This window comes from Actinomyces gaoshouyii (genome assembly GCF_002076915.1).
In the GTDB taxonomy this organism is placed as follows: domain Bacteria; phylum Actinomycetota; class Actinomycetes; order Actinomycetales; family Actinomycetaceae; genus Actinomyces; species Actinomyces gaoshouyii.
Window position 1 is genome coordinate 1,322,100 of the sequence record NZ_CP020468.1, and the last position, 57,489, is coordinate 1,379,588.

General features: G+C 70.6%; 48 protein-coding genes and 1 pseudogene (2 of these 49 running past the window's edge). 18 read left to right on the plus strand and 31 right to left on the minus strand.

Annotation, left to right across the window (positions count from 1 at the left end; translation table 11 throughout):
- Positions 1-43 carry the 3' end of an MFS transporter gene (locus B6G06_RS05400; protein ID WP_080462775.1) on the plus strand. The gene continues 1,352 nt to the left of window position 1, outside the view, so the window shows 43 of its 1,395 coding nt (coding positions 1,353-1,395); the start codon falls outside the window, past its left edge; its stop codon occupies positions 41-43.
- 71 nt (positions 44-114) lie between these two features.
- Here the strand turns inward: B6G06_RS05400 and B6G06_RS05405 are convergent, their stop codons facing one another.
- Both B6G06_RS05405 and hemH read right to left on the minus strand, forming a co-directional pair.
- Positions 115-1,518 (minus strand): sodium:proton antiporter, encoded by a 1,404-nt coding sequence (locus B6G06_RS05405; protein WP_081171357.1) that lies wholly within the window; start codon positions 1,516-1,518, stop codon positions 115-117.
- A gap of 66 nt (positions 1,519-1,584) precedes the next feature.
- A complete protein-coding gene (gene hemH, locus B6G06_RS05410; RefSeq protein ID WP_081171359.1) occupies positions 1,585-2,649 on the minus strand; it encodes a ferrochelatase in 1,065 nt (354 codons plus the stop codon).
- Positions 2,650-2,742: 93 nt separating this feature from the next.
- Here hemH and B6G06_RS10510 point away from each other — a divergent pair.
- Positions 2,743-2,937, plus strand: a pseudogene (locus tag B6G06_RS10510) (leucine zipper domain-containing protein); the annotation flags it as partial.
- A gap of 111 nt (positions 2,938-3,048) precedes the next feature.
- Here B6G06_RS10510 and hemW read toward each other — a convergent pair.
- From hemW to lepA, 5 genes are all read right to left on the minus strand, one after another.
- Positions 3,049-4,365, minus strand: a complete 1,317-nt coding sequence (hemW, locus tag B6G06_RS05420; RefSeq protein WP_205635443.1) for a radical SAM family heme chaperone HemW — start codon at positions 4,363-4,365, stop codon at positions 3,049-3,051.
- Entirely contained in the window at positions 4,362-5,699 is a 1,338-nt protein-coding gene (locus B6G06_RS05425) for an MFS transporter (protein ID WP_081171363.1), read from the minus strand. The genes hemW and B6G06_RS05425 overlap by 4 nt, the downstream gene beginning before the upstream one ends.
- Before the next feature lie 7 nt (positions 5,700-5,706).
- Positions 5,707-6,663: a tRNA (guanosine(46)-N7)-methyltransferase TrmB gene (gene trmB, locus B6G06_RS05430; protein WP_080462781.1), complete on the minus strand. Its 957-nt coding sequence runs from the start codon at positions 6,661-6,663 to the stop codon at positions 5,707-5,709.
- Between the two features lie 12 nt (positions 6,664-6,675).
- Positions 6,676-7,554 (minus strand): MOSC domain-containing protein, encoded by an 879-nt coding sequence (locus tag B6G06_RS05435; protein ID WP_081171365.1) that lies wholly within the window; start codon positions 7,552-7,554, stop codon positions 6,676-6,678.
- 63 nt (positions 7,555-7,617) lie between these two features.
- Entirely contained in the window at positions 7,618-9,498 is a 1,881-nt protein-coding gene (lepA, locus tag B6G06_RS05440) for a translation elongation factor 4 (protein WP_081171367.1), read from the minus strand.
- A gap of 309 nt (positions 9,499-9,807) precedes the next feature.
- On the opposite strand from lepA, the gene B6G06_RS05445 reads away from it, so the two are divergent.
- The 11 genes from B6G06_RS05445 to B6G06_RS05495 all read left to right on the plus strand — a co-directional run bounded on the left by B6G06_RS05445 (position 9,808) and on the right by B6G06_RS05495 (position 23,336).
- Positions 9,808-10,281, plus strand: coding sequence for a DedA family protein (locus B6G06_RS05445; RefSeq protein ID WP_080462814.1), 474 nt, complete (start codon positions 9,808-9,810; stop codon positions 10,279-10,281).
- Between the two features lie 323 nt (positions 10,282-10,604).
- Positions 10,605-11,969, plus strand: coding sequence for a tryptophan synthase subunit beta (trpB, locus tag B6G06_RS05450; RefSeq protein ID WP_420807184.1), 1,365 nt, complete (start codon positions 10,605-10,607; stop codon positions 11,967-11,969).
- Between the two features lie 30 nt (positions 11,970-11,999).
- Positions 12,000-13,706 carry an anthranilate synthase component 1 gene (locus B6G06_RS05455; RefSeq protein WP_081171369.1) on the plus strand — a complete coding sequence of 569 codons (1,707 nt, stop codon included), beginning with the start codon at positions 12,000-12,002 and terminating at the stop codon, positions 13,704-13,706.
- A complete protein-coding gene (locus tag B6G06_RS05460) occupies positions 13,707-14,348 on the plus strand; it encodes an anthranilate synthase component II (RefSeq protein ID WP_081171371.1) in 642 nt (213 codons plus the stop codon).
- Positions 14,345-15,499, plus strand: a complete 1,155-nt coding sequence (gene trpD, locus B6G06_RS05465; protein WP_081171373.1) for an anthranilate phosphoribosyltransferase — start codon at positions 14,345-14,347, stop codon at positions 15,497-15,499. The genes B6G06_RS05460 and trpD overlap by 4 nt, the downstream gene beginning before the upstream one ends.
- Positions 15,496-17,835: a tryptophan synthase subunit beta gene (gene trpB, locus B6G06_RS05470; RefSeq protein WP_081171375.1), complete on the plus strand. Its 2,340-nt coding sequence runs from the start codon at positions 15,496-15,498 to the stop codon at positions 17,833-17,835. The genes trpD and trpB (B6G06_RS05470) overlap by 4 nt, the downstream gene beginning before the upstream one ends.
- Positions 17,835-18,689 (plus strand): tryptophan synthase subunit alpha, encoded by an 855-nt coding sequence (trpA, locus tag B6G06_RS05475; RefSeq protein ID WP_081171377.1) that lies wholly within the window; start codon positions 17,835-17,837, stop codon positions 18,687-18,689. The genes trpB (B6G06_RS05470) and trpA overlap by 1 nt, the downstream gene beginning before the upstream one ends.
- 164 nt (positions 18,690-18,853) lie before the next feature.
- Entirely contained in the window at positions 18,854-20,398 is a 1,545-nt protein-coding gene (locus tag B6G06_RS05480) for a hypothetical protein (RefSeq protein ID WP_081171379.1), read from the plus strand.
- Positions 20,399-20,479: 81 nt separating this feature from the next.
- Complete coding sequence (locus B6G06_RS05485) at positions 20,480-21,112, plus strand: type II toxin-antitoxin system PemK/MazF family toxin (protein WP_080462791.1); 633 nt, start codon at positions 20,480-20,482, stop codon at positions 21,110-21,112.
- A gap of 235 nt (positions 21,113-21,347) precedes the next feature.
- The gene (gene rpsT / locus B6G06_RS05490; protein WP_017178374.1) at positions 21,348-21,608 is read left to right on the plus strand and encodes a 30S ribosomal protein S20; all 261 of its coding nucleotides are present in this window, start codon (positions 21,348-21,350) and stop codon (positions 21,606-21,608) included.
- A gap of 240 nt (positions 21,609-21,848) precedes the next feature.
- Positions 21,849-23,336: a DUF1846 domain-containing protein gene (locus B6G06_RS05495; protein ID WP_080462815.1), complete on the plus strand. Its 1,488-nt coding sequence runs from the start codon at positions 21,849-21,851 to the stop codon at positions 23,334-23,336.
- 16 nt (positions 23,337-23,352) lie between these two features.
- Here the strand turns inward: B6G06_RS05495 and holA are convergent, their stop codons facing one another.
- A complete protein-coding gene (gene holA / locus B6G06_RS05500; protein WP_080462792.1) occupies positions 23,353-24,384 on the minus strand; it encodes a DNA polymerase III subunit delta in 1,032 nt (343 codons plus the stop codon).
- A gap of 287 nt (positions 24,385-24,671) precedes the next feature.
- On the opposite strand from holA, the gene B6G06_RS10060 reads away from it, so the two are divergent.
- Both B6G06_RS10060 and B6G06_RS10635 read left to right on the plus strand, forming a co-directional pair.
- On the plus strand, positions 24,672-25,433 hold the full coding sequence (locus B6G06_RS10060; protein ID WP_125898893.1) for a DUF6318 family protein: 762 nt from the start codon (positions 24,672-24,674) through the stop codon (positions 25,431-25,433).
- Entirely contained in the window at positions 25,430-26,269 is an 840-nt protein-coding gene (locus tag B6G06_RS10635; protein WP_164505188.1) for a zinc transporter, read from the plus strand. The genes B6G06_RS10060 and B6G06_RS10635 overlap by 4 nt, the downstream gene beginning before the upstream one ends.
- 82 nt (positions 26,270-26,351) lie before the next feature.
- Here the strand turns inward: B6G06_RS10635 and priA are convergent, their stop codons facing one another.
- The 7 genes from priA to B6G06_RS05545 all read right to left on the minus strand — a co-directional run bounded on the left by priA (position 26,352) and on the right by B6G06_RS05545 (position 33,578).
- Positions 26,352-27,083, minus strand: coding sequence for a bifunctional 1-(5-phosphoribosyl)-5-((5-phosphoribosylamino)methylideneamino)imidazole-4-carboxamide isomerase/phosphoribosylanthranilate isomerase PriA (priA, locus tag B6G06_RS05515; RefSeq protein ID WP_080463041.1), 732 nt, complete (start codon positions 27,081-27,083; stop codon positions 26,352-26,354).
- Between the two features lie 105 nt (positions 27,084-27,188).
- Entirely contained in the window at positions 27,189-27,827 is a 639-nt protein-coding gene (gene hisH, locus B6G06_RS05520; RefSeq protein WP_081171383.1) for an imidazole glycerol phosphate synthase subunit HisH, read from the minus strand.
- 119 nt (positions 27,828-27,946) lie between these two features.
- A complete protein-coding gene (locus B6G06_RS05525; RefSeq protein WP_080463039.1) occupies positions 27,947-28,672 on the minus strand; it encodes a hypothetical protein in 726 nt (241 codons plus the stop codon).
- Positions 28,672-29,298 (minus strand): imidazoleglycerol-phosphate dehydratase HisB, encoded by a 627-nt coding sequence (gene hisB, locus B6G06_RS05530; RefSeq protein WP_080463038.1) that lies wholly within the window; start codon positions 29,296-29,298, stop codon positions 28,672-28,674. Before hisB ends, B6G06_RS05525 begins: the two co-directional genes overlap by 1 nt.
- Complete coding sequence (locus B6G06_RS05535; RefSeq protein ID WP_420807185.1) at positions 29,295-30,452, minus strand: histidinol-phosphate transaminase; 1,158 nt, start codon at positions 30,450-30,452, stop codon at positions 29,295-29,297. Before B6G06_RS05535 ends, hisB begins: the two co-directional genes overlap by 4 nt.
- An 11-nt stretch (positions 30,453-30,463) precedes the next feature.
- Positions 30,464-32,365 (minus strand): cation:proton antiporter, encoded by a 1,902-nt coding sequence (locus tag B6G06_RS05540; protein ID WP_081171385.1) that lies wholly within the window; start codon positions 32,363-32,365, stop codon positions 30,464-30,466.
- A gap of 25 nt (positions 32,366-32,390) precedes the next feature.
- Positions 32,391-33,578, minus strand: a complete 1,188-nt coding sequence (locus B6G06_RS05545) for a cobalamin-independent methionine synthase II family protein (RefSeq protein WP_080463035.1) — start codon at positions 33,576-33,578, stop codon at positions 32,391-32,393.
- A gap of 422 nt (positions 33,579-34,000) precedes the next feature.
- On the opposite strand from B6G06_RS05545, the gene B6G06_RS05550 reads away from it, so the two are divergent.
- Positions 34,001-36,316: a DEAD/DEAH box helicase gene (locus B6G06_RS05550; RefSeq protein WP_081172223.1), complete on the plus strand. Its 2,316-nt coding sequence runs from the start codon at positions 34,001-34,003 to the stop codon at positions 36,314-36,316.
- A 47-nt stretch (positions 36,317-36,363) separates the two neighbouring features.
- Here the strand turns inward: B6G06_RS05550 and B6G06_RS05555 are convergent, their stop codons facing one another.
- From B6G06_RS05555 to hisD, 7 genes are all read right to left on the minus strand, one after another.
- Positions 36,364-37,836 (minus strand): Tat pathway signal sequence, encoded by a 1,473-nt coding sequence (locus B6G06_RS05555; RefSeq protein ID WP_125898894.1) that lies wholly within the window; start codon positions 37,834-37,836, stop codon positions 36,364-36,366.
- A gap of 161 nt (positions 37,837-37,997) precedes the next feature.
- Positions 37,998-39,926 (minus strand): DUF2334 domain-containing protein, encoded by a 1,929-nt coding sequence (locus tag B6G06_RS05560; RefSeq protein WP_081171387.1) that lies wholly within the window; start codon positions 39,924-39,926, stop codon positions 37,998-38,000.
- 42 nt (positions 39,927-39,968) lie between these two features.
- Positions 39,969-41,171, minus strand: coding sequence for a non-hydrolyzing UDP-N-acetylglucosamine 2-epimerase (gene wecB / locus B6G06_RS05565; protein ID WP_080463033.1), 1,203 nt, complete (start codon positions 41,169-41,171; stop codon positions 39,969-39,971).
- Between the two features lie 21 nt (positions 41,172-41,192).
- Complete coding sequence (locus B6G06_RS05570) at positions 41,193-41,969, minus strand: hypothetical protein (RefSeq protein ID WP_081171389.1); 777 nt, start codon at positions 41,967-41,969, stop codon at positions 41,193-41,195.
- The gene (locus B6G06_RS05575) at positions 41,966-43,495 is read right to left on the minus strand and encodes a glycosyltransferase family 2 protein (RefSeq protein WP_081171391.1); all 1,530 of its coding nucleotides are present in this window, start codon (positions 43,493-43,495) and stop codon (positions 41,966-41,968) included. Before B6G06_RS05575 ends, B6G06_RS05570 begins: the two co-directional genes overlap by 4 nt.
- Positions 43,492-43,662, minus strand: a complete 171-nt coding sequence (locus B6G06_RS10235; protein ID WP_164505201.1) for a hypothetical protein — start codon at positions 43,660-43,662, stop codon at positions 43,492-43,494. The genes B6G06_RS05575 and B6G06_RS10235 overlap by 4 nt, the downstream gene beginning before the upstream one ends.
- Positions 43,663-44,143: 481 nt before the next feature.
- On the minus strand, positions 44,144-45,493 hold the full coding sequence (gene hisD / locus B6G06_RS05585; RefSeq protein WP_080463030.1) for a histidinol dehydrogenase: 1,350 nt from the start codon (positions 45,491-45,493) through the stop codon (positions 44,144-44,146).
- 180 nt (positions 45,494-45,673) lie between these two features.
- On the opposite strand from hisD, the gene B6G06_RS05590 reads away from it, so the two are divergent.
- Complete coding sequence (locus B6G06_RS05590) at positions 45,674-46,612, plus strand: hypothetical protein (protein WP_125898895.1); 939 nt, start codon at positions 45,674-45,676, stop codon at positions 46,610-46,612.
- Here B6G06_RS05590 and B6G06_RS05595 read toward each other — a convergent pair.
- Both B6G06_RS05595 and B6G06_RS05600 read right to left on the minus strand, forming a co-directional pair.
- Positions 46,495-47,028 carry a hypothetical protein gene (locus B6G06_RS05595; RefSeq protein WP_420807186.1) on the minus strand — a complete coding sequence of 178 codons (534 nt, stop codon included), beginning with the start codon at positions 47,026-47,028 and terminating at the stop codon, positions 46,495-46,497. The two genes, B6G06_RS05590 and B6G06_RS05595, sit on opposite strands and share 118 nt — an antisense overlap.
- A complete protein-coding gene (locus B6G06_RS05600) occupies positions 47,025-49,367 on the minus strand; it encodes a right-handed parallel beta-helix repeat-containing protein (RefSeq protein WP_081171395.1) in 2,343 nt (780 codons plus the stop codon). The genes B6G06_RS05595 and B6G06_RS05600 overlap by 4 nt, the downstream gene beginning before the upstream one ends.
- Positions 49,368-49,605: 238 nt before the next feature.
- Between B6G06_RS05600 and B6G06_RS05605 the strand changes: the two genes are divergently transcribed.
- A complete protein-coding gene (locus B6G06_RS05605; protein ID WP_080463027.1) occupies positions 49,606-49,845 on the plus strand; it encodes an RNA-binding S4 domain-containing protein in 240 nt (79 codons plus the stop codon).
- 169 nt (positions 49,846-50,014) lie between these two features.
- On the opposite strand, the gene dnaE is transcribed toward B6G06_RS05605, so the two are convergent.
- From dnaE to B6G06_RS05640, 7 genes are all read right to left on the minus strand, one after another.
- Positions 50,015-53,614, minus strand: coding sequence for a DNA polymerase III subunit alpha (gene dnaE / locus B6G06_RS05610; RefSeq protein ID WP_081171397.1), 3,600 nt, complete (start codon positions 53,612-53,614; stop codon positions 50,015-50,017).
- Between the two features lie 212 nt (positions 53,615-53,826).
- Entirely contained in the window at positions 53,827-54,417 is a 591-nt protein-coding gene (locus tag B6G06_RS05615; RefSeq protein ID WP_081171399.1) for a GNAT family N-acetyltransferase, read from the minus strand.
- Complete coding sequence (locus B6G06_RS05620) at positions 54,414-55,334, minus strand: RluA family pseudouridine synthase (RefSeq protein WP_080463024.1); 921 nt, start codon at positions 55,332-55,334, stop codon at positions 54,414-54,416. The genes B6G06_RS05615 and B6G06_RS05620 overlap by 4 nt, the downstream gene beginning before the upstream one ends.
- Positions 55,331-56,143, minus strand: a complete 813-nt coding sequence (lspA, locus tag B6G06_RS05625; protein WP_420807187.1) for a signal peptidase II — start codon at positions 56,141-56,143, stop codon at positions 55,331-55,333. The genes B6G06_RS05620 and lspA overlap by 4 nt, the downstream gene beginning before the upstream one ends.
- A gap of 113 nt (positions 56,144-56,256) precedes the next feature.
- The gene (locus B6G06_RS05630) at positions 56,257-56,895 is read right to left on the minus strand and encodes a DivIVA domain-containing protein (RefSeq protein ID WP_081171401.1); all 639 of its coding nucleotides are present in this window, start codon (positions 56,893-56,895) and stop codon (positions 56,257-56,259) included.
- A 199-nt stretch (positions 56,896-57,094) separates the two neighbouring features.
- Positions 57,095-57,400, minus strand: a complete 306-nt coding sequence (locus B6G06_RS05635) for a YggT family protein (RefSeq protein WP_081171403.1) — start codon at positions 57,398-57,400, stop codon at positions 57,095-57,097.
- A 9-nt stretch (positions 57,401-57,409) separates the two neighbouring features.
- Positions 57,410-57,489 carry the final stretch of a cell division protein SepF gene (locus B6G06_RS05640; RefSeq protein WP_080463021.1) on the minus strand. 373 nt of this gene lie beyond the right edge of the window, so the window shows 80 of its 453 coding nt (coding positions 374-453); its start codon lies beyond the right edge, outside the window; it ends in the stop codon at positions 57,410-57,412.

The following is a 57,489-nucleotide window of genomic DNA, read 5'->3' on the forward strand; positions in this document are numbered from 1 at the left end:
CCGCCTCCTGCGGGAGGGCTCCGCGCACGTGAGCGAGGGCTGAGGAGAGCGAGGAGGCGCGGCGGCCAGCCCATCGAGGGCCGGTGGCCGCGCCTCCTCCCGCTCGCCTCCCTCTCAGGCGTCCTGGATGGCCAGGCGGCGGCCTCGCCGGATGAGGACGGCATCCCAGGCGAGCAGGGCCGCCGTGAGCAGGCCGCCCAGGAGCTTGGCCCACAGGGACTGGGCGATGAAGAGCATGACCATGGCGGCCAGGATCGGGACGAGTCGGGTGGCGGTCTGCACGACGTAGCCGCCGAAGGAGGGCATGGCGACGCCGTCGGCCTCGGCCACGGACTTGACCATGAGATTCGGGCCGTTGCCGATGTAGGTGATGGCGCCGCAGAACACAGAGCCGAGTGCGATGGGCACGAGGTAGCGCTCGGGAGCGCCCGCGACGAGCACTTCGCCCGGGGATTCCACGACCGAGACGACCTCGAAGAAGGTGACGTAGGTGGGGGCGTTGTCGAGCACGGAGGACAGGCCTCCTGTGAAGATGAAGAAGGCGATCTCGTTCATCGGCAGGCTCGGGGCGATCTCGTCCAAGTACTCCAGGGCCGGGATCATGGTCAGGAAGATACCGACGAACAGGGCGGCGACCTCCGCGATGGGCCCCCAGGTGAACTGGTTGTCCTCGTAGCGCACGCGCTTGTCCCCCAGGAAGTAGGAGGCGGCCGCGGCGCCGATCATGATGGCCTCGCGGATCGGCAGCCAGTCGCTGAGGGTCGCGTGGCCCGCCTCGATGGCGTGGACGTCGATGGAGGGGGCGAGTGCGACGGCGGCGATGATGACGGCGAACCAGATGAAGTTCACAGTGCCGCGCAGCCCCAGGGGCTCGAGCTCGGCCTTGTCGCGCGCGATGTTGGCGCTGGGCTCCTGGGAGTGGAAATAGGTGTCCAGGGCGAAGTAGGACACCAGCAGCATCCCGTTGACGAACAGCCACTCGGGCAGGAGGTGGAAGGTCCATGTGAAGGGGACGCCGCGCAGGAAGCCGAGGAAGAGCGGCGGATCACCCAGGGGTGTGAGCAGGCCGCCGCAATTGGCGACGATGAAGATCGTGTACAGAACGGTGTGGACGCGGTAGCGCCGCTCCCGGTTGGTGGCCAGCAGGGGGCGGATGAGCAGCATGGCGGCACCGGTGGTGCCCACGAAGGAGGCCAGGACACCGCCAATGGCCAGGAAGGTCGTGTTATTGCGGGGCGTGGCCTCGATATCGCCCTTGAGGTAGATGCCGCCGGCGACGACGAAGAGCGAGAGCAGCAGGGCGATGAACTGCCCGTACTCGACGACGGCGGCGAAGACCCGCTGCCAGCCCAGGGCGTGCCACATCCAGGCGGCCACCGGCAGGCCGAGGGCCGAGGCCAGGATGAGCTGGTTGCGGTTCTTCTCCCACCAGTGCGCGGTGGCGGGAATGAGGGGAAGGGTGGCGATGCTCACGAGCATCGCCACGAACGGAAGGGTGGACCACCAGGGCAGGTGCACAAGGTCTCCTCTGATTCTCGGTTTGTCCGCCACCCACCATAGCCGACAGCGCGAAACCGCCCCGTTTCAATCCACCCATCCGGACAGCGCGCTGCGGGCCTGCTCGGCCAGCGCGGCCACGCAGCCGGGCGCGTCATTGCCCCAGGGGATGTAGTGGAAGTCCCCTCCCCCGGCGGCGGTGAAGGCCTGCCTGTTGAGCTGGTCGATCTCCTCCAGGGTCTCCAGGCAGTCGGCCATGAAGCCGGGGCAGATGACGTCGAGGCGCGGGCAGCCGGCCGCACCCAGCCCAGCAACGGTGTCGATGGTGGCCGGCCCAATCCACTTCGCAGGCCCGAACACGGACTGGAAGGTGGTGCGGATGAGGCCCTCGGGGGCGGCAAGCCGCGCGGTGAGGAGGTCGGCGGTGCGCTCGCACTCGGAGCGATAGGGGTCCCCGGCGTCGTGCATGGCCCGGGGGATGGAGTGGAAGGACAGCAGGAGGCGCCCGCCGGCGGCGGGGTCGGGGCGGCCGTAGTGCTCCCAGTGGCCCTCGATGGCGGTTGCCAGGGCCTCGATGTAGGCAGGGGCATCGGGGAAGGAGCGGATGGTGCGCAGCTCGGGCTGATCGCGGCCGGCGAGGATGAAACGGGCCGCCTCGTCGATGACGGTGCCCTGACTGGAGGCGGAGTACTGGGGGTAGGCGGGCAGGACGGCGATGCGGCGGCAGCCCGCCTCCATGAGCTCGCCCATGACGCGCCTGAGGGCCGGCTTTCCGTAGCGCATGGCGATGCGGACCTGGACGGCGTCGCCGAGGGCACTCGCGAGGAGCTCGCCCTGCCGCTCGGTGTGGTGCATGAGGGGAGAGCCGGAGTGGCTGGTCTCGTGGCCGACGCGCCAGATGGTGGCGTACTTGCGGGCTGAGCGCGCTGGTCGGATGGTGAGGACGACGCTCTCGAGGATGGGGCGCCACAGGGCGGGATGGGTCTCGATGACGCGCCTGTCGGTGAGGAACTCGCGCAGGAAAGGGCGCACGTGCTTGGCAGTGGGCGCCTCGGGCGTACCGAGGTTGGCCAGAATGAGCGCTGGACGGGAATCAGGGCCAGGATGTGCGGGGGTCACGGGGTCCTCGACGGCGTGGGCGGGTGGCTTCATGACGACGCGACTCGATTCGTCACCTCCGCGAGATTACCCGATCCCGGCCGGGCTAAGTTGCACTTCCCTGGCGTCCGATCCGAGGAGGCCTTCATGACTGACGCTAACGCACCTTTGACGCCTGAGGGGCGTCGTCGTCTGGCCCGTGTGGTGATGGAGGAGGGCTGGTCGATGCGTCGGGCGGCTGAGCGCTTCCAGGTATCACCGGCCACGTCCAGCCGGTGGGTGGGGCGCTGCCGGGCCTGCCGGGCGATGGACAACCGCTCCTGCCGTCGCCACCGCACTCCCATCAGCCGCGCCCACAACCTCACAGGGAACTACACCTAACCGGCACGGGTGCCGGCACGCGAAATGGCGAGGTTCGAGGTTCGCTTTCCGCGCGCGCCGCCGGAGCAGGCCTCAGGCGGTCAGGGCACGGGTGACGGTGTCGGCCATGAGGCGGCCGCGCAGAGTGAGGATGGCGCGCCCGCGCAGGGCGGCCGCGCCATCGAGCAGGCCATCGGCGACGAGTCGGCCCACCACGGGCACGAGCCTCCTCGGCGCGCGCCCGGCGCCGGAGCCCGGCTCATCGCCGCCCACCTCACCCGGCTCCCCCAGTTGCGCCAGTGCGATGCCCTCGCGCAGGCGGATGCCCAGCATGACCCGCTCCAGGAGCCGGGAGTCGGCGTCGATCACCTCGTGCCCGGCCACCGGGAGCCTTCCGCTGAGCGCCTGCGCCGCCCAGACCAGGGGGTGCTTGGCGTTCCACAGGCGCACGTCGCCCAGGTGGCTGTGCGCCCCGGGGCCGGCGCCCCACCAGTCCCAGTCCTGCCAGTAGGCGCGGTTGTGCCGGCACTCGTGGCCGGGCAGCGCCCAGTTGGAGATCTCGTACCACTCGTAGCCGGCGCTCGCCAGGAGGCGGTCGGCCAGCTCGTACTTGGCGGCCTCATCGTCGTCGCTGGGCATGGGCAGCTCGCCGCGCCGCACCTGGGCCCACATGCGCGTGCCCTCCTCGATGACGAGGCCGTAGGCGCTCAGGTGATCCGGGCCGATCTCCACAGCGGCCTCGAGGGAGCGCTCCCAGTCCTCCAGGGACTCCCCCGGCGCGCCGTAGATGAGGTCGAGGCTCGTGCCCAGTCCCGCTCGCCGCGCCCAATCGACCACCAGTGGCACGCGGGACGGCTCGTGCGTGCGGTCCAGGGCCCTCAGCACATGGGGCACCGCCGACTGCATCCCGAAGGACACCCGGGTGAAGCCGGCCTCCGCCAGCGCTGCCAGACCCGCCTCGTCCACGGAGTCCGGGTTCGCCTCGGTGGTCACCTCGGCGCCCTCATCCAGCCCGAAGGCCTCCCTCACGAGTCCGATCATCGCGGCCAGGTCCGAGGGCGGGAGCATTGTCGGGGTGCCGCCGCCCACGAAGACCGTGGCGGCCCGGCGCGCGGGAAGGCCCGCGTCATCCATCGCGGCGCGGGCGGTGCGCAGTTCGGCGGCCAGAGTGCTCACGTAGTCGACCGCGGAGGCGCCCTGCCCCATGTGGAGGTTCGTGTAGGTGTTGAAGTCGCAGTAGCCGCAGCGCACCCGGCAGTAGGGCACGTGCAGGTAGACGGAGAACGGACGCGCAGCTCCATCGGCGCGCCCGGGCCCCGCTGCCCCGCACCGGGCTCCCGGCGCCGGCGCGGCCGCCTCGGGTGGCAGGCCATCGACAAGGGGCGCCCCCACGGGCTGGGCCGGGCTCACGCCTCCGCCTCCCCCATGAGGCCGGCGGGGCCAGTGGCCCGGAAGGCGTCGCCCGCGGGCCATCGGGCCGCGATCTGCCCGCAGACCGTCATGAGCACGAGCGCCGCCACCACGACGGCGAACGGCGCCGCCCAGCCCCCGGTCGCCTCGCGCATCCAGCCCAGGACGATCGGTCCCACCGCGGCGGCGCAGTACCCTACCGTCTGGATCAGCGCGGTGGTGCGCCGGTTGTCATCCAATGATTCAGCGCGCTGGATGACCAGGGAGAACAGGGCGGCGAAGAACGCGCCCTGCGCGATCCCGGACAAGAGGCACGGCACCAGCCAGGCGGTCGGCGCCACGATCATCGCCACCGGTAGCGCCAGCCAGCAGGCGCTCAGCACTCCCAGCATGCGCGCGCCGGACCAGCCCAGGGCCTCGAGCATGAGGGGCACGAGCATCGGGCCCACGATCCCCGTCATCGCGAACACCGAGGAGGCCAGGCCCGCGGCGGACTCGCTCATCCCGGCGGTCTGCGCGAGCGCCGTCGGCAGCCAGCCGGAGATCGCGTAGAAGGCGAGGACGTGCCCGGTGAAGGCCAGCGCCATCACCCAGGCCAGCGGACGGCGCCACACGGGCCCGCCCGTCGGCGTCCGCCCCGTGGCGCCGATCGCCCCACGATCGCCCCCGGCATCCTCGTGGCCCCCGCCGATCAGGGAGCGCTCCCCCACCCAGGCGCTCATGCCCGAGCGGCGCCGCAGGCTCTCACGCGGCGCAGTCGAGCCCGGCGGGTAGACCCACCACCAGGCAGCCGCTGCCAAGGCCACGGGGATCACGGTCCACGCCAGGGCCGAGCCGCGCCAGCCGACCGCTGCGGCGAGGGGGACGGCCAGTGCCGTCGCGGCCATGACAAGGACATTGCAGGTGGCCGAGTACAGGCCGGTCATGAGGGAGGCCCGGTGCCAGAAGTCCCGGCCGATGACCATCGGCGCCACGAGGTTGCCGATCGTCAGCCCCGCGCCGATGAGCACGGTCCCCGCGAAGGCCGCCGCCGCGCCCCCGGCGGAGCGGAGCACGGCCCCGACGACCACCGCGCCCATCATCACCAGGCCCGAGGCATTGACCCCCATCCGCCTCACCGCGATGGAGGCCGCCGGGGTGAGCAGGCCGAAGCAGAGCACCGGCACGCTGGTGAGCGCCCCGCGCACCGCCCCTGACAGGCCCAGATCATCGCCCAGGCGCGGCAGGAGCGGCGGGATGACGCCCACCGGCACCCGCACGACAGCGCAGAGCCCCAGGAAGCCGAGCGCGATGATGGCGAGCCACGCCCGCCTGGGCAGTCGGATCCCGCTCATCGGGCCGTCAATCCGTCAGCCCCTCGGGCGCGAAGAGCCCGGGGGCGCCGTTGTCCAGGCGCTCCAGCGCGGTGGGGCGGGCGGCCGGGATCCACTGCTCCTCTGTGCGAACCGCCGTCAGGTCGCGGATCGTGCGCCCCTCGTCGATGCCGCGCTGCTCGAAGCGGGTCATGGCGCGCCCGGCGAAGCGCTCCGACCATCCACCGCGCGCACCCGATGGAGAGCCGGGGTCCACTCCGTTGCCCGCGTCCCCGGCGACGGCGCTCCCAGCGCCCAGGTCGGGGCGCGCACCGGCGTCGTCGTAGCGGAAGTAGGGGCCGGTCGAATCGGCCTCGATGCCCTCGGGAAGGGCGGAGGCGCCCTCCAGGACGTCGCGCATCTGCCAGGCGTAGTCCGCCCAATCCGTGGCCAGGCGCCACACGCCGCCGGGGCGCAGCACCCGGGCCACGGAATCCGCGAAGGCGGCGTTCACCAGACGGCGCTTGCGGTGCCGGGCCTTGCGCCACGGATCGGGGAAGAACACCCACACCTCGCTCGCGCAGCCCACGGGCAGGGCGGTGGCCAGCAGCTCGGCGCCGTCGGCGGGCACGACGCGCGCATTGCGCAGGCCCTGGCGGTGGATCGAGGCGACGAGCCGGGCGATCGCTGTCTCCCATACCTCGACGGCCAGGTGGTCGACGCCCGGATGGGCGGCGGCGTGGGCCAGGACGGCCTCCCCCGAGCCCGAGCCGATCTCGACGACGAGGGGGCGGCCCCAGCCCTGGTGGCCGAACAGCGCCTCGGGATCGAGGCGGAAGCCGGGGGCGACGGTGCGCACGGCGTCGCGCCGGGGCACGTCCACCACGTAGCGGGGGGCGAGAGCGGCCAGGGCCTCGGCCTGCGCCTCGCTCAGGCGCCCGCCGGCGCGGGAGTAGGAGCGCACTCGCGAGTGGATCGCGTGGGAGCGCGGTGGGTGCTGCTGCATCGGTCCGTCCCCTCAGCCGACCTGTTCATTAGCGGCGGCAACCACGTACTTGCGCGTGAAATCGGCCAGGCGGAGGTTGCCGAAGGCCTCGGAAGCGAGCATCGCCCGGGCATCGCGCGGGTCGTGGTGGGCGAACCAGCGGTGGCAGGTGACGCGGTGCCCGGGGGTGGACACCACCCGGACCTCGTCGCCGGCGGACACGCTCCCGTCGCGCAGCACGGAGAGGTAGACGCCCACGCGGGCTCGCTCGGAGAAGACCTCCGCCCAGTCGCCACGGCCCATGCCGCGGGCGAAGGTGGAGCAGGGGTTGCGCACGCCGGTGACCGTGACGAGGATGCCGCGCCGCGGACTGTCCTCACCAGGCTCGCCGGGCGGGATGGGCCCCTCGGCCTCGCCGATGGACCGCTCGCTCCCCCTCCCCTGAGCGGAGCCCGGACCGATGGACAGGATCGCACCGATCTCGACGTCGTCGATACCGCCGATGGCGCCCGGCTCGATGAGCATGTTCTCGCCCATGTTCCCGGCGGCCAGGCCGTGCTCGGGGCCGAGCACCCCGGCCCAGTGGCGGGCCTCGGCGGCATCCATGACGTAGAGGGCCTTGTCGAGGCCGCCGTGATGCTCGCGATCCGCCTGCTGGTCCCCCAACAGGCCCAGGGCATTGACCGCCACGGGGCCGTCGACGGGGGCCTTGTGGATCGCGGAGACGCCGGGGGCGCCGCAGTCGGGGCGCAGGCGCGCCACGACGCACACGGCGCCGACGGCGCCCACGAGGTCTCCGTCGACGAAGGGCGAGGGCTCGTCGCGGTGGCGCCCATCGGTGCCCGCGTGCGGCTCGCCCAGCACCCGGGCGAGCCCGCGGGTGAGAACCAGATCAGCGCCGTCGTCCCTCATGACATCCTCCTGCTCCCCGCGGCCCGGCGAATCGGAGCGCCGAGCCGCTGTCCGCGATTCTTCCTACTTGCCGTCCTTGCCGGTGGGGTTGTCCGCGCCGAGCGCCGCGATGAAGGCCTCTTGCGGGACATCGACGCTTCCGATCGCCTTCATCCGCTTCTTGCCCTCCTTCTGCTTCTCCAGCAGTTTGCGCTTGCGGGAGATATCTCCCCCGTAGCACTTGGCGAGCATGTCCTTGCGCAGGGCGCGGATGGTCTCACGGGCGATGATCCGCGAGCCGATGGCCGCCTGCACGGGCACCTCGAACTGCTGGCGCGGGATGAGCTCCTTGAGGCGCTTGGTGAGTTTGAGGCCGTAGGAGTAGGCGGCGTCCTTGTGGACGATGGCGCTGAAGGCGTCCACCTTCTCCCCGTTGAGCAGGATGTCCACCTTGACCAGGTCCGCGGACTGCTCGCCGTCCATCTCATAGTCGAGGGAGGCGTAGCCGCGGGTGCGGGACTTCAGGGCGTCGAAGAAGTCGAAGACGATCTCCGCCAGGGGCAGCACGTAGTGCATCTCCACGCGGGTCTCGGAGAGATAGTCCATGCCCTGCATGGTGCCGCGCCGCGACTGGCACAGCTCCATGACGGTGCCCACGAACTCACTGGGGGTCAGAATGGTCGCGCGGACCACGGGCTCCTGGACGTCGAGGATCTTGCCCTCGGGGTACTCCGAGGGGTTGGTGACGGTGTGGACGGCGCGGTCCTCGGTGGTGACCCGGTAGACCACGGAGGGGGCGGTGGAGATGATGTCGAGGTTGAACTCGCGCTCGAGGCGCTCCCGAATGATCTCCAGGTGCAGCAGGCCGAGGTAGCCGCAGCGGAAGCCGAAGCCGAGGGCCACGGAGGTCTCGGGCTCATAGGTGAGGGCGGCGTCGTTGAGCTTGAGCTTGTCCAGGGCGTCGCGCAGGACGGGGAAGTCCGAGCCGTCCACGGGGAAGAGGCCGGAGAACACCATGGGCTTGGGCTCCTGGTATCCGGCCAGCGGCTCGGCGGCCGGCGCGGCGGCGGAGGTGACGGTGTCGCCGACCTTGGACTGGCGCACGTCCTTGACCCCGGTGATGAGGTAGCCGACCTCCCCGGCGCCCAGGCCCCCCGTGGGGCTGGGCTCGGGGCTGATGACGCCGATCTCGAGCAGGTCGTGGACAGCGGTGGTGGAGAGCATCTCGATGCGCTCGCGGGGCTTGAGGGCGCCGTCGACGACGCGCACGTAGGTGACGACGCCGCGGTAGGTGTCGTACACGGAGTCGAAGATCATGGCGCGCGTGGGTCCGGCGGGGTCGCCCACCGGCGCGGGGACGGCCTCGACGATGCGGTCGAGCAGTTCGGGCACGCCGGCACCGGTCTTGCCGGAGACCTTCAGGATGTCTGCGGGCTCGCAGCCGATGAGCGCGGCGATCTCGTCGGCGTGGCGCTCGGGCTCGGCGGCGGGCAGGTCGATCTTGTTGAGCACCGGGATGATCGCAAGATCGCCCTCGATGGCCATGTAGAGATTGGCGAGGGTCTGGGCCTGGATGCCCTGGGCGGCGTCGACGAGCAGGACGGCCCCCTCGCAGGCCGCCAGGGAGCGGTTGACCTCGTAGGAGAAGTCGACGTGCCCGGGGGTGTCGATCATGTTGAGGGCGTAGGGGCGGATGGCGCCGTCGGGGCCGGGCGCGCCCCAGGGCATGCGCACGGCCTGGGATTTGATGGTGATGCCGCGCTCGCGCTCGATGTCCATGCGGTCGAGGTACTGGGCGCGCATGTCGCGGGGGGCGACGACGCCGGTGGCCTGAAGCATGCGGTCGGCCAGGGTGGACTTGCCGTGGTCGATATGGGCGATGATGGAGAAGTTCCTGATCAGCGCGGGATCGGTCGCGGCCGGGGTGACGGCGGCGGCCTGCTCGGGCGTGAGGATCGGTGACACGGATACCTTCCGGACGGGCGCGGCGGGGCGCGCGGAACATACTGGGATCAGTCTCCCACGCCGTCGCCCGGGGCTGCGCGACCGCAGCCGGATGCGGGCCCGTGGCCTCAGAGATGATCGGCTGAAATGGCGAGGTTCGAGGATCGCTCGGCCGAACCGAGGTGGTTGGCCGATCAATGACCGCGTGATCCTGCGGATCTGGCCCCTGCTGGCTGGACGCGTGGGAGAAGCAATCCTCAAACCTCGCCATTCCCGTCGGCTGCGGATGGCGCTTCGCGCCTCAGGTGAGGCTCGACTAAGGTGCATGGCGTGATCGAGCGGATCCACGAGCTCCCCTTCGCCTGGGTGCTCTTCTTCTTCTGGTGCGGCGCCATGGCGCGCTCGAACGCCATGTACTGGACGGGGCGGTGCCTGGGCGCGGGGGCCTCGCGGAGCCGCTGGGCCCGGATCCTGCGAACCCCGGCGTACGCGAACGCCCAGGAGTGGGCAGCGCGCTGGGGCATCTGGGCAGTCCCCCTCTCCTTCCTCACGATCGGCGCGCAGTCACTCGTTCAGGTCTCGGCCGGGGTCGCGCGCGTGCCCGTGCCGCGCTACCTGCTGGCCACGGCGATCGGCGCACTTCTGTGGGCCGGGATCTACACGACCATCGGCATCGCGGTGCTGGCCGGATGGATGGCCAGCCCCGCGGGACGCTTGATGACGATCGTGGCGCTGGCGGCCGTGGCCGCCGCCCTCCTGCTGCGCAGGAGGGCGGCGGGGAGGAGGGCCCCCGCACCGCAATGAGCCGGGGCCCACGGCTCAGGGAGGGCGGCGGCCCCGGCGCGTCGGGGGCGCCGAGGGTAACTCGACGCCTGCACCCGGCCGCCCCTCGCTCCATCCCATGATATGAGCGCCGCCACATCGGATTTGCCGCCCGCTTCCCGGCTCCCCTAGCCTTCCTCCCATGACGACGACGCGCACCCGCTGCTGGTGGTGGCTCCCCTGAGGGCGAGCCACTGACACGTCGTACCCGACGCCCCGCTCGCCACGAAGGCGGGCGCGAGAGCGCAAGGAGTCCCCGGGCCCGCCTTGAGAGCATGACCACCCCTCCAAGGAAAGAGCCCCGCATGAGCACCGCGAACGCCGCCCAGTCGGCTCCTACTGCCCACGACGCCGAGTCCCTTCCCGGCGCCGCCCCCACCGCCGGCCGCGTCCCGACCGGCCCGCTCGGCCCCGACGCCCCGGGATACACGGCCCCGGCCCCCGGCACGGACATCCCCCGCCGCACGCTGCTGCCGGCCTTCTTCGGGCGCTTCGGCGGCCAGGAGGTCCCCGATTTCCTCCTACCCGCGCTCGATGAGCTCGAGGCCGCCTATACCGAGGCCGTCGACGACCCGGACTTCCTGGCCGCGCTCGAGGACCTGCGCGAGGGATACCTCGGCCGCCCCACGCCCCTGTACGAGTGCCGTGGCCTCTCGCGCCCCGACACCCGCATCATCCTCAAGCGCGAGGACCTCGTCCACGGCGGCGCCCACAAGGGCAACAACGCTCTCGGGCAGGCCCTCCTGGCCAAGCGCATGGGCAAGACCCGCCTCATCGCGGAGACCGGCGCGGGCCAGCACGGCACCGCCACCGCGATGGTCGCCGCCCTGCTGGGCCTGGAGTGCACGATCTACATGGGCGCCCACGATGTCGAGCGCCAGCGCCCCAATGTGGAGCGCATGGAGCTCATGGGCGCCAGGGTCGTCCCCGTGACCACCGGCTCGCAGGGCCTCAAGGACGCCGTCGACACCGCCCTGACGCAGTGGTGCGAGCGCCTGGAGTCCACCGCCTACATCCTGGGCTCGGCCACCGGTCCCCATCCCTTCCCCACGATCGTCCACTACTTCCAGTCGGTGATCTCCATCGAGTCCCGCGCCCAGATGCTCGCCCGCTACGGACGCCTGCCGGACGCCGTCATCGCCTGCGTGGGCGGGGGATCCAACGCCATCGGCGCCTTCAGCGAGTACCTGGACGACGACGTCGAGCTCATCGGCGTCGAGCCCGCGGGCAGGGGCCTGAGCACCGGCCTCCATGGCGCCCCCATCTGCGCCGGCCGCACCGGCGTGCTCCACGGCACGCGTTCCTACGTCATGCTCGACGACGACGGCGCCGTCCTGCCCTCCCACTCCATCTCCGCCGGCCTCGACTACCCCTCCGTGGGCCCCGAGCACGCGCACCTGGCCGACACCGGTCGCGCCAGGTACGTCGGCATCACCGACGACGACGCCCTGGCCGCCTTCCGGGAGCTCTCCCGCCGAGGGGATCATCCCCGCCATGGAGTCCTCCCACGCCCTCGCCGAGGCGCTGCGGATCGCCCGCGAGCGCGAGGTGGGCGGACAGACCGAGGATATGCTGCTCCTGGTCAACCTGTCCGGGCGCGGGGACAAGGACATGCACGAGGTCCGCGAGCACCTGTCCTGACCCGCCCTGGAGATGAGCGGAGACGATGAGGAGCGATCAGACGCGATGAGGAGCGCAGCATGACCATCACAGGAACTGCGGGATCGGCGGAGCCCGCGGATCCCATCCGGCCCGCTGAGCCCACTGTGCTGACCCGCAGGGTCCGCTACCCCCACGACTCCGGGGCGCTCGTGAGGCGCCTGGCGGAGGCCGGCGCGATCGCCACCACCGCAGACGCCGCGGGCAGTGCCCGCAGGCCGGTGGATGTTGTCCTGCTGGAGAGCGCGGATATCACCACGGGCTCCTCGCGCACGACGGTCCTCATGCTCGAGGCGAGCGCACGACTGACCTGTGAGGGGAACCAGGTGGTCATCGAGGCCCTGGACCGGGCCCGGCCCGACGGAGAGGCCGCCGTGGCGCGCATGCGCGCATCCCTGGCGGATCGCGTCGTCGAGGAGGCGCCCGGCCGTCTGGCGGTGCGGATCCCCTCACCGGCCGACAGCGCCGGGATGGAGGAGCGGGAGCGGCTGACGGCCCCCTCCACCTTGGAGCCGCTGCGGGTGCTGGCCTCCCAGGAGGTCGACCATCCCCACCTGCCGCTCGTGGCGGGAGTGTTCGCCTTCGACTACCTGGCGGGCTTCGAACAGCTGCCGCAGGTGTCCGCAGGGCCCAACACCTGCCCGGACTACCTGTTCTACACCGCGCGCATCCTCCTGGTCATCGACCACCCCACCGGTGAGGCGACACTGGTGGGGGCGAGCGTGGACGCCGATGATCTCGCGCGCAGGATCGACGAGCTGGCCACCGTCATCGACACCGCGAGGCCCGCGCCGGCCCCGGATGCGGGCGGGCCCGCGCCGGTGGCGGGAGGCGCCGGCCCAGTGTCCGTCCCAGCCGCCCGACCGATCGCCCGCGCCGTGCCGAGCGTCTCGGACAGCGATTTCGCGGGGCTCGTGGCCGGGCTCCAGGAGTCGATCGCCGCCGGGGACGTCTACCAGGTGGTTCCGTCGCGGGCGTTCACGATCGACTGCCCGGACGCGCTGAAGGCCTACCGCGCGCTGCGCGAGTCGAATCCGAGTCCCTACATGTTCTACGTGGCCGCTCCCGGCTTCGAGCTCCTGGGCGCCTCCCCCGAGTCCGCCCTGCTGCACAGCGCGGCCACGGGCGAGGTGGCCATCCGGCCCATCGCCGGCACTCGGCCGCGCGGGCTGGCCCCGGACGGCTCCGTGGACCATGAGCGGGATACGCGCCTGGAGCTGGAGCTGCGCACGGACGCCAAGGAGATCGCCGAGCACGTCATGCTCGTGGACCTGGCGCGCAACGACGTCGCCCGAGTCAGCGCGCCGGGCACCCGGAAAGTGCGCGAGCTGCTGCGCGTGGACCGCTACAGCCGCGTCATGCACCTGGTCTCGGAAGTATCCGGACAGCTGGACCCGGGCCTGGACGCCCTGGACGCCTTCCGCGCCTCGATGACGATGGGCACGCTCACCGGCGCGCCGAAGCTGCGGGCCGCCGAGCTCATCCGCGCCACCGAAGGCATGCGGCGCGGCTCCTACGGGGGCTCGGTGGGCTACTTGCGCGGCGACGGCGAGCTCGACACCTGCATCGTCATCCGCTCGGCCTTCGTGGCGGGCGGGCGGGCCCTGGTGCAGGCCGGCGCGGGCGTCGTCGGCGCCTCCGATCCGGCCGCCGAGGCGGCCGAGACCGTCCACAAGGCCAGCGCGGTGCTGGCGGCCGTGGCGGCCGCGCGGGGCGCTGAGCTCGTCATCGAGACCGGGGAGGCCTGAGTGCGCATCATCCTGCTGGACAACCGCGATTCCTTCGTCTACAACCTCGTCGACCAACTCGCCGTGCTGGGCATGGACACCGAGGTCTACCGCAACACGGTGCCGGCTTCCACGGTCCTGGCCGCCTTGGGGCCGACGGCGCAGGAGGCGGCCGCGGGCCAGCGCCCCGCCCTGGTCCTCTCCCCCGGCCCCGGGCACCCCCGCCAGGCGGGCTGCATGATGGAGGTCCTGGGCGCCGCCCTGGAGCGCGGCCTGCCGACGCTGGGCATCTGCCTGGGCTTCCAGGCCATCGTCGAGGCCTGCGGTGGGAGCGTGGGCAGAGTCGAGCCGGTCCACGGCCGCTCCACCCGCGCGGAGGTCACGTCCGCCGGGCGCGCCGATGCCGCCTTCGCCGTGCTCGGCGGCGGGCCCCTGGACGTCGCCCGCTACCACTCGCTCGGCACGCGCGAACTGCCCGCCGATCTGGAGTGCCTGGCCCGCACCGGCGACGGGATCGTCATGGCCGCGCGCCACCGACGGCGCCCCGCCGTCGGCCTCCAGTTCCACCCCGAGTCCATCCTCACCCCGGCCGGCCCCGCGATCCTGCGGGCCCTCATCGCCGGATTGACCACCGCGACCGCAAGCGCAGGAGAAAGACGATGACAGAGCCGACAACCGTGCCAGAGCCCACCACTGCCCCGGTCCCCTCGGCATCGACCGCCGCCGGGCCCGAGGACGCCCACCGGCTCCTGCGCGAGGTCATCCAGGGCCGCCGGCTCAGCCGCGAGGAGACCGGCATCGTCTTCGCCGCCCTGGGCGCCGGGGACCTCTCCGAGGCAGAGACCGCCGCCCTGCTCGCCGCCCTGCACTCGCGCGGGGAGACCGCCGACGAGGTGGCGGGGGCCGCGAGCGCCTTCCGCCGGGCCGCGCGCCCCTTCCCCGCCGTCGCCTTCCCCCTCGTGGATGTCGTGGGCACGGGCGGTGACGGCGTGGGCACGATCAATATCTCGACGGCCGCCGGCCTCGTCGCGGCATCGATGGGCATCTCGGTGGCCAAGCACGGCAACCGGGCGGTGTCCTCCAAGACAGGGGCGGCCGACGTCGTCGCGGCCCTGGGCCTGCCCCTGGAGGTGACAGCGGAGCAGGCCGTCGAGCTGCTGGCGCGCGATCACTTTACGTTCCTGTTCGCCCAGGCCTACCACCCGGCAATGAGGCACGTGGCGCCGATCCGCCGGGCCCTGGCCACGCCCACGATCTTCAACGTGCTCGGCCCTCTGCTCAACCCCGCGCACCTGACCTACCAGCTCATGGGCGTGTGGGATCCCTCCATGCTCGACATGATCGCCGAGTCCATGGTCAAGCTGGGCCGCAAGCGCGCCCTCATCGTGCACGGGGCGGGCACCGATGAGATCGCCGTCCACGGCGCCACGCAGGTGCGGGAGGCCACCCCCCGCGGGATCAAGGCCTACGAGGTCACCCCCGCTGATCTCGGAGTGAGGCGCTGGGAGCTATCGGATATCCTGGGCGGGCAGGCGGCGGAGAACGCCGCCGCCCTGCGCGAGGCGCTCGCGGGCAGGGGAGAGCCGGCCCACCGCGATGCCATTGCCGTCAACGCCGGCGCCCTGCTCTACCTCGCGGGGCCCGCGGACAACCTGGCCGATGGCACCCGCATGGCCCTGGAGCAGATCGCCTCGGGCGCGGCCGGCAGGCACCTGGAGACCATGACCACCGCAGAGCAGTTGGCGGCCCGCTCCGGACGGGCCGACGAGACGAGTCGCGAGAGCAGTGAGAGCACTGAGGAGGAGCGCGCATGAGCATCGGCTCCGCCTCGCAGGGCGCGGCGGCGCGCCCCGATCGCGCCCCGATCGAGGAGCGCCTCATGTCCACCGGCACGGTGCTGGACACGATCGTGGCCGGGAGGCGTCGACGCCTGCCCGAGCTGCGCGAGCGCTTCGGCCACCTGGAGGCCTCGGCCCTGCCCCGCTCCGGGCGCTCCTTCGAGGCGGCGCTGCGGCGCCGCACGGGCCCCGCCGTCAGCCCGCGCCCGGCGATCATCATGGAGTGCAAGGCGGCCTCGCCGTCGCTCGGCTCGATCCGGACCGACTACGACCCAGCCGCGCTGGCTTCCTCCTACGCCCCCTACGCGGCGGCGATCTCCGTGCTCACCGAGCCCGACCGCTTCAACGGCGAGTACGAGGACCTGGCCCGGGTGCGCGCAGCGGTGGACCTGCCGGTCCTGTGCAAGGACTTCATCGTCGACCCCGTGCAGGTGCTCGCGGCCCGCCACCTGGGGGCGGACGCAATCCTCCTCATGCTCTCCGTGGTGCCCGACGACGTCTACCGGGAGCTGGCGGGGCTGGCGGCCTCCTTGGGCATGGGCGTGCTCACGGAGGTCTCCACCCCCGGCGAGATGAGCCGGGCGGCCGCCCTGGGCGCGCGGGTCATCGGCATCAACAACCGGGATCTGCGCACGCTGGACACGGATCTGGCGCGCACCGAGGAGATGTCGCCCCTGGCGCCGGCCGGGGCGGTCCTCGTGGGCGAGTCCGGGATCCATGGGCCGGGGGATGTGCGGCGCCTGGCCGGGATCGTGGACGCCCTGCTGGTGGGCTCGAGTCTGTCGGGCTCGGCGGATGCCGGGGCCGCGGCCCGTGCGCTCGTCGAGGCCGTGCCGCTGCCGAGCGGGCCCTCCGGGGCACGGGCCGGCGCCGGCTCCCCGGCACCCGGGGCGTCCCCGGTCTCCCCTGCGCTGAGGCGCGCGCGCCTGGCCGAGGCCGCCGCCACGCCGCCGGGCCCGGACGGCCGCTGGGAGCACCCGCGCCTCGATCCCTACTTCGGGGAGTATGGGGGCCAGTTCGTGCCCGAGCTGCTCATCCCCGCCCTGGATCAGTTGGAGGACGCCTTCATCGCCGCGAGCGCGGACCCCGGCTTCGCCGCCGAGCTCGACGAGCTCCTGCGCCGCTACTTGGGGCGCCCCACGCCGATGACCGAGCTGCGCAATCTGCCGCTGCGGGGCAATGCGAGGATCCTGCTCAAGCGCGAGGACCTCGTCCACGGCGGTGCCCATAAGGGCAACCAGGTGCTCGGCCAGGCACTCCTGGCCAAACGGATGGGCAAGCGGCGCATCATCGCCGAGACCGGCGCGGGCCAGCACGGCACCGCCACCGCGATGGTCTGCTCGCTGCTGGGCCTGGAGTGCACGATCTACATGGGCGCTACCGACGTGGTGCGCCAGGCGGCCAATGTGGAGCGCATGGAGCTCATGGGCGCGCGAGTGGTGCCCGTGGCCAGCGGCGCGGGTACTCTCAAGGACGCCGTCAACGAGGCGTTGAGGGACTGGACGGCCTCGTTCAAGGACACCCACTACCTGCTGGGCACCGCCGCCGGCCCGCACCCCTTCCCCACGATCGTCCACGCCTTCCACCGGGTCATCTCCACCGAGGCCCGCGCCCAGGCGCTCGCGCTCACGGGGCGCCTGCCCGATGAGGTGATCGCCTGCGTGGGCGGGGGGTCGAACGCCATCGGCATGTTCTCCGACTTCATCGACGACGCCTGCGTGGGGCTCATCGGCGTCGAGCCCGCGGGCGAGGGCCTGGATCGCCGCCACGGGGCGCCGATCAACGCCGGCGCCATCGGGATCCTCCACGGCGCCCGCTCCTACCTCATGCGCGACGACGACGGCCAGGTCGAGGAGTCCTTCTCCGTGTCCGCCGGCCTGGACTACCCCGGGGTCGGCCCTGAGCACGCACGACTGTCCGATACGGGACGGGCCCGGTACGTCGGCATCACCGATGAGGAGGCTCTGGAGGCCTTCCGGCTGCTCAGTCGCCATGAGGGGATCATCCCGGCCCTGGAGTCCTCCCACGCCCTCGCCCAGGCCCTCAAGATCGCTGAGGCGGTCCCCGATGGCGCCGAGCCGCCCATCCTGCTCGTGTGCCTGTCCGGACGCGGGGACAAGGACCTCGACCAGGTGCGGGCGCGCATGGGCGGCTCCTTCAGCGACGACGGCGCGGTGGCCCGGGCAGCCGTGATGCTGAGGCTGATGGGCAAGCGCGGTGAGTACGAGGCCCTGGCGGCCCAGGCCGGAGCCGCCGGCCGGGCTGCGCCGACGGCGCTCGGAGTGGGCTCGAGTGATGAGGGGGAGCGCTGATGGATCGCTACGCATCGATGTTCACCGCCCTGCGTGAGCGGGGCGAGGGGGCCTTCGTCCCCTTCGTCATGGTGGGCGACCCCAGCGCGGAGCTATCCGAGGAGGTCATCGAGGCGCTCATCGCCGGGGGCGCGGACGCCCTGGAGCTCGGGGTGCCGTTCAGCGACCCCGTCGCCGACGGACCCACGATCCAGCGCGCCCATATCCGAGCCCAGGAGGCCGGGGCCACCCTGGCCGACTGCCTGGGAGTGGTGGCGCGCGTGCGCCGGCACCACCCGGAAACGCCCATCGGCATGCTCATCTACGGGAATGTGCCCTTCGCCGTCGGCCTGGAGCCCTTCTACGCCAGGTGCGCCGAGGCGGGGATCGACTCGGTCCTGCTGCCCGATGTCCCGGTACGCGAGTCACCCGCCTTCTCAGCCGCCGCGGCGCGGGCGGGGATCTCCCCGGTGTACATCGCCCCGCCGTCGGCCGCGCCCCACACGCTCGACGCCGTGGCGGGCGCCTCGCGGGGCTACGTGTACGCGGTCTCGCGCGTGGGGGTCACCGGCGCGGAGCAGGCCGCCTCGACCGTGGGACTGGCCGAATCGGTGGCCAGGCTGCGGGCCGGTGCCGCGGCACCGGTCATGCTCGGCTTCGGCATCTCCCGCCCCGAGCAGGTCGCCGAGGCGATCGCCGCGGGGGCCGATGGGGCGATCTCCGGGTCGGCGACCGTCCAGATCGTGGAGTCTCACGCCCCGGCTATCGCCGCGGCGCGGCCGGGCAGCCGCGCGAGGGAGGAGGCCGTCGCGGCGATGCGCGCGGAACTGCGCGGCTTCGTCGCCGCGATGAAGGCGGCCACGCGGCCCGGGTGACGGCGCGGGACGGGAATCGGAGCGGCAAAGGCCTTGTGACGAGGGAGGATAGCGGGGGCGACCTCCCAATTGACGGGCGCGAATCTCTTCACAAGTGATGCCTGCCACGTTAGATTGACGGGGTGTCCTTAATCGTTTCGAGACATTGTGAGAGAAGGCCTGCCATGCGCCGAGCACGTTCCGTACCTTCGTCCCCGCCGCGCCGGGTCCTCGGCGCCGTCCTGGCCCTGCCCCTGGCGCTCGTCGCCCTGGTCGCCGTCCCCGCCGACGCGCAGATGGCCGCTCCCAGCGGCGGCAATGACGACATCAGCGTCACCGGCTCCTACTCCCCCGGGGGCACCGGCTGCCAGGGCGCCGATGAGGCCGCCCACTGCCTCTTCTGGGGCGTGCGCATCCCTGACACCGTGGCACCGGGCAGGGAGATGACCCTGACCCTCGAGGCCGACTCCCAGCCGGGACAGTGGACCTGGAACTGCCCCTCGGCGCAGGGGGTCACCGGCATAGCCACCCTCTACACCAGTGACGACCCGGAGGGCCCGATCCGTCGCTACGGTTCATCGGGACTCGGGCTGCTCTCCCGCATCTACAACCAGTACTCCAGGCACGGCGACTACTCCGCATCCGCCGATGGCGTCTCCTGCTCCCCCGAGCACCTGAGCCTGGCCTACACGGTCGACTTCTCCGGCCGCCCCTCCGGCTCCTACCTCGACCTGAGCATCGGGACGCTGGTCAACGCGCCGGGGGACCAGGCGCGCGACTACACGCTCAAGCCGACCCTGACGACCACCGAGGACGCCACGCCTCACAGCCCCACGGCCACAGCGGCCAAGGAGCCGGCGAGCGCCACTCACGCCACAGTGACCACGAGCAAGCAGGATCCGCCCGGGGACGCCGCCAAGGACGCCGGTCGATACACGGCCACCATCCACAACGACTCCACCACCGCCCTGTCGGGCTTCACGATCGCGGCCGCGCGCACGGAGGGCCCGGCCACGATCACGAGGCTGAGCTGCGATCTGACCGCCTTCGGGGGCGGCGTCGTGACCGCGGAGGGCCCGGCCACGAGGCAGGAGATTTCGGGGGGCGGGGCCGTCATCCCGGCGGACCAGGAGGCCACATGCCAGGTGGATCTGAGCGGCGTCATCGGGTACAACACCATCTCCACGTCCGTCACCGCCCAGGACGGCAAGATCTTCTCCTCCCTCTACGAGGATGAGCGCGCCCGCGGCGAGGTCTCGGCGACGGTCGCCCAGAGCGGCGTCACCGTGCAGGGCCCGGACGCCACGCACCCGGCGCCCCACGTCATCGTCGACTACACCGTGGCCCTCTCCAACACCACTGACGTGGTGGGTTGGACGCCGAGCTTCACCCTGACCGCGAGGCCGCCGACAGGATTGAGGCTCGAGTACGCCGAGCCCAGCGGCACAGCCTGGTGGCTGCGCAGCACCCTGCTGCCCGACGCCAATGGCAGTATCGCCGTGGGCATGTCGAGCCCGTTGTACAGCAACTCCGGGCACACGGTGACGCTGTCCGTCGTCTACTCGGTGGACAGCGGCGCGATCACCCCGGACGGCTGGAAGGCCCTAGGGACCTGCGACCCGAATGACCCGTCGAAGGGCCTGAGCGCCACGATCGACGTCAAGGGCAACGACACGATCGACACGGTCTCCCTCCCCCTGTGCACCATCGTGACCCAGGCGAGGAAGTAGAGGCGGCGGACCGGCGCCGCGCCGGCGCGATCCACCGGGGGCGCCCCCTCGCAGTCGGCCGCGGGCTGTAGGGTGGCGCCCATGGCCAGCCTTCTCGACGGGATCCTGCGCGCGGTCGGCCGCGCTGCCACCGACGTCCTCACCCCCGCCCTCAAGCAGCGCGCGCGCCGCACCAGTCGCGCCGCTCGCCCTGGGCATGAGGGCTCCATCGACTCCACGGCCGGAACCGCCTCCCCCGCCCCCCGCCGCCGAGAAGGCGCGGCCGCCCGGACCACGCCGGCCCCCATCGGCGGGAGCGCCGGCATCCGCCCCTACGACGTGGCCTCCGCCGGGCTCCCCTCCTTCGACTACACCCCCAACCCCGACGGCAACGCCGACCCCGGCGAGGTCGTGTGGACCTGGGTCCCCTACGAGGAGGACGCCTCCCAGGGCAAGGACCGCCCCGTCCTGATCCTGGCCCGCAGCGGGGATCGCCTCATCGTCGCCCAGATGACGTCGAAGGACCATGATCGCGACGCCGCCCAGGAGGCCCGCCACGGCCGCTACTGGTTCGACGTCGGCCCGGGCGCCTGGGACCCGAAGGGCCGTCCGAGCGAGGTCCGGCTCGACCGCCTCCTCGTCGTCGAGTCGTCCGCGATCCGCCGCGAGGGAGCCACGATGGGTCGGGGGACCTTCGCCGCCGTCGTCGCCGCGCTGCGCGAGCACTGGGCCTGACGAGCGGGGGGAGGTCCGCGGGAAGAGCGCGACGCACCTCACGCCGCCCGCGCTCCCGCCGCGGGCGCCGAGGGGCGCCGTTTTGCTAGAGTGCGTTCTTGGACCTCTGGCCTGGCCGGCTTCGGGGTCCGGCGACCGGGCATCGCCGGGTGCTTCCACCACCTTCTCACGCCTGCGACGCGAACCCTCTTTCCGGCCAATGACCATCTGACGATCGAGAAAGCAACACTGAACAGTGGCGAACATCAAGTCCCAGATCAAGCGCATCAAGACCAACGAGAAGGCCCGTCTGCGCAACCAGTCCGTCAAGTCCGAGCTCAAGACCTACGTGCGCCGCGTGCGCCAGGCCGTTGAGGCCGGGGACAAGGCCGCCGCAGAGGAGGGTCTCAAGAAGGCCTGCCGTAAGCTGGACAAGGCTGTCTCCAAGGGCGTCATCCACAAGAACCAGGCCGCGAACCGCAAGTCGAAGCTGGCCAAGCGCGTCGCCTCCCTCTGAGGCCACCGCCTCCGACGATCAGCGGCTCGGGGCGCCTCCCCCGTGGAAAGGCGCCCCGAGCCGCTCTCCATCCACCCGCCACCGTTCACCCGCCTCTTCACGGTGATTGGTCACAGGACGGCGCCAGCGGAACGGTGTCACGCCGTCGTCATCATCGCGGGGGATACGATGACGCGCGGCCTGCGGCCGAACCGGCCGGCAGGCGGTTCGACCACCGCGACCCCAGGAGCCCATATGCCCATGCGAATCGGATTCGACCGGGACAAGTATCTCAGGATGCAGTCCGAGCACATCGCGGAACGGCGCAGGCAGTTCGGGGGCAAGCTTTACCTGGAGTTCGGGGGCAAGCTCGTTGATGACATGCACGCCTCCCGCGTGCTGCCCGGTTTCACCCCGGACAACAAGATCGTCATGCTGGCCGAGCTCATCGACGAGGTCGAGATCATCGTGGCCGTCAACGCCCGCGATTTCCAGCGCCGCAAGGTCCGCGCCGACCTGGGCATCGGCTACGAGGACGAGGTGCTGCGCCACATCGACGCCTTCCGCGACTACGGACTGTACGTGGGCAGCGTCGTCGTCACCCAGTGGACCGATGACAACCGGGAGGCGCAGGCCTTCAAGACCAAGCTCGAGCGGCTCGGCATCACCGTCTACCGGCATTTCCCCATCCCCGGCTACCCCGGCGACGTCGCCAGGATCATCTCGGCCCAGGGCTACGGGAGCAACGAGTACATCGAGACCGAGCGGGATCTCGTCGTCGTCACCGCGCCGGGACCGGGCAGCGGCAAGATGGCGACCTGCCTATCCCAGGTCTACCAGGACCACCAGAGGGGCCTATCCTCCGGCTACGCGAAGTTCGAGACCTTCCCCATCTGGAACCTGCCGCTGGACCACCCGGTGAACATCGCCTACGAGGCCGCCACCGCCGACCTCGACGACGTCAATATGATCGACCCCTTCCACCTGGCCGCGCACGGGGTCCAGACCGTCAACTACAACCGCGACGTCGAGATCTTCCCCGTGCTCGTGCGCCTCTTCGAGCAAATGCTCGGGACGTGCCCCTACGCCTCCCCCACGGATATGGGCGTCAACATGGCCGGCCACTGCATCAGCGACGACGAGGCCTGCCGCGAGGCCTCCAAGCAGGAGATCATCCGCCGCTACTTCAAGGCCCTGGTCACGGAGAAGCAGGACGCCATCGACCCCGTCCAGTCCGAGCGGATCGCCTTGTCCATGGCGAAGGTCGGGGTGACGGTGGAGGACCGACCGGTGGTGCCGCCCACGCGAGAGCTGGCCGCCGCCACGGGCGCACCCGCCGCCGCGATCGAATTGCCCGATGGGCGGATCATCACCGGCAAGACCACCGCCCTGCTGGGCTGCTCCTCGGCGATGCTGCTCAACGCCCTTAAGGCCCTGGCGGGAATCGATCAGGAGGTGCTGCTGCTCTCGCCCGAGTCGATCGAGCCGATCCAGACCCTCAAGACGACGCACCTGGGCTCGCGCAACCCGCGCCTGCACACCGACGAGGTACTCATCGCCCTGGCCGTCTCGGCGTCCACGGACCCCATTGCCGCGCGCGCGATGGAGCAGATCGCCACGCTGCGGGGCTGCGACGTGCACACCTCGACGATCCTGGGCAGCGTGGACGGGGGGATCTTCCGGTCCCTTGGCGTTCAGGTGACCAACGAGCCCGTCTACGCCACGAAATCGCTGTACCGCAAGCGCTGAGGAGGCCGGGCCGGGGTTAGCGGCGTGTGACCAGGCGCCCCCGGCGGGCAGAGCAGATCGCCAGGACGGCGCGCTCGGCAGCATGCTCGGGGTCGCGGCTGGCGCCCTTGGTCTCGGCGTCGGCGCGGGCGACGGCGATGATCGCGGCGGCGAGGGCGTCGTCGGACCAGCCGGCGAGCTCGGCGCGGGCGCGCTTGGCCTGCCAGGGTGACATCCCGAGCTCCTTGGGCCCCATGCCGGGACGGCCGCCCGCGGCGGCGACGCGGGCCAGTTGGCGGAGCTTGGTGGCCAGGGCGGACACGATGAGCACGGGCGCGACGCCGGTGGCCAGGGCGTGGCGCAGGAGGGTGACGGCCTTGGCGACATTGCCCGAGATGGCGGCGTCGGCCACGCTGAAGCCGGTGGCCTCGATGCGGCCGGCGTAGTAGGTGTTGACGTGGGCGACGGTGATGGTGCCCTCGGTGTCGGCCATGAGCTGGGCGACGGCGCTGGCGAGTTCGCGCAGGTCGGAGCCCAGAGCGTCGACGAGCGCCCCGATGGCCTCGGCCTCGATGCGGCGGCCGGCGCGGCGCGCGTCGGCGTTGACGAGGGCCGCCTTGTCCCCGTCCTTCTTGATCGGCTCGCAGGTCACCACTGGGTAGGGGGAAGCGGCGAGGGCGTCGAGGAGCCTCTTGCCGCGCTGGCCGGAGTTGTGACGCAGGATGACGACGACGTCGGGGTCGGGGGCTGCGACGTAGGCGAGCAGGTCGGTGAGAAGCGCATCCGTCATCTGCTCGAGGTTGGGCACGTGGACGAGCTTGGGCTCGCCGAAGAGGGAGGGCGAGATGAGGGTGTCGAGCATATGGGGCTCGTAGGTGGCCGCGTCGAGGCGGACGACCTCCGTGGTCGGGTCCTTGGCCAGGGCCTGAGCGAGGAGTCGGTCGACGGCGCGCTCGCCGAGGAGCTCCTCGCCGCCGCGCACGAGGACGACGGGAGCGAGCTCCACCTGGTCCCACGAGGGGCCCGCGGGGCGGGAGCGCTTCGAGGCGGCGGGGCGGGCGGGCGGCATGCCCCAAGCCTGCCACAGCCCGCTTCTCGCCCTCTCTCCCTTGAATCGAGACCGGTTGTTGTGAGGGGTGAGACCGGTTGTTGTGAGGGGTGGGGTTGGTTGTTGGTTGCTGGGTGGGGTGGGTGGGGGTTTTCCACAGGTTGGTGGTGGGCTCTGGTGGTGGGGGTGGGTGGGGTTTTAGGGTTGGGGTTCGACGGCGATGCTGCTGTCGTTGGGGCCGACCTGGGGCCTCGAACCACCACCCTGGTCCATGTCCGTTCCTCCTTGGCCGGAAGGTCCCAGAGCCCATGATCCCCGTGCACTGCCTCTTGCTGATCCGCGCCGCCGGCGTCGAGCCCTTGCAGGAGCATCTCTCTCATGCCGGCGGCCCGCCGTTGTACCAGCCGGCAGGACGCCGCGCTGCAAGGGTCGCTTATTGCCCGCGCCCAGTGGTCCTCGTCCTGATCATCGTCTGCTGCGGCGCCCTGGCGTCGGGGCTGTTGGCGGCCTGCGCCAAGACCCCCACCCCGCCTGAGACCGGTGGAACCCCACCCACCCACCTCACCACCACCACTGCGGCACCAACCACCAGCGCGCCGGCCTCGCTCAGCCCCGAACTACAAGCCCAACGCGCCACCGCCCTGGCCGCACCCAAACCAGTCAAACCCACCGAAGCCACCGAGAACACCCAACAAGGCGCCGCTAGCTCAGTGGCATACTTCTTCACCCTGTACCGGCATGCCTTCGTCACCGGCGACACCACCGACCTAGCAGCCATGAGCGAAGAAGGCTGCGTCTTCTGCCGATCCACCATCGACGACGCCACCAAACTCCACAAAGACGGAGGATGGGCCAACCCCTGGACTATCACTCTTCATGACTTGAGTTACATTCCGCCGGATGAAGGAAAAGAATACTCGGGGATCAAAGGGAAGGTGGATGCCGAGGCGTCCACTGTCATCAAAGGAAATGGAGAGGTTGTCGAGAAATCTCAAGAAACCATTTCAATGTTCGTTGCCATGAAATATGTGGGCGGCGGATGGGTGATTAAAGGGGTGTCGGTGGAATGATTATATCGGTCTTCGTTACATCGCTTGCAATCATTTCCGCCGGTGTTGGAAGTTTTGTTACGGGCGACACAGGTGACACCTACTCTCCCGAGCAAATAGGCGAGATAACCGGGCGGGCAAGTGATGAGAGCATCATTCTCCAGCAATCTGTAATTAAAGCAATTCCGGTTGGGGGTGGTTCTTCGCCATCAGGCAGCGGGGGTGGGGGGCAGGTGGTGGTCTCGGCCGCCCAACCCCAGAGCGCGCCCATCGAAGGCGATTTCATCTGCGATGGGCAGGACCCCCAAGGCAACGACACCGGTGCATGCCGCTTCCAACCAACCCCCACACGCCCCACAGCACCCGCACCCGACCCGGCCACCACGACACCGCCACCACTGATCATCACCGCCCACGACATAGCCACCCTCATCGTCGACGGCTCAGGCATCACCCTACAACCACCCGGGAACACCATCTTGCTCCACATGCCCCTGATCGCCCACACCAACCCCGCCACCCGCACACTAACCACCACCATAGCCAACACCACCATCGACATCGAAGCCACCCCCACCACCTACACCTGGAACTGGGGAGACAACACCACCACAACCACCACCGACCCCGGACACCCCTACCCCAACCACACCATCACCCACCAATACACCACCACCAACAACAACACCACCATCACCCTGACCACCACCTGGACCGCACGATACAAACCCACCAACACCACCAACTGGAAACCCATCACCGGCTACATCACCACCACCCAAACCACCCCACCCCTAACCATCCACCGCCTCACCCCCTACCTCACCAACGACACCCAACACCACCACAACCACTAACCCACCCCACCCCCAACAACAACCAACCCCACCCCCAACAACAACCAACCTCGGCGAAGGGGAAGGACGGGATGGGGAGGGATCAGGCGGTGCGGGCGGAACCGGCGATCTCCAGGGCCTCCTCGAGGGTGAAATTGCCGTTGTAGAGGGCCTTGCCGATGATCGCGGAATCCACGCCGATCCCCACCAACTCCGTGAGCGCGTGAATGTCGTCCAGTGAGGAGATCCCCCCGGAGGCCACCACGGGCGCGCTGGTGCGCTCGCACACCCGGCGCAGCAGTTGCGTGTTCGGCCCGGTGAGAGTGCCGTCGCGGGTGACGTCAGTGACCACGTAGCGCGAGCATCCCGCCGCGTTGAGGCGCTCCAGGGCCTCCCAGAGGTCTCCGCCCTCCTCCGTCCAGCCGCGCGCAGCCAGCGTCGTCCCGCGCACATCGAGCCCTACGGCAATGGCCTCCCCGTGCTCGGCGATGGCCCGCGCCGTCCAGTCCGGGTCCCTCAGCGCGGCAGTGCCCAGGTTGACCCGTGCGGCGCCGGCGGCGAGCGCGCGCTCCAGGGAGGCATCGTCGCGGATGCCGCCGGACAGCTCCACCTTCACCCCGACCTCGCCGACGATGCGGGCCAGCAGCTCGGCGTTGGAGCCCCGCTCGAAGGCGGCATCGAGATCCACCAGGTGGATCCATTCCGCACCCGCGCGGGCCCAGTCGAGGGCTGCGTCCACGGGGCTGCCGTAGTCGGTCTCCGATCCGGCCTCGCCCTGGTGCAGGCGGACGGCCTTGCCATGGGCGACGTCGACGGCGGGAAGAAGCGTGAGCATAAGGGGTCTCCTGGGTGGTCTCGGGGCGGCGCGCGAGGAGCGCAGCGGTATGCGGTGGGCGTGATGCGGTGGAGATCGGGTCAGTGGTGAGGGCTCATGCGCCGTTCAGAGCGCGCCCAGCCAGTTGCGCAGGAGCTCGGCCCCGGCGTCGCCGGACTTCTCGGGGTGGAACTGGGTGGCGGACAGGGGGCCGTTCTCGACGGCGGCCAGGAAGTCCTCGCCATGATGCGCCCAGGTGGGCAGCGGCGGGCGCGTCGCGGATGACCCCAGCCCCGCCCCCGGGTCCGTCTTGGCGGCGTAGGAGTGGACGAAGTAGAAGCGCTGGTCGGCGACGCCGTCGAACAGGACACTGCCAGCGGGCGGGCGTACCTCGGACCATCCCATGTGCGGGGCCACGGGGGCGTCGAGACGGCTTACCTCCCCCTCCCACTGGGCGAGCCCCGGGATGGTGGAGCCATGCTCCTGACTCGACTCGAACATGACCTGCATGCCCACGCAGATGCCCAGCACGGGGCGACCGCCGGCCAGGCGGCGCTCGATGAGCCGGGGGGCGTCCACGGCGCGCAGCATCTCCATGACGGCGCCGAAGGCCCCCACGCCGGGGACGAGGAGCCCATCGGCGGACTCCACAGAGCCGGCGTCGGCGGTGAGGTCGACCCGCGCGCCGACGCGCTCCAGGGCACGAACGGCCGAGCGCACATTGCCGGAGCCGTAGTTGAGGACGACGACGCGGGGTGAGGGCATGCCCGAGAGTCTACCGGCGTCATCGCCAACGGCCGCTCAGGGGTCCGGGGAGCGTGCGCGCCCGCGCGAGGCGCTGGGTGATGGGGCCCTGATGGTCGCAGGGCCGCGGGCGGCCCTCCTCAGTCTGTTCCGGGGCGGCGCAGGCCGCGCCCGATCCAGCGCATCGCGCGCCCGGCCTTGATCTCACTGGTCAGCATGGCCCCGGGGGCATCCTCCGGTCGGAGGATACCGAGCAGCACGTCCTCGACGATCTGATCCATCTGGGACAGGATGAGGCCGGCGGAGGCCTCCTCTCCCGGCCTGCCACCGGCGAAACGGCGCGCGGTGATCGTTCCGGACAGGCCTTCCTCGATACCGACATCGGTGGCCAGGTCCGCGGTGAGCAGCACGGATCCGCCGCGGCTCAGGCGGGATAGGGTGGCGGCGAGCTCAGCGGCCTCGGCCGGCTCATTCTCCGAGCCGCCCAGGAGCTCGGCGATGTCCCATTCGGCGTGGGCGGAGGCGAACTCCTTGACAGCGAAAGCGCCCGAGGAGGCGGGCACGGCAACGCAGTCGAGCCCGCTCATAGCGCATAGGGAGGCGAGGGCCTCTGCGGTGGGCAGGGGCGTGAGGACGACGGCGATCTTGAGGGCGCGCGCGGCCGGGGAGCCAGTCGGCGCGGGGTCGACCGTACCCCCGTCCGAGGCCCCCGCCGTCCCACCCGCGGCGGTGGGGCTCTCGGGGCTCTCCCCGATGGCGCCCTCGGCGCCGCCCAGGTCGAGGCCCTCCACGAGGGCGGCGAACTGGTCGTCGATGCGGTCGGCGTCGTCGGGGCGGGCCCCGTCGGGGGTGGTCTGGTCGTTCATCACAGGGCTCCCTTCGTGGAGGGGATGCCGTCCACCCGCGGGTCGGGCTCGACGGCGGTGCGCAGGGCTCGCGCGAGGGCTTTGAACTCGGCCTCGGCGATATGGTGGGGGTCGCGCCCGGAGATGACGCGCACGTGCAGGCAGATGCCGGCGTGGTAGGCGATGGCCTCCAGGGCGTGGCGAACCATGGAACCGGTGAAGTGGCCGCCGATGAGGTGATGGGCGAAGGCCTCGGACTCGCCGGCGTGGACGAGGTAGGGGCGCCCAGAGATGTCGACGACAGCGGTGGCCAAGGCCTCGTCGAGAGGGACGGAGGCGTCGCCGAAGCGGCGGATGCCGCTCTTGTCCCCCAAGGCCTGGCGTAGGGCCTCGCCGATGCAGATGGCGGTGTCCTCCACGGTGTGGTGGACGTCGATATGGGTGTCCCCCGTGGCCCGCACGGTGAGGTTCATGAGCGAGTGCTTGCCCAGCGCGGTGAGCATGTGGTCCCAGAAGGGGACGGTGGTGGCGATGTCGGTGGCGCCGGTGCCGTCGAGATCGAGGTCGACGACAACACTGGACTCGCTCGTGGTCCGCTCGATGCGGGCTGTACGGGCGGCGCTGATGCGGCTGACGGTGCTGCTCATGCGGGCTCCTGGGGGTCGGGGCCGACGGCGCGAGCGCCGCTGAGGGCCTTGGTCAGGGCGGCTCGGAAGGCCGCCATCTCCTCGGGCGTCCCCACGCTGGCGCGCAGGAACCCCTCGGGGCCGACGACGCGGATGAGCACGCCGTCGTCAAGGAGATCCTGCCAGACACGATGTCGATCGGCGAAGGGGCCGAAGAGCACGAAGTTGGCGTCGGACTCGTGGGCGGTCAGGCCCTGGGAGCGCAGCCAGGCCACGAGGCAGTCGCGCTCCTCGCGCAGGGAGGCGACCTGCCCCATGAGCTCCTCCCGGTGGGCCAGGGCCGCCAGGGCGGCGGCCTGGGTGATCGCGGAGAGGTGGTAGGGCAGGCGCACGACGCGCAGCATGTCGACCAGCTCGCGGGAGGCGGCGAGGTAGCCCAGGCGCAGGCCGGCGGCGCCGAAGGCCTTGCTCATGGTGCGGGACACGGCCAGGTGCGGGTTGCTCTCGAGGAGCTCCAGCGCGCTGGGCACGCCGGGCCGGCGGAACTCCGCGTAGGCCTCGTCGATGACGACGACGCAGTCGGTGGGAGAGCCATCGGCGGCAGTGGGTCCGTTGCCGCGGGCGGCCTCCAGCAAGGCGCGCGCCGCGGCCAGGGGCAGGGCGGTGCCGGTGGGGTTGTTGGGGCTGGCAGTGATGAGCACGGCCGGTTGGCGCTCGGCAATGACGGCCGCGGTGGCATCGACGTCGATGGTGAAGTCTTCCCTGCGCGGGATCGTCACGTACTCGGTGAGGGTGTCGCGAGCGTACTCGGGGTACATGGAGTACGTGGGGGTGAGGGACAGGCAGGCCCTCCCGGGGCCGCCGAAGGCCTGGAGGAGGTGGAGCATGACCTCGTTGGAGCCGTTGGCCGCCCAGATCTGATCCGCCCCCAGGCGCGCGCTGGACTCGACGGCGAGGTAATCGGCCAGGGCCTGGCGCAGGGCGGGGAAGTCGCGGTCCGGGTAGCGGTTGAGACCGGACGCCGCCCGGGCGACGGCGTCGGCGATATCCGCGATGATGGCGCCGCTGGGCGCGTAGGGGCTCTCATTGACGTTGAGGCGCACGGGAACATCCAATTCCGGGGCGCCGTAGGGGGTCTCGCCCTCGAGCCCGGGGCGGATGGGAAGGCTGCTCACGGGCATTGAGTCTACGGTGCCGTCGACGGCACCGTACCATCGCCCGATGGCGCCGGGATGACCCGGTCCGGCGGGGCCTCGTTGATGGCCTCCCGATAGACCAGGATGATCTCCTCGTAGTCGAGACGGGTCAGGGCGTACTCGATGAGCCCGGCGGAGTAGAGGCCGAGCTCGCCTGCGTCGAGCAGGGCCTGACGCTGGGCCCGGACGATGTCGAGGGAGACCGCCCGCGCGTGCGCCTCCGCCCGCTGCACGGCCCAGTCCGCCTCCTCATCGCTCTCCGGTGCCCCCTCGCGGGCCGCGTGGGCCACGAGGGCGGAGGCCCCCTGGGAGTCCGAGGCGATGCGCCTGCGGCCGTCGTCGGTGAGCGGATGGTCCTCGCGCTCCGGGATGACGTCCTTGGCCGCGGAGATGAGAAGCCCCATGAGCTCGCGGCGCTCGGCCTCATCGGTGGGGCCCTCCATCGTCGGCCTGACGGCCCTGACCATCCATGGCAGGGTCAGGCCCTGGAAGACCAGGGAGCCGGCAGCGACGAGGATCGCGATGAGCAGGAGGAAGGGGCGGTTGGGGGCGGCGGCGGGAAGGGTCTGGGCGGCGGCGAGCGTGACGGCGCCGCGCATCCCCGCCCACACGATAATCGTCCCCTCGCGGGCCCCGAGGGGGACCTGCTGGTAGTAGGCCATATCGGCGTCGACCCGCCGGATCCTGTCGATGGTCCGCGCGGCGTGGGCCTGCGCATGCGCGTGCCCCGTCCCTCGGCGCCCCTTGGCCAGGCCCTTGAGCCTGCGCTGCACGCCACGGCGGCGGCGATCCCAGGGAACGAGCATGTCCTCGGGGACCTCGCCGCGGGCGATCGCCCGGCAGCGCTCCTCGAATTCCTGGAGGGGCTCGCCCATCCCGTCCCATCTCTCGGCCAGGCGCGCTCCCCGGCGGCGCAGCCACAGGAGCATCGGGGCGACGATGGCGGCTCGCACGGCGACGGTGAGGACCCCGGCTAGGACGGCGAGCCAGACGGCGGTGGTGATCGAGGGGCCCTCGGCGCGCACGTCCTCCACGATCCCGAACAGCTGCAGGCCCATGACCAGGAAGATGAACCCCTCGAGGACGAGCTCGACGGTGCGCCAGGTCTCGTTGCCGGCGATGCGGTGGTCCGGGGGCAGGAGCCGGGGCGAGCGATGCCCGGTCACCAGGCCGGCGACGACGGCCGCCACCAGGCCGCTGCCGCCCATGTGCTCGGCGGGGATTGCGGCGAGGAAGGGCACGGTGAAGGAGATGACCGTGTCGACGCTGGCATCGGTGACGCGGGCGCGCAGATGCAGGGTGAGCTCCCCGACGATCCAGCCCACGACCACGGCGACGACGACGGCAAGCGCGAAACTGCCCAGGACGACCCCCGCGCTGGTCCGACCGGCCACGGCGGCCGAGATCGCTGAGGACAGCACCACCAGGGCGGTGGCGTCGTTGAGGAGCCCCTCGCCCTCCAGCACGGTGATGACGCGCTGGGTGACCCCGAGGCGCCGAGCGATGGAGATGGCCACGGCATCGGTGGGGCTGAGCACCGCTCCCATGGCGATGGCCCAGGCCACGGACAGACTGGGCAGGACGAGGGTGAGCACTCCCCCGATCACCGCCGATGAGACGGCGACCAGGAGGACGGCGAGGATAGCGACGGGGGCGAGCTCCCTGCGGAAGCTGATCGTGGGGATGGCCACCGCCGTCGCATACAGGAGCGGCGGGAGGATGCCCTCGAGGATGACCCCCGGCCCGATCTCGATCGCGGGTACGACCGGCAGGAAGCCGACGGCGATCCCCAGGGTCAGGAGCAGCAGTGCTGGCGCCACCCGGAGGCGGTCGCTGATCTGGCTGGCACCAGCGATCGCCAGGAGCCCGGCGATGATGATGATGAGGGTCATGGGGGCATTTTGCCACCCCTAGGCCTCAAAGCCGGTCGCTGGCCAGACGGGCGCCGGCTGCGAGGGACTCGAGCTTCGCCCAGGCGATGGAGGGATAGATGCGCCCGCCCAGGCCGCAGTCGGTGGAGGCGATGACCCTCTCGGGGCCCACGAGGCCCGCGAAGCGCTCGATGCGCTCGGCCACGAGCTCGGGGTGCTCCACGACGTTGGTGGCGTGGGAGACGACGCCCGGGATGAGGTACTTCTCAGCGGGAAGCACGACCTCCTCCCAGATCCTCCACTCGTGCTCGTGGCGGGCGTTGGCGGCCTCGAAGCTCAGTCCGTTGGCGTTGACGCTCAGGGCGAGGTCCACGATGTGCTTGAACTCCAGATCGGTCGAGTGCGGGCCGTGCCAGGAGCCCCAGCACACGTGGTAGCGCACGAGGGCGGGGTCGATGCCCTCCAGGGCATGGTTGAGAGCCTCGATGCGCACGGCGGAGAAGGCCCGGTAGTCCTCGAGGCTCGGCTCGGCGACGAACTGGTCCCAGGACTCGGCCAGGTCCGGGGCGTCGATCTGGACGGTGAGCCCCGCATCGGTGATCGCCTTGTACTCCTCGCGCAGCGCCTCCGCCCAGCCCCAGACGGCGGCCTCATCATCCTCATAGTAGGTGTTGCCCACGCGCGCCGCCGACGCCGGGGACAGGGCGGCGACGAAGCCCTCGGAGAGCGGCTTGCCCGCCGCTTCCAGGCCGCGCTTGATCAGGGCGATGTCGCGGGCGACGAGGTCGGCACCGGAGTAGGCCAGAGGGCCGGTGACCGTGGGGAACACCCAGGGCTGGCGGTTGGCGATGTGGATGCCGCTGGCCGGGTCGGCGTAGGCGTCGGCGAAGGCCACCCAGTCGCGGCGGTCGGTCATCGCGTCGAGCTCGAGCTTGTCCGAGGACTTGCGCGCCGGGGGCTCGGGGAGGACCTCGAGGCCGGAGAAGCGCAGGAAGGAGTAGCTCCACCAGGCGCCGTAGTCGACGGACTGGGTCATGAGGTGCCCGTACTCGCCGTCGTTGACGATGTCGATGCCGATGGACGCCTGCCTGGCGATGACGGAGTCGACGGCCTCGGTGATGACGGCCTCGAAATCGGCATCGGGCAGAGCGCCGTCCTGGTGGTCCTTGTTGGCGGCGATAAGGGCGTCGGTACGGGGAAGGGAGCCGACGTGGGTGGTGCGGATGCGTGTCATGGTGCGGTCCTCAATGGTCCTGGCGGCAGTGCCGCCGTCCGGGGTGGGTGGTTGGGACCGGAACCGCGCCGGGCGCGGCTTGGGACTGAGGCGTCCGGGCGCCTCAGCGGCGCATGACAGCCCCTGCGAGGCGCCGAGGCGCGCGCAGGGGACGCTCCGTCCTGGTGGGGGCGTGCGCCCCATCCCTTGGTGTCATCACTGGCCTTCCCCCACCGCGAGAGGTGGTGGAGCGAGAATAGTGCAAGTCGGGCCCAGCGCCCTCCCTGTCCCAGGAAGTGAGCCGCGGCTGGAGCCGGGTCGGCGAGGATGAGGGCGATCGCGCCATCGGGCCCCGCGCCGCCGCCCGTGACCGATGCCGCGGTGGCGACGCGCTCCACGAGCGCTCGTCGTGGGCCCGGATCGCCCCGGGCTACCGTGGAGCCATGAGCGCCACAGCATCGTCCGCACCCTCGTCAGCACCACTGGCCGCCCTGCGCGAGCGCGCGGAGGACGTGCTGCGCGCGCTCGTCGGCAGCCCGGCCGCGCGCCTGCGCCCCGATCAGTGGCGGGCGATCGAGGCGCTGGTGGTGGGCCGCTGCCGGGCTCTCGTGGTGGAGAGAACGGGATGGGGCAAGTCCGCCGTCTACTTCGTGGCCACCATGCTTCTGCGCGAGGGCTGGGGCGGCCGGCACGAGGGGGACTCCCTCCCGCCCCATGGGCGGCCGGGAGCGGGCGGCACCGGGCCCACAATCATCATCTCCCCGCTATTGGCCCTCATGCGCGACCAGGTCACCGCTGCCGAGCGCGCCGGCATCCGCGCCGTCACCATGAACTCGGCCAACAGCGCCCAGTGGGGTCAGGTCGAGGATGAGATCCGCGCCGGGCGCGCCGATGTCCTCCTCGTCTCGCCCGAGCGCCTCAACAACCCCGTCTTCCGGGATGAGGTCCTTCCGCATCTGGCGGCCAGCGCGGGCCTCGTCGTCATCGATGAGGCGCACTGCATCTCGGACTGGGGGCATGATTTCCGGCCGGACTACCGACGCATCCGCACCCTGCTCGCCGGCTTGCCGCCCCGCACCCCCGTCCTGGCGACGACGGCCACGGCCAACGAGCGCGTGACCATGGATGTGGCGGAGCAGTTGGCTGGGCGCGAGATGGGTGGCCGGGGCCCCGAGGTGCTCGTGCTGCGCGGGAGCCTCCAGCGGGACTCCCTGCACTTGGGCGTGGCGCACTTGGCGGACTCGGCCACGCGCTTGGCCTGGCTCACCGATTACCTCCAGCGCGCCCAGGGCTCCGGGATCGTCTACTGCCTCACCGTCTCCGCTGCGGGCGAGACCGCCCAGGCCCTGCGCGCCGCCGGCCTGGAGGTGTCCACCTACACCGGTCAGACCGAGCCCGCAGAGCGCGAGCGCCTTGAGGCCGATCTCAAGGCCAACCGCGTGAGGGCACTCGTGGCCACCAGTGCCCTGGGCATGGGATTCGACAAGCCCGACCTCGGATTCGTCATCCACATGGGCGCGCCCGCCTCACCCGTGGCCTACTACCAGCAGGTGGGCCGCGCGGGGCGCGGCGTCGAGAGGGCCGAGGTGGTCCTCCTGCCCGGCGCGGAGGATCGCGCGATCTGGAACTGGTTCGGCTCCCAGGGCTTCCCGCCGCCCGAACAGGTCCACGAGGTGCTCGACGCCCTGGGGACGGCCGATGGCCCCCTGGGCATCGGCGCTCTGGAGACGGTGACGAGCCTGCGGCGCGCCCGTCTGGAGTCGATGCTCAAGGTGCTCGATGTCGACGGCGCCGTGCGCAGGGTGAGGGGAGGCTGGCTGGCCACGGGCGAGCCCTGGGCGTACGACGCCGAGCGCTATGCCCGGGTGGAGGCGGCCAGGAGATCCGAGCAGGAGGCGATGCTCGCCTATGAGCGCCTTCGCGGCCCCGAGTGCCGAATGGCCTTCCTGCGCGCCGCACTCGATGACCCGGAGATGTCCGAGGGCTGGCGCTGCGGCGCCTGCGACCTGTGCGGGGGCCTGTCCCTCCCCCAGGGGCCGGGTCCGGAGCAGGTGGGGGCGGCGCGGGAGTCACTGGAGCGCACCGGGGTCGAGATCTCCGCCCGGCGCCAGTGGCCCGTGGGCATGGAGAGGCTGGGACTGGGCGCCCTGCGGGGCAGAATCCCGCCTGAGCGGCGGGCGGGGACGGGCATCGCCGTCGGCAGGCTCGACGGCCTGGGCATCTCGGCGGCGCTGCGAGAGCTCTTCGATTCCGGAGAGGACGGGCTCGTCCCTCCGGGACTGCGAGCCCCCGTGCTGGAGGCGGCGGACCGCCTGGCCGTCCTCGCCCGCGCCGAGAGCGGGGCCAACGGCGCCTCTGCGGGCAGCGCGGGCGCTCCTGAGGGGCAGGGCGGCGCGGTGGGCGCCGAGGGCATCATCGACGCTGTCGTCATCATCGACTCCCACCGCCGTCCGCGACTGATCCGCCACCTGGGAGGGGCGGTCGCCCACCGCCTGGGCGCCGAGCGCCTGGGCATCATCGCCGCTGGCAGGCAGCAGGGGCGCCATGACGTCAACTCCGCGACCCGCCTGGCAACGGTGGCCCGGTGCCTCAGCCTCGACGGCTGGGGGCCCGAGGCCCTGACACGTCTCAACGGCGCCAGGATCGCCCTTGTCGACGACTCCACGGACTCCGGATGGACCCTCACGGTCGCAGCAGATCTCCTGCGGCGCTCGGGCGCCGCGGCGGTCCACCCCTTCGTTCTCGCCCAGGAGTCCTAGCCCCTCGGCGTGAGTCGAGGGGGCCGCCCGACGGCATGGGCACGCTCTCAGGATCCGGAGGCAGAAGCGCAGTCCGATGCCCGCTTGAGCGAGCGCCCCACCGGCCCGAGGCCCCCGGGTCCTCCGGCGGAGCCCCCACCGCCGCTCCCGTCGGTACCATCGGCACTGCTCGCGCCGGCCTCCTCGTCGTCCAGGAAGTACCACCAGAAAGGCGCCCCCCAGGCCTGGGGGCGGCCCAGGGCGGCGCCCGTCACCTGGGCTATGAGGGTGATCCGGGCGGCGTCGGCATCCTCGCGGGACCCGAACCACCAGGGCCCCTCGTCCAGGTCCGCCCCTCCGTAGCCGAGCTCGGTGACGGCCACTCGCTTGCCGGGGAAACGATCCGCCAGGGTGCTCATGACCCGATCCGCCGCGGTCCCCAGCGGGTGGGACTGCGGGTAGACGGAGATGCCGATGACGTCAACGAGCTCCATGAGCTCGCCACCGGCAAGCGAGGCCGCCACATTGAACAGGGCCCCCTGGGCCGCTGCCTGCCCGAGCTGGTAGTAGAGGGTCAGGACGGTGAGCGCGCCGGTGCGCTCCTTCACGGCCCGCGCCGCGCGCGCCGCGCGCCCCACCGGGTCCTCCCCCACCCAGTCGCCCCCGAGCTCGTTGCCGACCTCCCAGGAGTCCAATCCCGGCAAGGCGGCCAGCACGGCGTCGACCCTCTTGTCGAATTCCGAGTCGCTCAAGGCGGCGAGGCCCTCGGAGTCGCAGATCTGCCCCATGACGTGGATACCGGCGCGCTGAAGGGCATCGGCCGCCTCACGCCAAGCGGCGAGGGCCGGGGCGCTCGCGTCGTCGAGGACGAGCCGCACGGCGCCCCGCCCTCCAGAGCCGGTGGCGGCGATGACGGCGCCCCGCTGCTCCGGGCTGGGTGCCTCGGTGAGCGTCGCGCCGATGAGGGCGTCCGGCGGTGCCGCGCCAATGAGGGCGGTGTCGAGGGCGACCTGGGCGGCGGAGGCGAGCTCGAGGAGGCGCGCCCCCTGCTCGTCGCCGATGCCCGAGTCGATCGCGGACTGGGTCGCCATATGGGCGCGGCGCGGGGCCTCGAGGGTGCTGGCCGCGCTCCCGGTGGAGCCGGTCGCCCCGTTCCGGTCGGCCAGGGCGGCGAGGGCCGCCCCCTGCCTCTGGTGCAGGCCTCTGGCGGCCAGGGTGAGGACCTCGGCGCTGCCCTGGCGGGGCAGGTCGGCGATCAGCGCGGAGTAGCCCTGGGAGGTGGGCCAGGACAGGCACAGGGCGCAGTCCCGGCCCTCGGGCACGTCGACGAGGATCTCCCCGTCCTCCTCGTAGAGGGGCCCGATCGTGATGACCTCGAGGGTCGTGGAGTCCAGGAGGGCGTCGTCGTAGCCGTCCTCGCCCGTGCCCGCAGACTGGATGGCACGCGCCTGAGCCAGGGTCATCGGCGCGCCATCGGTGTCGCGCAGCACCAGGGTGATGGTGGTGGTGGGGCTCGCGTCGTCCAGGCCACGACACGTCATCAGCGCACCCGCAGCCCCACCGGCGAGCGCCAGGCCCCCGGCGGCGAGCAGGGCCCGGCGGCGCGTGATCCTCCCCCGCCCGGTGTCCTCTGGAGCGCTGGGCGGGCCCGGGAGGCGGCTTGCGCCGTCCCCCGGGCCCGCTGGGGGGCTGCCGGGATCCGTCATCGAAGGTCCTGGGCAGCCACGAAGGTGTAGCCCTGGGATTTGATGCCCTCGACGATCGTCTTGAGCTCGCTCAGCGGGTAGTAGGGGTGGAAGAAGAAGCTCGCCGTCGCGTGCGTTCCCGCCAGGTTGAGACGAGCGGAGTCGATCACCTGCTGGGCCGAGCGCGGCGGGTGGTTGTTGATGTCCTTGGGCTCGTAGTTACCCAGGTTCTCGGGCAGGACATGCGTGCCGTAGGGGTCGTTCACCGAGTAGGGGAAGAACTGGCCGATGTAATCGTGCGGCCCGCCCGGGTTGCCGGTGAGGGTGCCCGCGTACATGAGTTCGCGCTCGTAGCGGGTGGAGTAGACCTTGTTGATGCCCTCGTAGCCGCTGCGGGAGGCCGAGTAGTGAGGGGTCTCGAAGATCTCGGGAGTGGGTAGGCCGAGCTTCTTGAAGTACTTGCGGCCGTCCTTGACGCGCTTCTTGGCCCACTTGGCGTTCGTTCCGGGCAGCTCCCCGCCGATCTGCACCCAGGAGTTCTGCTGGCAGGGCGCCACCGGAGCGTCCGGGGATTTCTCATCGGAGCACCACGAGCGGATGAACTCGAAGTCGTCGCTGGACACGCCGTTGTAGGGGTTGCGCAGCTCGCCGAACTGGTGGGAGGTTCCGTGCTGGATGATGGTGCCGCCCTTGCCGACGGCGTCCTTGAGGACGGCGACGAGCTCAGGGGTGTCCTTGAGCGTCATCGACTGCGCAGTGCCGTTGTTCTTCGCCCCGGTCGGATCCTCGTACTTGGGGAAGACCGCCATCTGGAAGGGGACTCCCTGGGAGAACAGGTAGTCCACTATCGCCTGGAGCTCGGCGGGATCAGTGTCGGGGCCGACGTCCTCGATGCGCACGGCCGCCTGGCGGATCTGCTCGGCGCCGGGCTGGAGGGAGTCCAGGACGATGTCGGCCGCCGCGATGTAGCGGTCCTGCTCGCTCATATAGGTGACGGGGACCTCGCCGATGAACGTCAGGCCCCCGGAGGACACCGCCCAGGGGAAGGACGTCGTGCCCGATTGGGCGATGCTGGCGCACTGGGCGGCGGCGCCGTCGGCCGAGGAGCACAGGGCCCTGCCGAGCACGGCGACGGCGCCCGCATCGGTGATGTGGGGGGCGATGATGCCGCCCTTGTTCAGCTCATTGCGGCCGAAGATCTGGCCGTTGTACTCCACCTGGGTGACGCGGTCGGTGGCATCGACGTAGGACGTGGCGGCGTCCCATCCGAAGCGGGCGGTGAAGGCAGCCCGGTCGGCGTCGGTCTTGACGAGCTGCCAGATGTTGAACCCGGACCACAGGACGGGAACGTTGCCGGTCAGGACATCGTCGATGAAGGCGCGGGGCAGGGGCTCGTCATAGGTCGACCCGGTGTAGATGACGTTGGTGTAGTGCCCGGCCAGGCCGGCCCGGTAGTCGGCCACCGGCAGGGCGGTGACGAGCCCGGAGTGGCTGGCCAGGTTGCCCATGGCCATGGCGTAGTACTCGCCCAGCTTGCTCCACTGCCCGGTGGTGTCGTAGAGGACCAGCGTGGAGGCGGGGCCGGCGTCCTGGTTGGAGTAGGTCACGGCGCGGCTCGGCACCGCCGGCGGGTCGGCGCGCAGGTCGCGGATCTGGGGAGCGGCCTGCGCGGCAGGAGCGGCGGCGAGATCGAGCCCCGCTCCATCCCCGGCCAGGGGAAGGGCCTCGGCCCGGGCGGCGGCGGGCGCGGGCGGCGCCTCGAGCGGGGTGTCCGCCCAGCCGAGGTCATCGGCGGGGTTGTCCGCCGCGGGCGCGAGAGCCGCGCCGATCGCGGTCGGGGCGCCAGAGGCCGCCTGGGCGGAGCCGACGAGGCCGATCGAGGCGCTGAGCGCCACGAGGGCCGTCAGGACCGCGCAGCGCCGGCGCGCGTGGGTCGTCATTGTCATAGGGGATCTCCTTGTCGGGGTGAGGGGCGGTCAGGGTTCGGGTCAGGCGCGGGAGGGCTCGAAGTCCGACAGGGGCTCCCCCCTGCCGAACAGGGCGGCGATCGCCGCCATGACTCTCTCGCAGGCCCTGCCGTCGCCGTAGGGGTTGGCAGCCTGGGCCATGGCCGTGTAGGCGGCGCCGTCGGTGAGCAGGGTGGTCACGGCCTCGACGATCCGCTCCTCGTCGGCTCCGACGAGCCTGGCGACGCCGTAGTCGATGGCCTCGGGGCGCTCGGTGCTCTCGCGCATGACGAGGACGGGCTTGGACAGCGCGGGGGCCTCCTCCTGGACGCCCCCGGAGTCGGTGAGAACGATATGCGCTCGGTTCATGAGCGAGCAGAAGGCCCCGTACTCCAGGGGGTCGGTGACCACGACGTTGGGCAGCCCCTCGATCCGCGGCAGGAGGGCCTGACGGACGATCGGGTTGCGATGGGCGGGCAGGACCATGAGGGCGTCGGGGTGAGCGCGAGCGAGACGGGCGATCGCCCTGCCGATCCCCTCCATGGGCTCGCCCCAGGACTCGCGCCGGTGCGCGGTCACCAGCACGACCCGGCGCGAGGAGTCCTCGAGGGCCTCGCGCAGGACCCGGTCGGCGGGGGGCGTCGGCCTCGCGACCGCCTCCAGCAGGGCATCGATGACAGTGTTGCCCGTGACGCGAAGCGAAGCGGGATCGACGTTCTCCCGCAGGAGGTTGTCCCGGCTGGTCGCCGTCGGGCACAGGTGCAGGGAGGCGATTTGCCCGACGAGCTTGCGGTTGGCCTCCTCGGGGAAGGGCGAGGAGATCGTTCCCGTGCGCAGCCCGGCCTCGAGGTGGAGGACGGGGGTGGAGTGGTAGAAGGCGGCCAGCCCCGCGGCGAAGACCGAGGTGGTGTCGCCCTGAACCAGGACGGCATCGCAGGGGCGCTCCTCCAGGGCCCGACCCACGCCCTCCAAGCACCGGGTGGTGACCCGGGTGAGACTCTGGCCCGGGGAGTGGATATCGAGGTCGATGTCGGGTGCGATGCCGAAGAAGTCGTTGACCTGGTCGAGCATCTCGCGGTGCTGCCCGGTGACGACGACGACCGGGTCGAAGCGCTCATCGGCCCGCATCCGGTTGATGAGGGGGGCGACCTTGATGGCCTCGGGCCTCGTGCCATAGACCAGCATGATCCTCAGAGGCGCGTCCTGCCGCGGCTGATCGGGGGGTGTCGTCGGCTCGATGGTCATCGGCGCTCCTTTGAGATCGGGTCAGTTGCGCGAGTAGGTGGTCGCGGCGAAGGTGACGACGGCGTCCTCGGTGTAGGCCCCCACCGGACCACTGCGGTAGGGGCTGTCGGAGTCCTCGATGACACCGAGGTCCTGCCCATCCGCCGTGACGGTGAAAGCGACGGCATCGCCGGTGGTGTCCACCCGCACCTGCGCGAGGTGGGCGACGCCGATCTCGAAGGAGGGCTCGTGAGCGGAGGCGAGGAATCGCTGGTTGCCGGGGTAGGCGGGGTCCTGCTTGGAGACCTCCCAGCCGTTGGGCTTGAGGGCGAGGGCGTAGAAGTGCTCGTTGTCCTGGAAGGACCACATGAGCCAGGCGACCTCCCAGGGGTTGGGCTCCGTGCCCTGGCGCAGCTGTTTCTCCGTGGTCATCATGGAGGTGATCGTCTGGGTGGTCCTGTCGGCGATGGAGGCGGTCGTCGAGATGGCCAGGGCCGCGTGCGTGCGCTCGTCCTCGGTGGCCGGGTTGGGGGCGAGGTGCAGGGCGCCGCCCTGGCACGTGGCATCGCCGTAGCCATCGAAGAGGACCTGCCAGTCATCGCAGCTGGTTTCCTGGGTGGAGAAGTAGCGGTATCCGAGCGCGCCCCCTCCCCCGATGAGCGACATGAGGGCGCCCCCGAGCACGAGCCTGCGGCGCAGCAGCGCGGACCTCGCGCCGTTGTCCGGCGTCGGGGCGGGCGAGGCGGGTACGCGCTCGTCGGCGCGGGCGGGCTCCTCCGGCGGGGCGCCGATCCGGGGGGACTGCTCCGAAGCGCTCATGCAGCCGCCTCGTGGTGCTCGCTGGTGGCCGGCGGGCGCGGGGAGCGCTGGATGCCGGGAGGGACGGTCCGGGGGAAGCGCGGCGGGAGGCGATCGACTCGCACGAGCGCGGGCGGGATGCGGAAGTCCTGCGGAAGCGCCGCCGCTCCAGCCGTTCCAGCCTCCGCCGCCCGAGTCGCCGGCTCCTCCTGCCGAGTCGCCGGCTCGGCCGCCGGCACCGCCGATTCTGCGCCATCCGCGGACTTCTCGGCCTCACGAGAGGTTTTCGCCCACCCGGTGCGCCCGACGATCTCGCGCAGCAGGGCTCTCCACCCGAAGAGCGCCGGGAGGAGCCCGTAGAGGACGAAGAGATGCGCGTAGCAGAGGGATTTGAGAAGGCCGAGCCCCTCCGAGCGCTCGATCCTCCAGTACAGGACGCCGAACACGAGGCCAGGGCCGAAGGCGAGGAGGTAGGCGCTGAGCAGCCACCACCAGGTCTGGCTGTGACCGAGCACCGCCTTGGACACCACGATGGCAACGGTGATCCCGAACGAGGCCATGAGCAGCGAGGCCGCAAGGAGCACGTAGGGCGTCAGGATCTGCCAGGTGGTATCCGCCCGGGCCAGGCCGCGCTGCTCGCGCGCGGCCCGCCCGAGGAGGTCGAGGGACTGGATGTTGCCCTGGAACCAGCGCGTGCGCTGGCGCAGAAGCCTCCTGAGGCTGGTGACGCCCTGCTGGTGGACCGCCGCCGTGGGGCGGAAGTCGTTGACCCACCGGGTGCCGTTGAGCCGGACGCCGAGGTCGAAGTCCTCGGTGAGCGACTTGGTCCAGGGCCTCTCGCCCAGCGCGCTCAGGGCGTCGAGGCGAGCAAACTGCGCGTTGCCGCCCATGCCGACGCTGCGGAGATGGCGCCTGCCCCTCTGGAAGACCTCGGTGAAGATGACGAACTCCATGTCCTGCATGCGAGCGAGCAGCGAGGAGAAACGGTTGTTGATCCGCACGCCGAACTGCACGGCGCCGATGCGCCGATTGCGGAAGGCCCACCGGGTCTCATCGATGGCCTGCGGCTCGAGGCGGCCATCGGCATCGACCACCCCGACCACGACATCGGTGCCCGGATCCCCGCCCCATGTGTCGCGCACGTGGCCCAAGGCATCGTTGAGGGCCTCGCCCTTGCCGAGGCGGGCGCGCGGGGGGACTCTGCGCATGACGCTCACGCGCGGATCCGGAATCGCCCGCACGACATCGGCGGTTCCGTCGTCGGAGCCGTCATCGATGACGAGGATGCGCAGCTTGTCATCGGGGATATCGAGGAGGCGGCCAACGCTCGCGCCGATGACCTCGGCCTCATTGAGGCACGGCATGAGGATGACGACCAGGATGTCCTTCGCCCGGGAGCTGCCGGAATGCCGGGGCCGCTCGATCCGCGGCGACCGCCTGGAGATGAGGAGGAGGACGAGCACGTAGAGCAGACCCGTCCCGATCATGACCACAGCACCCCAGTGGCCGACCAGCGCGACAGGGTCGTTGGCGCCGCCGCCGATCATGCACCCCTCCTGCGGCCCGGCCCCCTGTACCAGCCGATGAGGGTCCGCCTGAGGGCCCCGACGAGGTTCACCCACAGCCAGGCGACGGCCACGACGGCGAAGAGGAGTCCGGCGAGAAGCGTGAGAATGTGCGCAATCGTCCCGACGATGGCAAGAATGCGCGCCATGGCGCCCGGACCGGGCAGCCATGGGGAATGCACAAGAATCAGGGAGCAACTGCTCATCACACCGTCATTTCGACTCAAGGGATCAGGGCGGAACCACGATGATGATCGTTCGCACCGGAACACATCCAGATGGGGTCCGGACGCATCTGAACCGAAGATAACGATTTGATATAGGAGAACAACACTGTGGGAACATACAATTTGAACATGTTCGAGTTGTGATATATCACATGCCTGTTGGAATATCAGCCATGGTCAGCGGCCCATTCGGCTCCCGAGGACAGAATTCAGTCGCGTCTATCACGTTCTCATCATTATTCGATCGCCACCACCAAAAGCGCGTTGGAATCGCGGCGACGACCGCTCCCCACGAATCCCATCAGCGCGGATGAACGAAAGTAGGAGGCCCAATCCTCCCTGGGACGAGAATCCGCGCCGAGCACCCATGGATGGGCGCTCGGCGCGGATTCCAGATACGAGTTCAATCGCGGCCGTGAAAACGCGCGCCAACAGCCTCGGCATGGGCGGGAAGATCCTCCGCCTGGGCCAGCGCCGCAAGCGGGCCGGACATCGCTCCCAGGGCCTCGGCGCTGTACTCGATCATCTGAACGGGCTTGAGGTAGACCATGACGCTGAGCCCCGCGGCGAACCGCGCCGTGCCGCCGGTGGGCAGGACGTGGTTGGAGCCGGCGAGGTAGTCGCCGAGCGGGACGGGGCTGTAGGGGCCGACGAAGACCGCCCCGGCGTTGCGAATGCGGCGCGCCACGTCGGGCGCATCCGCGGTCTGGATCTCGAGGTGCTCGGCAGCGTAGGCATCGGCCACGGCGATGCCCTGCTCCAGGTCCCGCACGAGCACCACCCCCGACTGGGCGCCCCCCAGGGCGGTCGCGGCGCGCTCCCGATGCCGCGTCGCCGCGAGTCGACGCTCGAGTACGGCGTCGACGGCATCGGCGAGACCGGCGCTGTCGGTGATGAGCACTGATCCCGCATTCGGGTCGTGCTCGGCCTGGGAGAGCAGGTCGGCCGCGACGTACTCGGGATTCGCGGAGGCGTCAGCGAGGATGGCGATCTCCGTGGGCCCGGCCTCGGCGTCGATGCCGACGTCACCGAGGACGGCGCGCTTGGCTGCGGCGACGTACACATTGCCGGGCCCAGCGATGACGTCGACGGGCTCGCACAGAACACCCTCGGCGCTCATCCCCTCATCGACCCCGGTCTCGGCCTGGGCGCCGTAGGCGAGCATGGCGATGGCCTGGGCGCCGCCCGCGGCGTAGACCTCGGTGACGCCGAGCAGGCCGCAGGCCGCCAGGATCGTGGGATGGGGCAGCCCTCCGTGCTCGGCCTGGGGCGGCGAGGCGAGGACGACGCTCTCCACCCCGGCGACCTGAGCCGCGACGACATTCATGACCACCGAGCTCGGGTAGACGGCAAGTCCCCCCGGGACGTACAGGCCGACCCGCCGGACGGGGATCCAGCGCTGGGTGATGATCCCGCCATCGATGATGCGCGTGACCCGCTCGGAGGGCATCTGGGCGGCGTGGCCCGCGCGGTTGTGGGCGATCGAGAGATCCAGGGCCTCTCGGACGGCGGGATCGAGGCCGTCGACAGCGCGCTGGATCATCTCCTGCGGCACGCGCAGGCGCTCGGGGCGGACGCCGTCGAACCTCTCAGCCAGATCCCGCAGGGCGGCGGCGCCCCGCGCCCTGACATCACTGATGATCGGCGCCACCGTCTCCAGGGCGGCGGCGACGTCCAGGGCCGCGCGCGGCAGGCGCTGGGCGAGCTGATGAGGGGTGAGGTCGGTGTCACGCAGGTCGATGCGGGTCAGCATGGGCACAGGTTATCGGCAAGGACGGGCGGCTCACGCCCCCGACCGGAGCCTGGATGCCGCCTGGAGCCCCCTGCCGGCGGGGGGCTCGCCAGGGACCGAAGGAGCAATACGGATGATTACGAAACGATAACCTTATGGCGATCGAGCCCCCTGCTATCCCTGACGACGAGGAGTCCTGCCATGAGCATGCCCCGCATGCCGTTACCCGCGATGCCCGCTGGGAGGGACTGGGCGGGAATCCTGCCCCCGATCATCGGCGCCCTCCTCGGCGCGACCGCGCTGTGGGCGGGCACCTCCCAGCTGGCGGCGCCCCGGTACACGGCGGTGCTCGTCGGCGGCGGCGCGACCGTGATGGCGCTCTTCGCGCTGCTGACCCTCATCAGGCTGGCCGGGCTGCTGCGCCGCGCATGGCGGGCCCACCGGTTCCACTCCGGCCATCCGAACGCAGCGGAGTCCCAGGCGCTCGAATGGCACGCAGGACTGGTTGCCTCCCAGGAGCAGGCGAGGGCCGTGGCCCGGGGCCTGGCCCTGGGCGGGGCCTTCGACCTGGGGCGCCCCTGGGATGTCGCGATCGACGCGAACGAGCAGGTGCTGGCCGACTGCCCCTCCGAGTACGCCCGGTACTACAGCGAGAAGGCCCATCCTCTCCCGCCCGGTACCGGAGTCGGCGGTGGATCCGGCGGGGCGTCGGCGGGGCTGGACGCCGTGCCGTTGGCGCAGCGCCACCGACTGTGGACCAGGAGTCGGCCGAGGCACCAGTGGAGGGAGAACCAGTCCGTCCGAGCGCTGGTCACCCAGCGGCGCGTGCTCGTCCAGCGCAACGACCTGCATTGGCTGAGCTTCCACTACGACGCGATCGTCGCGATCCGCCCGCAGTTGCCCGCGGGCGAGCTCATCCTGGAGTTCGAATCGGTCTCGCCCCTCCGCCTGGCCGGCCCCGCCTCGGCGGTGACCGCCGTGGCGGCGGTCTACGCGCTCTTCGGCGCCAAGGGGCTGCGCGATCACCCGGGACTGGAGCCCCTGCGCATCCGCAACGCCGGCGATTCGGATAGCGATCGCGGCGATAACGACGGCCACGACAGCGCCGAGTCGCCGGCGACCACCGCCTCGGAGGCCTGAGCAGCGGCACTCTCGCGGCCGCGGGTCGCACCGGGGACTGCGCTCCGGGAGCGGCTGGACCACAGATCCCAGCAGGCCCGGCGATTGGGAGGCGCCCAACGCGCATCCGGGGTCGAGACCTCGCCCGTACCAGCGGACACCACGAGGGAGGCCAGGCTGGGCTCGCCGCGGGCGGCGCAGTCATGGGCGATCATCGACAGCAGCGGCCCCATGCGGTGGGGCGGAACCGCCCCCGCAATCTCGTCGCTGAGCTCGCCGTAGGTGATGACATCCCGGTTCCCGGCCACCTCGATGAGCACTTCCCGGCAGCGCGCGACGGCGCGCGCCAGCCGCTCGGAGAGCAGGTACTGCCGCTCCCCCACCGGATAGCGCGCGCCGACAGCGATCGCCAGGGGCTCCTCCCCCGATCCGCTCATGCGCGCATCGACAGGAACCAGCGCCGCAGGAACGGGCCGAGGATGCTGGCCAGGAGCGAGGCGAAGGCCCCGCCGACCATGAGGGTCCTGGCCTTCGGCTTGACGTCCTGGGCGATCTCGGCCCGGGAGGCGGCCGCCTCTGCCTTGGCGGCCGGAGTCTCCTTGGCAGCAGGGGCTGCCGCCTGAGCGGGTGCGGCAGAGGGCGCCTGGGCCTGCGCCGCCGCAGCGCCGCCCGTGGTGGGTGCGGCAGAGAGCGCCTGGGCCTGCGCCGCCGCAGCGCCGCCCGTGGTGGGTGCGGCAGAGGGCGCCTGGGCCTGTGCCGCCGCAGCGTTGGCGTCCGCCGCCTGGGCGGCAGCGGGCTGCTCGCCATTCCAAGCGGCATTGACCAGGGCACCCATGTTCACGGCAGTGCCGGCATCGACACCGACCTTCTGGGCGATCGCGGAGGGCAGGGCCTCGCCCGCGCCGGAGGCCGGGCTTCCGGACTTGAGGCGGAAGTCCGAGGCCTTCCAGTTCGCGCCGTCGGCCTCCTTCGTGAACAGCGGATTGGCGTCCGGGTTACCGCGCAGGTCGAGACTGTGCCTCTCCTTGCCGCCGGTGGTCACACCCTTGTTCGAAGTGAAGGTCTTCAGATCCTGGGAGTAGAAGGCCTCGTTCTTCGAGCTCGTCCCGTACTGCCACCAGTGCAGGAAGTTGTAGTCACCGCCCTGCGGACGGTAGTAGGCGTTGTGGTCGATGCTGGAGATCATCTCGTTGGCGTAGACGGCACCAGGGGCGCGGCGGTTGGCGTCGCCGTCGACGTTGACCATGGAGGCGTAGCGCCAGGGGTCATCGGAGGCGCCCTGCGTCTGCTCCGAGGAGAAGATGTTGTTGGCGACCACTGTGTTCTTGGTGTCCCAGCTCAGGCCGTGCTTGGAGCTCCAGGCCTCCACCGCGGTGCAGGTCCCGTCCGCGCTCCTGTCGTTGCAGCCCTTGGAGCGGTTGTCCTCGCGCACCACGAGGCTGGTCAGCGCGTGGGAGACGGTGTTGTTCCACACCGCGGAGTTGTCGGATCCCTGAACCCTGATCGCAGTTCCCGCGCCGTTGACGATGTTGGAGGCGATGGTGTTGCGGGAGGAGACCTCGTCGATGATCCCCAGGGGGACGTTGATGAGGTGGTTGCCCACGATGTCGGAGTTGATGACGCCCTCGTCGAACCAGATCGCGGCGGTCTGCACGCTCTCGTTGTTCTGGGGCAGCGAGGCGTCCTTGCCCGACGCCGAGTTATCCACGGTGTTGAAGGCGTAGCGCACGTTCTCCGAGTGCGTCACCTTGGTGTCGGCGATGGTGCAGTAGGCGCCGCAGCCGGTTGTGATGAACCCGGCGGAGTTCGTGCCCTGCCAGTAGTTCTTCTCGATGACCGCGCCGGAGGAGGTGTTGACGTTCAGAGCGGCGCCGCCGTTGTTCTCGAAGCGGTTCCCGGTCACCTTGGCATTCGGCGCGCTGGCCAGGTTCAGCGCGCTGCCGGCCGCGGAGTAGCGGAAGGTGTTGTTCTCAATCGTCTGGCCGCCCTTGGACACGACAACGGCACCGCCACCGGTGAAGACACCGATCTCGGGATCGTTGTAGTCCCAGCGCTGGAGTGGGGAGTACTTCTCGACGACGATTCCGGACAGCGTCGCGTTCGCCCCGTGGAGGGTGAGGGCGCGGTGCTGCTGGACGACTTCGACGGTGTGCTGGGAGGGATCGACCCCGATGACGTAGGAAGTGCCGCGGTGCGGCTTGGAGTTGAAGCCGGCGTAGGAGTTGCCCGACCTCTTGAGGGTCACGGGGTCCGGGTCGTCGACGTAGAAGGAGGAGGCATTCACCTCGCCCCTCGAGGCGACCTGCGTGAGCGGCTTGCCGTCGACGAAGACCTGCTCGGGGTAGGCCGCCATGCCCTCGACCGCGGGGTTGGCGTTGGTGGTGCACACGTCGCAGAAGCGCACCATGTCGTAGCCCGTCGACCATGTGCCGTCGCCCCTGTTGGACCACGAGGTGGGCACCTCGGCGCCGGACAGGACCGGGGTGGCACCGGAAGCGGCGCGGATGGTCACGCCCTTGTCGACGTAGATATTGCCCTCTCGGTAAGTGCCATCGGCGAGCTCCACGACCTGCCCGGAGCCCGCCGCCTTGAGGGCGGCGGCGAGAGTCTTGTAGGGCTTGGCGGTGGAGCCATCGCCGGAATCGGATCCGGAGGAGGCTGAAACATGGATCACTGACTCCTGCGCGGCGGCTGCCGGGGCCATGAGCCCCGGGGCCGCCGCTCCGAGGAAGAGGATGGCGAGCAGTGCTGTGTATCGACGGTATCGGCGCATCATTGTGTCGTCGTCTCCTGGTGGTGGTCGGACCCCGTAACCGTACCGTTACGAGGAGCCTCAAAACGGTGACATAGTGCGCATTCACGCCTTTCTGGGCTCCCAGAAGGAGCCTTTCAGGATCCTCCAAGGAACCATTCACTCACGGCCAATCCGCACCAGGAGAAGCCCTGCGCGATCGATCCGACACGCCGTCAAGCACCACATGCGCACCACTAGTCACACCTGCCACAATCGGCTCATGAGTGACACGATGTACCCCGCCATCCTTGTTCGCGGAGAGATTAAATTGGGCCAGTTCTTGAAGCTCGCCGGCCTCGTCGAGGACGGCGCCGAGGCCCGGATCGCGATCCAGTCGGGCGATGTGAGTGTCAATGGCGAGGTGGAGAGGCGCCGAGGGCATCGCCTGTCCAACGGTGACACTGTCGAGATCGCCCTCCCCTCGGGATCGGCGGGAGCACGGGTGAGAGCCGAGCCCTGAGGCGGGCGCGGAGAGATCCGTGGGCCGCCGGCGGGAGGACGGAAGCGGTTCGGCCATTGCCCATCGAGGCGATCAGGTCTCCTTGAGCGAGGACGGCCCCGCACCGCGAGGGGAGCCCTCCCCAGAGGCCAGGCGATCAGCGCCCGGCCAGAGCCCGTCCAGTGATTTCTCAGCGATGGAGGCACCCCGGCCCGAGGAGGGCCTTGACATCCGAGTAGAAGGCCTGAGATGCCTCCACCCTCAGTGAGGGGGCGAGCTGGGTGCGCACCTCCCGCCCGGGGCTGGTCAGGTTGAGGCGCACGACGCTCGCGCCGGGGTGGCGCTGGAGGAGATCGCGCAGCTTCTCCACCAGCGGACCGGTGCAGCGGTTGGTCGGCAGGGTGAGCGTGACGGCCTCATGGGTGGCGCTGGAGATATCGGGGAGGGTGAGCTCTTGGGCGTAGAGGGAGACGGCGCCGTCGCGGCGGGTGAGCTTGCCCCGAATGGTGACCACCGTGTCCGGCGCCAGCATGGTGGAGACGGTCTGGTAGGTGGAGGGGAAGAAGAGGGCCTCGATGGAGCCACCCAGGTCCTCGACCTGGGCGATGGCCCACAGGTTGCCCTGCTTGGTGGTCTTGCGGGTGAGGCCGGTGATGAGGCCGGCGATGGTGACCATGGCGCCATCGGGGCGCTCGTCATCCTCCACGAGCTCGGAGATCTCGGTGTCGGAGAGCTTGGCGAGGAGGGGCTCGATGCCGAGCAGTGGGTGATCGGAGACGTAGAGGCCGAGCATGTCGCGCTCGTAGGCGAGCTTGTCCCGCTTGTCCCACTCGGGCAGGTCGGGGATCTCGGCGGAGAACACTGGCCCGGAGGAGAAGGGGTCATCGGCGCCGTCCGCTCCGCCGTCGCCCATGAGGGAGGCGAAGAGGTCGAACTGGCCGGCGGCCTCGTTGCGCTTGACGCCGATGATCTCGTCGACGAAGTCCTCATGGCAGGCCTGAAGCGCGCGGCGGGACTTGCCCAGGGAGTCGAAGGCGCCGGCCTTGATGAGCGAGTCGATGGTGCGCTTGTTGCACACGACGGCGGGGACCTTGTCGAGGAAGTCCTCGAAGGAGGTGAACTCGCCCTTCTCCTTGCGGGCCTTGACGATGGCCTCCACGACGTTCAGGCCCACGTTGCGCACGGCCGACAGCCCGAAGCGGATGTCCCCCCCAACGGCGGCGAAGCGCGCGCGGGAGGCGTTGACGTCCGGGGGCAGGACGGTGATGCCCATGTGGCGGCACTCCCCCAGGTAGACGGCGAGCTTGTCCTTGTTGTCCTTCTGGCTGGTCAGCAGGGCCGCCATGTACTCGGTCGGGTAATGGGTCTTGAGGTAGGCGGTCCAGTAGGAGACGACGCCGTAGGCCGCGGAGTGCGCCTTGTTGAAGGCGTACTTGGCGAAGGGGACCACGACGTCCCACAGGGTACGGACCGAATCCTTGGAGAAGCCGTTGGCGACCATGCCGGCCTCGAAATCGACGAACATCTTGTTCAGGATGTCCATCTTCTTCTTGCCCATGGCCTTGCGCAGTGCGTCGGCCTTGCCCATCGTGAAGCCCGCCAGGTCAGTGGCGATCTTCATGACCTGCTCCTGGTAGACGATCAGGCCGTAGGTGGTGCCGAGGATGGGCTCGAGGGCGTCGGCGAGCTCGGGGTGGATCGGGGTGATCTCCTGCAGGCCGTTCTTGCGCAGGGCGTAGTTGGTGTGGGACTCCGCGCCCATGGGACCGGGGCGGTAGAGGGCGCCGACGGCCGAGATGTCCTCGAAGTTGTCGGGCTTCATGAGACGCAGAAGGGTGCGCATGCCGCCGCCGTCGAGTTGGAAGACGCCGAGGGTCTCCCCCCGGGAGAGGAGCTCGTAGGTGGCGCGGTCGTCGAGCTCGATGTGGTCGATGTCGAGGGCGGGCTTGCCATTGGCGACGATGTTGTCCAGGGCGTCGGAGATGACCGTCAGGTTGCGCAGACCCAGGAAGTCCATCTTCAGCAGGCCGAGGTGCTCGCAGGTGGGGTAGTCGAACTGGGTGATGTAAGCACCATCCTGAAGGCGCTGCATCATGGGGATGATGTCGGTCAGGGGCGCCGACGACATGATGACGGCGCAGGCGTGGACGCCCCACTGGCGGGTCATGCCCTCCAGTCCCTTGGCGAGCTCGACGATCTTCTGGGCATCGGGGTCCTCGGCGTGAAGCTTGCGGAACTCCTCGGCCTCCCCGTAGCGCTCGTCCTCGGGGTTGAAAATCCCCTTGATGGTGATGTCCTTGCCCATGATGGTGGGGGGCATGGCCTTGGTGAGACGGTCGCCGACGGCGTAGGGGTAGCCCATGACGCGGCTGGAGTCCTTCAGGGACTGCTTGGCCTTGATGACGCCGTAGGTGACGACCTGGCTGACCTGGTCGGCGCCGTACTTGTCCTTGACGTACTCGATGACCTCGTCGCGCCGGCGCTCGTCGAAGTCGACGTCGATGTCGGGCATGGAGATGCGCTCGGGGTTGAGGAAGCGCTCGAAGATGAGCCCGTGGTTGAGAGGGTTGAGCTCGGTGATGCCCATGGCGTAGGCGACCATGGAGCCGGCGCCGGAGCCGCGGCCGGGTCCGACGCGGATGCCGCGCGCCTTGGCCCAGTTGATGTAGTCGGCCACGACGAGGAAGTAGCCGGGGAAACCCATCTGGACGATGACGCCGATCTCGTACTCGGCCTGCTTGCGGCAGTCCTCGGGGATCTGGCCGCGGAAGCGCTTGTCCATGCCGGCCCAGCACTCCTTGATGAACCACGAGTCCATGGTCTCGCCCTCAGGGACGGGGAAGACGGGCATGAAGGAGGCGCCATCGTCGACGGTGGCGAAGTGAACATCGCACTGCTCGGCGACGAGAACGGTGTTGTCGCAGGCCTCGGGCATCTCCTTGAAGAGCTCGCGCATCTCGCGGCCGGGACGCAGGTAGTAGGTGTCGCCGTCGAACTTGAAGCGGTCGGGGTCGGACAGGACGGAGCCCGAGTTGATGCACAGCATCGCGTCCTGGATGGTGCGGTCCTCGGGGCGCACGTAGTGGGAGTCGTTGGTGGCCAGCAGGGGCGCACCGATATCCTTGGCCAGGCGCAGGAGGTCCTTGGTGACTCGCCGCTCGATCTCGAGGCCGTGGTCCATGAGCTCGACGTAGAAGTACTCCTTGCCGAAGATGTCCTGGAGCTCGCCCGCGGCCCGACGGGCCTCCTCCCACTGGCCGAGCCGCAGGCGGGTCTGGACCTCGGATGAGGGGCAGCCGGTTGAGGAGATGAGGCCCTTGGCGTAGCGGCTGATGAGCTCGCGGTCCATGCGGGGCGCCTTGCCCATCTGGCCCTCGAGTGAGGCGAAGGAGTCCAGGCGCATGAGGTTGTGCAGGCCCTCGTTGTCCCGGGACAGCAGGGTCATGTGGGTGTAGGAGCCTCGGGCTGAGACATCGTCGGAGCGCTGGGACTCGTCGCCCCAGAAAACACGGGTCCTGTCATGGCGCGAGGTCCCGGGCGTCACGTAGGCCTCGACGCCGATGATCGGCTTGATCCCGGCCTTGCGGGCCGCGGCGTAGAACTCGTAGGCGCCGAACATGTAGCCGTGGTCGGTGATGGCCAGCGCCTTCTGCCCCAGGCGCTTGGCCTCGGCGACGTAGTCCTTGATCTTGCCCGCGCCGTCCAGCATGGAGTAGTCGGTGTGGACGTGGAGGTGGACGAAGTCGTCCGCCGGAGTCTTCTGTTCCTGCTCGCTGCTCGCACCTGCCATGACCTCATCCTAGGCCCCGGCGAGGGGCGCGAGCAGGGGCCCGCGCCGTCACCCGAGCCGATGGCTCCGACCGGCCGAGAAATGGCGAGGTTTGAGGATTGCTCACCCCTTCACCGCCCACAGCGCGGCACCGGCACGAACAGCATCTCACTGACCTGCACCGTTGCAGATAGCGACCTAATGCCAGAAAAAGGAATCCTCAAATCTCGCCATCATGAGGAGGCCTCATCAACGAGCCCAGTACGAATCCGCCGTGTGATCGTCTTGGCCATGTCCTGGTGAGGGATGCCGGCGTCGAGGTAGGACTCGCCGCTGATCACCTCGTAGCCGCAGCGCCTGTAGAAGCCCATGGCCCGCTCCTGGGCGGAGAGCGCCACCGTGACGCTCACCGCGCCATCGCCGCGCACCCCGGCTCTCTCCAGGGCGACCTCCTCCAGGGCCGCCACCATTCGGGCGCCCAGTCCAGTGCCCCGGCAGACCCGGCGCACCGCCAGCCTCCCCAGGTGGACCCGCCCGGAATGCTCGGGATCCAGGAGGATCCTCCCCGTTGCCAGCGGTGTCCCGTCAGCTCCCCGCGCGAGCAGATGGATGGTCGACGTCTCGAAGTCCCGAGCGTCGATCTCCTCCACGAACGGCACATCCTGCTCGTCGACGAAGACCTCCAGGCGCACCTCCACTGCGCCGTGGCGCAGCGCGTCGGCCCCGGGCCCCGACTCATCGCCGACCGCGCTGGTCAAGCGGATCGGCTCGATCGCTGCCGTCGCCGGCGCGATCCGCAGCCCCGCCGTCCCCGCCAGGCTCATACGGCCCTCATCGTCTCGAGGGCGCGCACCAGGTCCTCCGGGTACTCCGAGCGGAAGCGCATCGACTCCCCCGTGATCGGGTGGTCGATGCCGAGCTCCACGGCGTGCAACCACTGCCGGACCAGCCCGGCCCGCTCCGCGAGAGCCGCATCCGTCCCATAGGTCTCATCCCCGACGCAGGGATGTCCCACCGCCGCCATATGCACGCGGATCTGGTGGGTGCGCCCCGTCTCCAGGTGCACCTCCACCAGGCAGGCCCGCGGCATGACCTCGATGACGTCGTAGTGGGTGATCGATTCCCGTCCGCCGTCGATGATCGCCATCCTCCACTCGCGGCTCGGATGCCGGCCGATCGGCGCGTCGATCGTCCCCGACGGCGGATCGAGATGCCCCTGGACGAGCGCGTGGTAGACCTTGTCCACATCATGGCTCCGGAATGCCTGCTTGAGCACGGAGTACGCGCGCTCCCCCTTGGCCACGATCATCACCCCGGAGGTGCCCACGTCCAGGCGCGAGACGATCCCCTGCCGCTCCGCCGCGCCGGAGGTCGCCACGCGCACGCGCATCGCCTTGAGCGCGCCGAGCACGTCCGGGCCATCCCAGCCCATCGACGGATGCGCGGCCACGCCCGCCGGTTTGTCGACGACGACGATGTCCTCATCCTCGTACAGGATCCCCATCCCCTCCACCGGGGTGGCCACGGGCCCAGCGGGCCGAGGATCGGGCAGATCGATCTCCAGCATCGCGCCACCGACCACGCGATCCGACTTCCCCAGGGGGGAGCCTGCCATCCTGGCTCCGCCGTTGGCGCAGATCTCGGCGGCCTTGGAGCGGGACAGACCCGTCATGCGGGAGACGGCGGCATCGGCGCGCTCGCCATCGAGCCCATCGGGCACGGGCAGGAGGCGCAGGCTCATGCCCGTGCCCCCGACTCATCGCGCCGCCGTGCCCGCCGGGACCTCCTCGTCTCGCCGACCCCCTCGGGCCCGATCGCCGCGCCCGCGGCAGTGACGGCGCCGTGATGATCGTCGTCCTCGCCCGCGCGGGTGCCATCGAGATTGATGCCCAGGACCGACAGGACCATGATGGCCCCGGCCGCGCCGACGATCGCGATATCGGCCACGTTGCCGACGAACTGCCCCCCGTAGTCGATGAAGTCGACGACGTGCCCGCGCAGGGGGCCCGGTGCGCGCACGAGCCGGTCGATGAGATTGCCGACGGCCCCGCCGAGCACGAGGCCCAGGGCGATCGTCCACGCGCGCGACCCGAGCCCGCGCGAGGCCCGGATCACGACGACGACCACAACGAGCGCGACGACGGAGAAGATCCAGGTCTGGCCCGTGGCCAGGGAGAAGGCGGCACCTGGATTGCGAACGAGGACAAGCCCCAGCAGATCGCCGATGATCGGGATCCGCGCGTGCCCGGACAGGGCCGCCACGGCCCACAGCTTCGTCACCTGATCGACGGCGACGAGGATCGCGGCGATGAGGCAGACGATCGCCAGCGCGCCCATGCGGCCGATCGGGCCGCTCGCTCCACGGGTGGGCGCCCCGTCGCGTTCGGAGGCGGGGCCGCCCGGCCCGCCCGGGTCGACGAGAGGCGCGGGCCCGCCGGGGGGGGTGTCCGCAGACGGACCGGAGACCTGGACCGGGCCCAGGTCGACGGGACCGGTGCTCGAGTCGGCCGAGGGCATGGAGTGGATCTGGGGGATGTCGTCGTCGGTCATGGGTTCTTCCAAGAGTCAGCGCGGTGCGCCCACACGTCGAGGGCGGCCACCCGGCTGGGGTCGCCGCCCTCGACGATGGGCATGCGGTGCCGGCGCGCGGGGCGCCGGGCCGATCAGATGTGGCCGGCCTCGGTGCTGGAGCCCTCCTCGACATTGGTGAGGAGGTTGGTGAGGTAGCTCTTGAGGCGGGTCCGGTAGTCGGACTCGAAGCGGCGCAACTCGTCGATCTTGTGCTCCAGGCCGGAGCGCTCCTTCTCGAGCTGGGCGAGAGTGCGGTTGCGCTGGTCCTCGGCGTCGCGGACGATCTGCTCACCAGTGGCGCGGGCCTCGGCGACGATGCGCTCACCCTCAGCCTTACCATTGGACACGTGCTCGTCGTGCAGGCGCTGGGCGAGCTCGAGCATGCCGGAGGCAGCACCGGGCTCGTCCCCGTTGACGCCCATGGCCGACATGGCCGACAGCGCCGGGGAAGCGGTGGGAGCGGAGACCGCCGAGGGCTCGTTGACAACCGGAGCGGCAGCCGCAGAAGAGGCGGCACCGGTGCGCGCAGGAGCGGCCTGGGAAAGCTCCTCGATGCGGCGGTTCGCGGCATCCAGCTTCGCCTTGAGCTCGACGTTCTCTGCCTCGAGCTGGCGCATCGCCTCGACGACCTCGTCAAGGAACTCATCGACCTCGTCCTGCTCGTAACCCTCGCGGAACTTCGTCGCCTGGAACTTCTTGTTGAGGACGTCGTCTGCTGTCAGCAGCGTCATATCGTCACCTCGGTGTCGTTACGGACATTGTCACAAGCACCGGATCAACCGGTGACTCACGTTGACTACAGTACCTGAACTGACGCCGCGCGGGGCCGGAGAGGGATGCGAATCACGCTGTCCTCGTCACACCCGGAGCAGATCGATCCCCTTGCCAGAAGTGGGAAGAAGCAGGTCACCAGGATTCATGAGCGCCCCCTCACAGGAGCCTGTCGAGGATCACCAGGAGGTACTGGACGATCATGATGCCGAACCAGAGCGCCAGGAAGCTCAGGTCGATCCCGAAGGAGCCCAGAGTGAGAGCAGGGATTCGCCGCCTGAGGAAGCGCAGCGGGGGGTCGGTCAGGGAGTACACGAGATTGGCCAGCAGGAGCACCGCGCCGGTGGGCCTCCACGACCTGGCGAACACGGTCACCAGGTCGAGCACCACCCTGATCACGAGGATGAGGATGCAGATGCTCAGCAGGCTACTGATGATCGAAATGATCGAATGCAGCGCTTCCACCCCTATGACTCAGCTCTGGTTGAAGAAGCGGTCGCGCTCCTCGGCCTCACCGTCGTCGATCTCGACGCTCGCGGGGGTGAGCAGGAAGA

Coding starts and splice junctions, on each gene's coding strand:
- hisB (WP_080463038.1), bottom strand. CDS start 29,298: ATGAGCAGCACCGTCAGCCGCATCAGCGCCGCCCGTACAGCCCGCATC.
- lspA (WP_420807187.1), bottom strand. CDS start 56,143: ATGACCGACGACGACATCCCCCAGATCCACTCCATGCCCTCGGCCGAC.
- B6G06_RS10235 (WP_164505201.1), bottom strand. CDS start 43,662: ATGGCGCGCATTCTTGCCATCGTCGGGACGATTGCGCACATTCTCACG.
- hemH (WP_081171359.1), bottom strand. CDS start 2,649: ATGAAGCCACCCGCCCACGCCGTCGAGGACCCCGTGACCCCCGCACAT.
- B6G06_RS05555 (WP_125898894.1), bottom strand. CDS start 37,836: ATGACGTGTCGTGGCCTGGACGACGCGAGCCCCACCACCACCATCACC.
- holA (WP_080462792.1), bottom strand. CDS start 24,384: ATGCCGCCCGCCCGCCCCGCCGCCTCGAAGCGCTCCCGCCCCGCGGGC.
- B6G06_RS05480 (WP_081171379.1), top strand. CDS start 18,854: ATGCGCCGAGCACGTTCCGTACCTTCGTCCCCGCCGCGCCGGGTCCTC.
- B6G06_RS05600 (WP_081171395.1), bottom strand. CDS start 49,367: ATGATGCGCCGATACCGTCGATACACAGCACTGCTCGCCATCCTCTTC.
- B6G06_RS05570 (WP_081171389.1), bottom strand. CDS start 41,969: ATGAGCGCTTCGGAGCAGTCCCCCCGGATCGGCGCCCCGCCGGAGGAG.
- B6G06_RS05485 (WP_080462791.1), top strand. CDS start 20,480: ATGGCCAGCCTTCTCGACGGGATCCTGCGCGCGGTCGGCCGCGCTGCC.
- B6G06_RS05550 (WP_081172223.1), top strand. CDS start 34,001: ATGAGCGCCACAGCATCGTCCGCACCCTCGTCAGCACCACTGGCCGCC.
- B6G06_RS05620 (WP_080463024.1), bottom strand. CDS start 55,334: ATGAGCCTGCGCCTCCTGCCCGTGCCCGATGGGCTCGATGGCGAGCGC.
- trpD (WP_081171373.1), top strand. CDS start 14,345: ATGACAGAGCCGACAACCGTGCCAGAGCCCACCACTGCCCCGGTCCCC.
- B6G06_RS05495 (WP_080462815.1), top strand. CDS start 21,849: ATGCGAATCGGATTCGACCGGGACAAGTATCTCAGGATGCAGTCCGAG.
- hisD (WP_080463030.1), bottom strand. CDS start 45,493: ATGCTGACCCGCATCGACCTGCGTGACACCGACCTCACCCCTCATCAG.
- B6G06_RS10635 (WP_164505188.1), top strand. CDS start 25,430: ATGATTATATCGGTCTTCGTTACATCGCTTGCAATCATTTCCGCCGGT.
- B6G06_RS05540 (WP_081171385.1), bottom strand. CDS start 32,365: ATGACCCTCATCATCATCATCGCCGGGCTCCTGGCGATCGCTGGTGCC.
- B6G06_RS05545 (WP_080463035.1), bottom strand. CDS start 33,578: ATGACACGCATCCGCACCACCCACGTCGGCTCCCTTCCCCGTACCGAC.
- B6G06_RS05455 (WP_081171369.1), top strand. CDS start 12,000: ATGACCATCACAGGAACTGCGGGATCGGCGGAGCCCGCGGATCCCATC.
- B6G06_RS05525 (WP_080463039.1), bottom strand. CDS start 28,672: ATGAACGACCAGACCACCCCCGACGGGGCCCGCCCCGACGACGCCGAC.
- trpA (WP_081171377.1), top strand. CDS start 17,835: ATGGATCGCTACGCATCGATGTTCACCGCCCTGCGTGAGCGGGGCGAG.
- B6G06_RS05590 (WP_125898895.1), top strand. CDS start 45,674: ATGAGCATGCCCCGCATGCCGTTACCCGCGATGCCCGCTGGGAGGGAC.
- dnaE (WP_081171397.1), bottom strand. CDS start 53,614: ATGGCAGGTGCGAGCAGCGAGCAGGAACAGAAGACTCCGGCGGACGAC.
- priA (WP_080463041.1), bottom strand. CDS start 27,083: ATGCTCACGCTTCTTCCCGCCGTCGACGTCGCCCATGGCAAGGCCGTC.
- trpB (WP_081171375.1), top strand. CDS start 15,496: ATGAGCATCGGCTCCGCCTCGCAGGGCGCGGCGGCGCGCCCCGATCGC.
- trpB (WP_420807184.1), top strand. CDS start 10,605: ATGAGCACCGCGAACGCCGCCCAGTCGGCTCCTACTGCCCACGACGCC.
- B6G06_RS05605 (WP_080463027.1), top strand. CDS start 49,606: ATGAGTGACACGATGTACCCCGCCATCCTTGTTCGCGGAGAGATTAAA.
- B6G06_RS05560 (WP_081171387.1), bottom strand. CDS start 39,926: ATGACAATGACGACCCACGCGCGCCGGCGCTGCGCGGTCCTGACGGCC.
- B6G06_RS05595 (WP_420807186.1), bottom strand. CDS start 47,028: ATGAGCGGATCGGGGGAGGAGCCCCTGGCGATCGCTGTCGGCGCGCGC.
- wecB (WP_080463033.1), bottom strand. CDS start 41,171: ATGACCATCGAGCCGACGACACCCCCCGATCAGCCGCGGCAGGACGCG.
- B6G06_RS05575 (WP_081171391.1), bottom strand. CDS start 43,495: ATGATCGGCGGCGGCGCCAACGACCCTGTCGCGCTGGTCGGCCACTGG.
- B6G06_RS05425 (WP_081171363.1), bottom strand. CDS start 5,699: ATGAGCGGGATCCGACTGCCCAGGCGGGCGTGGCTCGCCATCATCGCG.
- B6G06_RS10060 (WP_125898893.1), top strand. CDS start 24,672: ATGATCCCCGTGCACTGCCTCTTGCTGATCCGCGCCGCCGGCGTCGAG.
- B6G06_RS05435 (WP_081171365.1), bottom strand. CDS start 7,554: ATGAGGGACGACGGCGCTGATCTGGTTCTCACCCGCGGGCTCGCCCGG.
- B6G06_RS05615 (WP_081171399.1), bottom strand. CDS start 54,417: ATGAGCCTGGCGGGGACGGCGGGGCTGCGGATCGCGCCGGCGACGGCA.
- B6G06_RS05630 (WP_081171401.1), bottom strand. CDS start 56,895: ATGACGCTGCTGACAGCAGACGACGTCCTCAACAAGAAGTTCCAGGCG.
- hisH (WP_081171383.1), bottom strand. CDS start 27,827: ATGCCCTCACCCCGCGTCGTCGTCCTCAACTACGGCTCCGGCAATGTG.
- trmB (WP_080462781.1), bottom strand. CDS start 6,663: ATGCAGCAGCACCCACCGCGCTCCCACGCGATCCACTCGCGAGTGCGC.